The organism is Bradyrhizobium sp. SZCCHNR1098, assembly GCF_032489375.1.
GTDB lineage: Bacteria > Pseudomonadota > Alphaproteobacteria > Rhizobiales > Xanthobacteraceae > Bradyrhizobium.
In genome coordinates this window covers 1-56,323 of the sequence record NZ_JAUEXY010000017.1, presented here as the reverse complement: position 1 = coordinate 56,323, position 56,323 = coordinate 1, and the positions used below count along the sequence as shown (strand labels likewise).

Annotated in this window: 57 protein-coding genes and 1 pseudogene (1 of these 58 cut by a window edge); 36 read left to right on the top strand and 22 right to left on the bottom strand. The window is 65.5% G+C overall.

Translation table 11 applies throughout. The annotated features are described in order from the left end of the window. Both QX135_RS28985 and QX135_RS28980 read left to right on the top strand, forming a co-directional pair. Positions 1-382, top strand: the 3' portion of a protein-coding gene (locus QX135_RS28985) for an Acg family FMN-binding oxidoreductase (protein ID WP_316234415.1). 698 nt of this gene lie to the left of the window's left edge; only the last 382 of its 1,080 coding nucleotides appear in the window; its start codon lies off the left edge, out of view; it ends in the stop codon at positions 380-382. 79 nt (positions 383-461) lie between these two features. Next, positions 462-689, top strand: coding sequence for a hypothetical protein (locus QX135_RS28980; RefSeq protein WP_315739326.1), 228 nt, complete (start codon positions 462-464; stop codon positions 687-689). A gap of 2 nt (positions 690-691) precedes the next feature. Here the strand turns inward: QX135_RS28980 and QX135_RS28975 are convergent, their stop codons facing one another. Continuing rightward, positions 692-1,069, bottom strand: a complete 378-nt coding sequence (locus QX135_RS28975) for a hypothetical protein (protein WP_315813196.1) — start codon at positions 1,067-1,069, stop codon at positions 692-694. Between the two features lie 124 nt (positions 1,070-1,193). Here QX135_RS28975 and QX135_RS28970 point away from each other — a divergent pair, with 124 nt between their 5' ends. Both QX135_RS28970 and QX135_RS28965 read left to right on the top strand, forming a co-directional pair. Then, entirely contained in the window at positions 1,194-1,898 is a 705-nt protein-coding gene (locus QX135_RS28970) for a glutathione S-transferase N-terminal domain-containing protein (protein WP_316234414.1), read from the top strand. Then, entirely contained in the window at positions 1,895-2,875 is a 981-nt protein-coding gene (locus QX135_RS28965) for an oxygenase MpaB family protein (RefSeq protein WP_316234413.1), read from the top strand. Before QX135_RS28970 ends, QX135_RS28965 begins: the two co-directional genes overlap by 4 nt. A gap of 30 nt (positions 2,876-2,905) precedes the next feature. Here the strand turns inward: QX135_RS28965 and QX135_RS28960 are convergent, their stop codons facing one another. Together QX135_RS28960 and QX135_RS28955 are read right to left on the bottom strand one after the other, a co-directional pair. Further along, positions 2,906-3,310: a hypothetical protein gene (locus QX135_RS28960; protein ID WP_316234412.1), complete on the bottom strand. Its 405-nt coding sequence runs from the start codon at positions 3,308-3,310 to the stop codon at positions 2,906-2,908. Beyond that, entirely contained in the window at positions 3,307-3,981 is a 675-nt protein-coding gene (locus QX135_RS28955; protein ID WP_316234411.1) for a hypothetical protein, read from the bottom strand. Before QX135_RS28955 ends, QX135_RS28960 begins: the two co-directional genes overlap by 4 nt. Before the next feature lie 113 nt (positions 3,982-4,094). Between QX135_RS28955 and QX135_RS28950 the strand changes: the two genes are divergently transcribed. Both QX135_RS28950 and QX135_RS28945 read left to right on the top strand, forming a co-directional pair. Further along, positions 4,095-4,685 carry a histidine phosphatase family protein gene (locus tag QX135_RS28950; protein WP_316181921.1) on the top strand — a complete coding sequence of 197 codons (591 nt, stop codon included), beginning with the start codon at positions 4,095-4,097 and terminating at the stop codon, positions 4,683-4,685. 119 nt (positions 4,686-4,804) lie between these two features. Further along, positions 4,805-8,104 (top strand): DEAD/DEAH box helicase, encoded by a 3,300-nt coding sequence (locus tag QX135_RS28945; RefSeq protein ID WP_316159939.1) that lies wholly within the window; start codon positions 4,805-4,807, stop codon positions 8,102-8,104. 48 nt (positions 8,105-8,152) lie between these two features. On the opposite strand, the gene QX135_RS28940 is transcribed toward QX135_RS28945, so the two are convergent. Further along, positions 8,153-8,347 (bottom strand): hypothetical protein, encoded by a 195-nt coding sequence (locus tag QX135_RS28940; RefSeq protein ID WP_315780396.1) that lies wholly within the window; start codon positions 8,345-8,347, stop codon positions 8,153-8,155. 219 nt (positions 8,348-8,566) lie between these two features. Here QX135_RS28940 and QX135_RS28935 point away from each other — a divergent pair, with 219 nt between their 5' ends. The 10 genes from QX135_RS28935 to QX135_RS28890 all read left to right on the top strand — a co-directional run bounded on the left by QX135_RS28935 (position 8,567) and on the right by QX135_RS28890 (position 18,317). Next, positions 8,567-8,923, top strand: coding sequence for an ArsC family reductase (locus QX135_RS28935; protein ID WP_315777446.1), 357 nt, complete (start codon positions 8,567-8,569; stop codon positions 8,921-8,923). 314 nt (positions 8,924-9,237) lie between these two features. Next, entirely contained in the window at positions 9,238-9,993 is a 756-nt protein-coding gene (locus tag QX135_RS28930; RefSeq protein WP_315739336.1) for an ABC transporter ATP-binding protein, read from the top strand. Next, positions 9,986-10,732, top strand: a complete 747-nt coding sequence (locus tag QX135_RS28925; RefSeq protein ID WP_315780398.1) for an ABC transporter ATP-binding protein — start codon at positions 9,986-9,988, stop codon at positions 10,730-10,732. The genes QX135_RS28930 and QX135_RS28925 overlap by 8 nt, the downstream gene beginning before the upstream one ends. A gap of 92 nt (positions 10,733-10,824) precedes the next feature. Continuing rightward, positions 10,825-12,048, top strand: a complete 1,224-nt coding sequence (locus QX135_RS28920) for an ABC transporter substrate-binding protein (RefSeq protein WP_315780400.1) — start codon at positions 10,825-10,827, stop codon at positions 12,046-12,048. Positions 12,049-12,125: 77 nt separating this feature from the next. Beyond that, positions 12,126-12,989: a branched-chain amino acid ABC transporter permease gene (locus tag QX135_RS28915; RefSeq protein ID WP_315739340.1), complete on the top strand. Its 864-nt coding sequence runs from the start codon at positions 12,126-12,128 to the stop codon at positions 12,987-12,989. A 1-nt stretch (position 12,990) separates the two neighbouring features. After that, complete coding sequence (locus QX135_RS28910; RefSeq protein ID WP_315739341.1) at positions 12,991-13,959, top strand: branched-chain amino acid ABC transporter permease; 969 nt, start codon at positions 12,991-12,993, stop codon at positions 13,957-13,959. Positions 13,960-14,102: 143 nt separating this feature from the next. Beyond that, positions 14,103-14,747, top strand: a complete 645-nt coding sequence (locus QX135_RS28905) for a DUF47 domain-containing protein (protein ID WP_315739342.1) — start codon at positions 14,103-14,105, stop codon at positions 14,745-14,747. A gap of 14 nt (positions 14,748-14,761) precedes the next feature. Beyond that, positions 14,762-15,769 carry an anion permease gene (locus QX135_RS28900; protein WP_316181918.1) on the top strand — a complete coding sequence of 336 codons (1,008 nt, stop codon included), beginning with the start codon at positions 14,762-14,764 and terminating at the stop codon, positions 15,767-15,769. A gap of 141 nt (positions 15,770-15,910) precedes the next feature. Further along, complete coding sequence (locus tag QX135_RS28895) at positions 15,911-17,530, top strand: peptide chain release factor 3 (RefSeq protein WP_316181917.1); 1,620 nt, start codon at positions 15,911-15,913, stop codon at positions 17,528-17,530. Between the two features lie 295 nt (positions 17,531-17,825). Then, positions 17,826-18,317 (top strand): GDSL-type esterase/lipase family protein, encoded by a 492-nt coding sequence (locus QX135_RS28890; protein WP_315799118.1) that lies wholly within the window; start codon positions 17,826-17,828, stop codon positions 18,315-18,317. A 42-nt stretch (positions 18,318-18,359) separates the two neighbouring features. On the opposite strand, the gene QX135_RS28885 is transcribed toward QX135_RS28890, so the two are convergent. The 3 genes from QX135_RS28885 to QX135_RS28875 form a co-directional block, all read right to left on the bottom strand. Then, positions 18,360-18,767, bottom strand: coding sequence for a helix-turn-helix transcriptional regulator (locus QX135_RS28885; RefSeq protein WP_315755785.1), 408 nt, complete (start codon positions 18,765-18,767; stop codon positions 18,360-18,362). Beyond that, entirely contained in the window at positions 18,764-19,630 is an 867-nt protein-coding gene (locus QX135_RS28880) for a S1C family serine protease (RefSeq protein ID WP_316181915.1), read from the bottom strand. The genes QX135_RS28885 and QX135_RS28880 overlap by 4 nt, the downstream gene beginning before the upstream one ends. 82 nt (positions 19,631-19,712) lie before the next feature. Next, the gene (locus QX135_RS28875; RefSeq protein ID WP_315712486.1) at positions 19,713-20,444 is read right to left on the bottom strand and encodes an aspartate/glutamate racemase family protein; all 732 of its coding nucleotides are present in this window, start codon (positions 20,442-20,444) and stop codon (positions 19,713-19,715) included. A gap of 161 nt (positions 20,445-20,605) precedes the next feature. On the opposite strand from QX135_RS28875, the gene QX135_RS28870 reads away from it, so the two are divergent. From QX135_RS28870 to QX135_RS28830, 9 genes are all read left to right on the top strand, one after another. Then, a complete protein-coding gene (locus QX135_RS28870) occupies positions 20,606-21,202 on the top strand; it encodes a hypothetical protein (protein WP_316234410.1) in 597 nt (198 codons plus the stop codon). 299 nt (positions 21,203-21,501) lie between these two features. After that, complete coding sequence (locus tag QX135_RS28865) at positions 21,502-22,089, top strand: NnrU family protein (protein ID WP_315755781.1); 588 nt, start codon at positions 21,502-21,504, stop codon at positions 22,087-22,089. A gap of 2 nt (positions 22,090-22,091) precedes the next feature. Then, entirely contained in the window at positions 22,092-22,916 is an 825-nt protein-coding gene (gene panB, locus QX135_RS28860; RefSeq protein ID WP_316234409.1) for a 3-methyl-2-oxobutanoate hydroxymethyltransferase, read from the top strand. Between the two features lie 167 nt (positions 22,917-23,083). Next, complete coding sequence (locus tag QX135_RS28855) at positions 23,084-24,676, top strand: class I adenylate-forming enzyme family protein (protein WP_315755779.1); 1,593 nt, start codon at positions 23,084-23,086, stop codon at positions 24,674-24,676. 177 nt (positions 24,677-24,853) lie between these two features. After that, positions 24,854-25,507 carry a tetratricopeptide repeat protein gene (locus QX135_RS28850; protein ID WP_316234408.1) on the top strand — a complete coding sequence of 218 codons (654 nt, stop codon included), beginning with the start codon at positions 24,854-24,856 and terminating at the stop codon, positions 25,505-25,507. Positions 25,508-25,553: 46 nt separating this feature from the next. Continuing rightward, positions 25,554-26,084: a hypothetical protein gene (locus QX135_RS28845; RefSeq protein ID WP_315755777.1), complete on the top strand. Its 531-nt coding sequence runs from the start codon at positions 25,554-25,556 to the stop codon at positions 26,082-26,084. An 82-nt stretch (positions 26,085-26,166) separates the two neighbouring features. Further along, positions 26,167-27,537 carry a ribosome biogenesis GTPase Der gene (der, locus tag QX135_RS28840; protein WP_315739359.1) on the top strand — a complete coding sequence of 457 codons (1,371 nt, stop codon included), beginning with the start codon at positions 26,167-26,169 and terminating at the stop codon, positions 27,535-27,537. 29 nt (positions 27,538-27,566) lie between these two features. Then, entirely contained in the window at positions 27,567-28,820 is a 1,254-nt protein-coding gene (locus tag QX135_RS28835) for a TCR/Tet family MFS transporter (RefSeq protein ID WP_315755776.1), read from the top strand. Between the two features lie 136 nt (positions 28,821-28,956). Continuing rightward, positions 28,957-30,177, top strand: coding sequence for a PLP-dependent aminotransferase family protein (locus QX135_RS28830; protein ID WP_315755775.1), 1,221 nt, complete (start codon positions 28,957-28,959; stop codon positions 30,175-30,177). A gap of 99 nt (positions 30,178-30,276) precedes the next feature. On the opposite strand, the gene QX135_RS28825 is transcribed toward QX135_RS28830, so the two are convergent. The 3 genes from QX135_RS28825 to QX135_RS28815 all read right to left on the bottom strand — a co-directional run bounded on the left by QX135_RS28825 (position 30,277) and on the right by QX135_RS28815 (position 32,542). Continuing rightward, a complete protein-coding gene (locus QX135_RS28825; protein ID WP_315755774.1) occupies positions 30,277-31,503 on the bottom strand; it encodes an ABC transporter substrate-binding protein in 1,227 nt (408 codons plus the stop codon). Positions 31,504-31,647: 144 nt separating this feature from the next. Beyond that, a complete protein-coding gene (locus tag QX135_RS28820) occupies positions 31,648-31,863 on the bottom strand; it encodes a hypothetical protein (protein ID WP_315755827.1) in 216 nt (71 codons plus the stop codon). Positions 31,864-31,903: 40 nt separating this feature from the next. After that, positions 31,904-32,542 (bottom strand): TetR/AcrR family transcriptional regulator, encoded by a 639-nt coding sequence (locus tag QX135_RS28815; protein WP_316234407.1) that lies wholly within the window; start codon positions 32,540-32,542, stop codon positions 31,904-31,906. Between the two features lie 161 nt (positions 32,543-32,703). Between QX135_RS28815 and QX135_RS28810 the strand changes: the two genes are divergently transcribed. From QX135_RS28810 to QX135_RS28800, 3 genes are read left to right on the top strand one after another with little or no spacing between them, the layout of a single operon-like run. After that, complete coding sequence (locus QX135_RS28810) at positions 32,704-33,621, top strand: DUF3313 family protein (RefSeq protein ID WP_315755772.1); 918 nt, start codon at positions 32,704-32,706, stop codon at positions 33,619-33,621. Then, positions 33,618-34,859 (top strand): patatin-like phospholipase family protein, encoded by a 1,242-nt coding sequence (locus QX135_RS28805; protein WP_315755771.1) that lies wholly within the window; start codon positions 33,618-33,620, stop codon positions 34,857-34,859. The genes QX135_RS28810 and QX135_RS28805 overlap by 4 nt, the downstream gene beginning before the upstream one ends. A 35-nt stretch (positions 34,860-34,894) precedes the next feature. Continuing rightward, entirely contained in the window at positions 34,895-35,212 is a 318-nt protein-coding gene (locus tag QX135_RS28800) for a hypothetical protein (RefSeq protein WP_315739368.1), read from the top strand. Between the two features lie 60 nt (positions 35,213-35,272). Here QX135_RS28800 and QX135_RS28795 read toward each other — a convergent pair whose 3' ends face one another. From QX135_RS28795 to QX135_RS28775, 5 genes are all read right to left on the bottom strand, one after another. Continuing rightward, positions 35,273-36,016, bottom strand: a complete 744-nt coding sequence (locus QX135_RS28795) for an SDR family NAD(P)-dependent oxidoreductase (RefSeq protein ID WP_315755770.1) — start codon at positions 36,014-36,016, stop codon at positions 35,273-35,275. A gap of 283 nt (positions 36,017-36,299) precedes the next feature. Next, positions 36,300-37,796 carry an amidophosphoribosyltransferase gene (gene purF, locus QX135_RS28790; protein ID WP_315739370.1) on the bottom strand — a complete coding sequence of 499 codons (1,497 nt, stop codon included), beginning with the start codon at positions 37,794-37,796 and terminating at the stop codon, positions 36,300-36,302. Between the two features lie 59 nt (positions 37,797-37,855). Continuing rightward, complete coding sequence (locus tag QX135_RS28785; RefSeq protein WP_315739453.1) at positions 37,856-38,482, bottom strand: CvpA family protein; 627 nt, start codon at positions 38,480-38,482, stop codon at positions 37,856-37,858. A 173-nt stretch (positions 38,483-38,655) separates the two neighbouring features. Then, positions 38,656-40,146, bottom strand: a complete 1,491-nt coding sequence (radA, locus tag QX135_RS28780; protein ID WP_316181902.1) for a DNA repair protein RadA — start codon at positions 40,144-40,146, stop codon at positions 38,656-38,658. A gap of 19 nt (positions 40,147-40,165) precedes the next feature. After that, positions 40,166-40,891 (bottom strand): sulfite exporter TauE/SafE family protein, encoded by a 726-nt coding sequence (locus QX135_RS28775; protein ID WP_315799129.1) that lies wholly within the window; start codon positions 40,889-40,891, stop codon positions 40,166-40,168. 252 nt (positions 40,892-41,143) lie between these two features. Here QX135_RS28775 and QX135_RS28770 point away from each other — a divergent pair, with 252 nt between their 5' ends. Next, positions 41,144-41,446 carry a hypothetical protein gene (locus tag QX135_RS28770; RefSeq protein WP_315755766.1) on the top strand — a complete coding sequence of 101 codons (303 nt, stop codon included), beginning with the start codon at positions 41,144-41,146 and terminating at the stop codon, positions 41,444-41,446. A gap of 280 nt (positions 41,447-41,726) precedes the next feature. Continuing rightward, complete coding sequence (locus tag QX135_RS28765) at positions 41,727-42,515, top strand: LssY C-terminal domain-containing protein (protein WP_410052075.1); 789 nt, start codon at positions 41,727-41,729, stop codon at positions 42,513-42,515. Here QX135_RS28765 and QX135_RS28760 read toward each other — a convergent pair. From QX135_RS28760 to QX135_RS28740, 5 genes are all read right to left on the bottom strand, one after another. Beyond that, a complete protein-coding gene (locus QX135_RS28760; RefSeq protein WP_316181897.1) occupies positions 42,512-44,017 on the bottom strand; it encodes an MFS transporter in 1,506 nt (501 codons plus the stop codon). The genes QX135_RS28765 and QX135_RS28760 overlap by 4 nt on opposite strands. A 72-nt stretch (positions 44,018-44,089) precedes the next feature. Continuing rightward, positions 44,090-45,898, bottom strand: coding sequence for an amidohydrolase (locus tag QX135_RS28755; protein ID WP_316181896.1), 1,809 nt, complete (start codon positions 45,896-45,898; stop codon positions 44,090-44,092). A gap of 310 nt (positions 45,899-46,208) precedes the next feature. Beyond that, on the bottom strand, positions 46,209-46,562 hold the full coding sequence (locus QX135_RS28750) for a hypothetical protein (protein ID WP_315739377.1): 354 nt from the start codon (positions 46,560-46,562) through the stop codon (positions 46,209-46,211). A 73-nt stretch (positions 46,563-46,635) separates the two neighbouring features. Then, positions 46,636-48,132 carry an amidase gene (locus QX135_RS28745; RefSeq protein WP_316181894.1) on the bottom strand — a complete coding sequence of 499 codons (1,497 nt, stop codon included), beginning with the start codon at positions 48,130-48,132 and terminating at the stop codon, positions 46,636-46,638. Positions 48,133-48,211: 79 nt separating this feature from the next. Continuing rightward, positions 48,212-49,897: an amidohydrolase gene (locus tag QX135_RS28740; RefSeq protein WP_316181892.1), complete on the bottom strand. Its 1,686-nt coding sequence runs from the start codon at positions 49,895-49,897 to the stop codon at positions 48,212-48,214. Positions 49,898-50,344: 447 nt separating this feature from the next. Here QX135_RS28740 and QX135_RS28735 point away from each other — a divergent pair, with 447 nt between their 5' ends. Further along, the gene (locus QX135_RS28735) at positions 50,345-50,638 is read left to right on the top strand and encodes a GlsB/YeaQ/YmgE family stress response membrane protein (RefSeq protein ID WP_315739380.1); all 294 of its coding nucleotides are present in this window, start codon (positions 50,345-50,347) and stop codon (positions 50,636-50,638) included. 246 nt (positions 50,639-50,884) lie between these two features. Here QX135_RS28735 and xth read toward each other — a convergent pair whose 3' ends face one another. After that, positions 50,885-51,655, bottom strand: coding sequence for an exodeoxyribonuclease III (xth, locus tag QX135_RS28730; protein ID WP_316181890.1), 771 nt, complete (start codon positions 51,653-51,655; stop codon positions 50,885-50,887). Positions 51,656-51,684: 29 nt separating this feature from the next. Between xth and QX135_RS28725 the strand changes: the two are divergent. Further along, a pseudogene (locus tag QX135_RS28725) lies at positions 51,685-51,917 on the top strand (cysteine rich repeat-containing protein). A 79-nt stretch (positions 51,918-51,996) separates the two neighbouring features. On the opposite strand, the gene QX135_RS28720 reads toward QX135_RS28725, so the two are convergent. Beyond that, the gene (locus QX135_RS28720) at positions 51,997-52,824 is read right to left on the bottom strand and encodes a helix-turn-helix transcriptional regulator (RefSeq protein ID WP_315780445.1); all 828 of its coding nucleotides are present in this window, start codon (positions 52,822-52,824) and stop codon (positions 51,997-51,999) included. A gap of 91 nt (positions 52,825-52,915) precedes the next feature. Between QX135_RS28720 and QX135_RS28715 the strand changes: the two genes are divergently transcribed. From QX135_RS28715 to QX135_RS28700, 4 genes are all read left to right on the top strand, one after another. After that, a complete protein-coding gene (locus QX135_RS28715; RefSeq protein WP_316181888.1) occupies positions 52,916-53,806 on the top strand; it encodes an SDR family oxidoreductase in 891 nt (296 codons plus the stop codon). 516 nt (positions 53,807-54,322) lie between these two features. After that, on the top strand, positions 54,323-55,309 hold the full coding sequence (locus tag QX135_RS28710; RefSeq protein ID WP_316181886.1) for a hypothetical protein: 987 nt from the start codon (positions 54,323-54,325) through the stop codon (positions 55,307-55,309). A gap of 16 nt (positions 55,310-55,325) precedes the next feature. Next, entirely contained in the window at positions 55,326-55,670 is a 345-nt protein-coding gene (locus tag QX135_RS28705) for an STAS-like domain-containing protein (RefSeq protein WP_316181884.1), read from the top strand. Positions 55,671-55,682: 12 nt separating this feature from the next. Then, positions 55,683-56,159: a hypothetical protein gene (locus QX135_RS28700; protein WP_316181882.1), complete on the top strand. Its 477-nt coding sequence runs from the start codon at positions 55,683-55,685 to the stop codon at positions 56,157-56,159. Positions 56,160-56,323 lie beyond the last annotated feature (164 nt).

Genomic DNA, 56,323 nt, shown 5'->3' with positions numbered 1-56,323 from the left:
GGCTGCCAGCGGCAACCCGTCATTGCCGACCGCGCTCGGTGGCCTCGCCTTCGATCGGCTCTTCAATGCCGCGTCGGAGAACGACAAATACGCGCGGCAGATTCGCTCATCGGCCGGTGTCGCCCTATTCACCGCCGAGCAGGCCGATGCCTCGCATTGGATCAGGGCCGGGCAGGCGTGCCAGCGCTTCGCGCTCGAAGCGACGCGGCTGGGCCTGAAGCTTGCCTTCATCAACCAGCCGGTCGAAGTGGCCGCGTTGCGGCCAGAGCTGGCGCGCGTGGTCGGAACGACACGGCGGCCGGATCTCGTGCTGCGCTTCGGCTACGGGCCGGCGCTGCCCTTCTCGCCGCGGCGACGCGTTGCCGATGTGCTGAGTTCATGAGTCGTTCCTGTCAATCTTGACGGATTTGCGACTCGGTGCATTGCTTCGCTGCATGTTCGAGAACACCCGATTTGCACGCATGAGCGACGGGCATTATTGCCTGGTGCGCGACCTTGGCCTGGTCAAGGGCGGCAAGGGCATGCGCCATCATGAGGTGGTGGTCGATTTCAGCTATCGCGGCATGAAGGTGTTTGCCAAGCAGGGCGCGTCGTCGCTGATGCGCCGGGTCGCGGCGAAGCTCGCGCAGCATGACGCCACGTCGAAGCTTCCGGCGCTGCTGCGCGTGCGTCTGCGCGAGCCGCAGTAGCGTCAGCGCTTCCGCCGAAGCTTACCGCTCTGCGGCGTTGCGATCGGTCGTTTCGGATCGTAGGGGCTGTTCGGATTGACGTCGAGCTCGACGTCGGCGACGCAGTATTGCGGCTGGCGGTGGCTGCGCCCCGAATGCCAGCGCCCCTGGCGCAGCTCGACCTCGCTGATGTCAGCGACATCGAAGCACTTCCATTGGCCGCCCGGCGGCAGGCCGCTGCTCGCGCCGCCCGCGAACTGGAACGCGAGCACGCGCTCGCGGCCGGCGGTGTGGCCGAGGATGATCGGGCAGATCGCGCGGGCGAAGCCGCCATACATGCACAGCACCTGCTGGCGTGTGATCATCGCCTGCATGATCAACTGGTAGGTCGGGCTCGGCATGCTGGCTTTCTGCACGATGCAGCAACATAAGACCGTCGGCCGCATGCGGTTCCGCATCGAACCTTGCAGCGGCGGCTCACGGGCTTAGATTGAGGCCTCAGCGACAAAGCGAGCAAGAGCCACGATGTCCGATCTATCCAGCTTTCCGATCACCACGCGCTGGCCGGCGCAGCATCCCGACCGCATCCAGCTCTATTCACTGCCGACCCCGAACGGCGTCAAGGTCTCGATCATGCTGGAGGAGACGGGCCTGGCCTACGAGCCGCACACGATCGATTTCGGCAAGGACGACCAGAAGACGGCCGAATTCCTCTCGCTCAATCCGAACGGCAAGATTCCCGCGATCATCGATCCCGACGGTCCCGGCGGCCAGCCGCTCGGCCTGTTCGAATCCGGCGCGATCCTGCAGTACCTTGCCGAGAAGACCGGACAATTCCTGCCGAACGATCCGTCGCGGCGCTGGCAGACGATCCAGTGGGTGCATTTCCAGATGGGCGGCATCGGTCCGATGTTCGGGCAGCTCGGCTTCTTCCACAAATTCGCCGGCCGCGAGTACGAGGACAAGCGGCCGTTGCAGCGCTATGTCGCGGAGAGCAGGCGGCTGCTCGGCGTGCTCGAGGCGCGGCTCGATGGCCGGCAGTGGATCATGGACGCCGACTACACCATCGCCGACATCGCGACGCTCGGCTGGGTGCGCAACCTGATCGGCTTCTACGGCGCGCGCGAGCTCACAGCCTTCGATGAGCTCGCGCATGTTCCGGCCTGGCTCGAGCGCGGGCTGGCGCGGCCGGCGGTACAGCGCGGGCTGGAGATCCCGCAGCGGCCGTGATCGTCAGCGAGGCCGATTTCGAACGTTGCATGGCCGAGCTGCTGTCCGCGCCGGCCACGCCGGGCGATGCCGTGCTGCCGTCCGACAGCGTGATGTGGCGCGTGCATCGCGAGGCCGCGCTGTTTCTCGGCGCAGGCCGCGCGCTGCTGTTGCAGCTCGCCCATCCCTGGGTGGCGGCGGGCGTTGCCGAGCAGTCGAAGGTGTTCGCCGATCCGCTCGGCCGTTTCCACCGCACCTTCGGCATCGTCTACACCATGGTGTTCGGCACGCGCGCGCAGGCGGTTGCCGTGGCGCGGCGGTTGTATCGGCGTCACGCCGCGGTCGACGGCGTCATGCCTGAGACGGTCGGACCCTTCGCCGCCGGCTCGCACTACCGCGCCAACGACGTCGACGCGCTGCGCTGGGTCCATGCCACCCTGGTCGAGACTGCGATGATGTCCTACGGCCTGTTGTGTCCGCCGCTCGGCGATGACGAGCGCGAGCAATATTGGCGTGAGGCGATGCGCTTCGCCGGTCTGTTCGGGATTCCGCATGAGGTGCTGCCGCCGGACTGGGGGGCTTTCAAGGCCTATGCGGCCGACATGATGGAATCGGAGACGCTGACGGTCAGCACGGCCGCGCGCGACATCGCGCAGCGCATCTTCTCGGGCGAGGCGACCCGGATCGCACCGCCGCGCTGGTTCACGGCGCTGACGGCCGAGATGTTGCCGGAGCGGCTGCGGCTCGCCTTCGCGCTGCCTTATGGCGAGCGCGAACGCCGCAGCGCCGCGCGAGCTCGAGTCTGGTTGCCGCGCGCCTATGCGATGCTGCCGGAGAGATTGCGTACCGTCGGGCCCTATCAGGAGGCGATGGCGCGCATCGAGGGGACGACGTGTCCGCCGTTCACGCGGCTGCTCAACCGTGTCTGGATCGGACAGCCCAGCATGGGCAGCCCGTTCGAACAGCGTGCAGAACGTGCGCGGAGCGGGACGGTCTGAGCCCGGCGCGCTTGCGGCGCAGACGACGGATCATGGCCGTGGAGCGAGCTTGAGCGTGATGCCGCGAACCTCCTGCAGCGTCGGCGCGCGGCTGCCGCCGGGTTGGCTGATGCTGAGACGGATCGACAGCCGTCCACTCTTGATCGCCTCCTTCGGCACCGGAAGCGCGTAGGTGCCGGCCTCCGCACCAGTGCGAAGGCCGAATGGCGAGATGGTCCCGAGCGGCATCCCGGACGCCGTCGTCACCGTCACCTCCTGGCCTCGCCCCAGTGCGCCCAGGCTGATCTCGACGACTGGAGCGTCGCTCGCATCCAATGGCCGCGGCAGGACCAGATCGATGGCTCTGAACGGCTCCGCCGCCAAGGACGAGGCCGGCCGCAGCACGGCACATAGCAGCATGGCGCAGGCCCGCAGCGCGGCGCGCCTCCCGTTCATGGGCGCAGCGGTCCGACCGAGAGCGCTTTCAGCGTCGGCGCAGTGCCGACGCCGCCCGAGCGCACGACGCGGATGCTCAGGGGCTGGTTGGGCGCGGCCCGCAGGGCGGAGAAGGCCTCCCGCTTGGTCGGCAGCGGCACCGCGAAGGTCGCATCCACGGTCATGGCCATGCCCGGCATCATCGATCCGAAGAAGGCGATGGTGCCTGCATAATATGGGCTGTCAGCCGTGACCTTGGTGACGTTGGCGGGCGCGTTCACCAGGACGTCGAACTCGCGCACAGTCGAATAGCCGCTCGGGCGGGGCAGCGTGATCTGCGCCATCAGCGGCTGCGGCCGCGCTGCCGCCAGATGCGCGTCGAGCGCATCGCCGGGGATCCTCACCGTGCCCACATTGGCCTTGACCGAGCCCTGCTGCGGCTTGGCCTGCGGCGCCGAGGCGACCGCGGGCGGATTGACGATGTCCTCACCGAAGCCCGGCGCATAGTCGTAGTCGAAGCGATCGGTCGATATGTAGTCGCCCGCTTTGCTCGGTCCGACATAGCCGCCTTTGCCATCGGCGTAGAACAGGAACGGTTCGTCGGAGAACGTCTTCAGGTCGGCGCCCTGCGGCAGGTAGGGAAGCTTGAGCCGCTGCTGCTTGCGCGTCCAGGCATTCCAGAGCCGGTCCAATGCTCATCTGAAATGAATCCTGGTTGGAAAGATCTCATGATGCGGTCCCACGATTGCAATCTCAAGTGGCAATTCCGTTTGGCGGCCGTATGATGCCACCTGAGAGGTTGCCGATGAACGCGCTGACGCTGCTGATCATCCGTCATGCCGAGAAGCCTGACGGCGACGCGACAGGTCCGGGCCTGACCCACGAGGGCAAGCCGGATTCGAAGTCGCTGGTCATCTTCGGCTGGGAGCGGGCAGGGGCCTGGACGGCGCTGTTCGGCAGCCGCTTGGGCGGCGCGTCCTATCCGACGCCGCAGGCGATCTACGCCGCCGATCCCGACAGCAGCAAGGACGGCTCCGACCCGAGCCGCCGGCCCTATGAGACGGTACTCGAATTGGCTGCGCGCGTCGGTCTCGCCAAGCCGGATACGTCGTTCGCGAAGGGAGAGGAGGCTGGGCTGGTCGAAGCCTTGCTGGCGCTGTCCGGCACCGCGCTGGTGGCGTGGGAGCACAAGGCAATCATCTCCGATATCCTGCCGCGTCTGCCGGTGAGCAACGCCGGGCAATTGCCGCCCCATTGGTCGGGCAAGCGGTTCGACGTCGTGCTGCGCTTCGATCGCGCCGCCGGCGAGGCAGATTTCAAGTTCACGGAATTGTACCCCTGCCTGATGCTAGGCGATTCCAACAAGCCGCTGCAGAGCGCCCCGAAGGACGAGTGAGCCACTGAGCGCCTCGCCGGAGATATCCCCAGGCTAGAAGGGGCGGCGCGATGCTGCCGCCCGGATCATGGTACATCGATCCGTGGGACGCGCGATCGCGTGCGTCAGGTCTCCATGCAATGCCGCTTCCTTTCAAAAAGCCCCAGGCCATCCGCTCCTTCTTCAGCCATGCTGCCTTTCAGAAGGCGGAGCACCTGCAGCTTCGCGGAGGCGTTCTCGATCTCGAGATCAGCGAGGACGGCCGGGAGCTGGCGGCCTCGGTGCAGGGATCGCAATCCTGGCCGTACGAGGTCGAGATCGAGCTGGCCCGGGATAAGCACGGTCGTTTGGATGTCTCCGGGAGATGTACCTGCCCGATGCAGCACAACTGCAAGCACGTCGCGGCGGTGCTGCTGGAAGCGATCGAGCCGTCCCTCGAGGACGACGTGGACCTGAGGACACCGGCAAAGACGGCGAGGAAGGCGAGCCCGCTGGTGCTGCCGCCGGAGATCGCCGCCTGGCTGGACAAGATCGGCACGGTCAGCCGTGGCGACACCTATCCTCCCGAGGTGAGGCAGAGGTTGATCTATGGCGTGCAGCCCCATTCCGAGTCCGGAGGCGCTGCCTATCCGGTCGTCCGGCTGTGGTCGGTCCGGCTGCGCAAGGACGACAGCTTCGCCGACGTGTTCTCGAAAGTCGATCAAGTGCGGGGAGGCGCCGGGCGGGCGCCGGCATTCTACCGCGACAGCGATATCGACATCACAGCGCGGCTCGGACATCAAGTCTTTCTCGACGGAGCGTCGGCCTTCCGGATCGGCTCTGCCGCGCTGCTGAAGCGCATCGTCGAGACCGGGCGGGCGTATTGGCGCGATCATGCCGGGCCGCTGCTGCGCTGGGGCGACAAGCGCAATGGCCGCATCGAATGGCAGCCGGTCGGCCTGAAAGGCATCGGCGCAAGGCTCGTGGTCGACGGCGTGCTTGCTCTGCATGCCGAGCCGCCTGTCTATGCCGAGGAGACACGCGGCATCGTCGGGGAGGTCGATCCGGGGATCGAGCCGCGAACGGCGTACCAATTGCTGAGTGCGCCAACGCTGCCGAAGGCGCTGATCGGCGAGGTCTCCCGACATCTCAGCCAGCGGCTGCCCTCGCTGGATAGCGCCCTTCTGCCGTCGCGGCCGACCGAGGTCGTCGAGATCGAGGCCAAGCCGACGCCCATCCTGCATCTGCGCCGCGGACCCTATCCGGGCTATGGCTTTCGCGGCGTCCACACCAGCGGGCTTCCACTCGGCGTGGTCCGCGCGGGCTTCCGTTACGGTCCGATCGAGATCGAGCCCGACAGCGGTGGCAACGAGGTGGAGGCGTTCCAAGACGGCCGGGTGCATCTCGTCACCCGCGCCAAGGCGGACGAACGAAAGTCGTCCAAACGGCTGAGCGAGCTCGGCCTGGTTCCACTCAGAAAGGTCCAGACCTACAGCTTCGGCGGTCACGCGGACGATCTGACCTTCGAGGACGAAGGCCGCTGGCTGCAATTCGTGCATCTCGAGCTCGATGCGTTGCGCGAGCAGGGGTTCGAGATCCGCATCGATGACGACTTTCCGTACCGGCTGGCGGAGTCCTCCGGTCTCGTCGACATGGAGATCGAGGGCTCCGGAATCGACTGGTTCGAGTTTGGCTTCAAGATCGACATCGATGGCCGGCCGCATGACTTGGCCGAGCTGCTGGCGCGGCTGCTCGCGCAGCCCGGCATTCTCGATGCGCTGTCCGAAGCCGATGCCGAAGCCAAGCACATGTATGTGCCGCTGCCCGACGGACGGCACCTGGCGCTGGCGGCCGGCCGCTTCCTGCCGGTTCTGCTGGCGCTGCAGACGATGCGGCTGAGCGGCGGCGGCTTGGATGCGTCGGGCAAGCTCAAGCTGTCTCGTGCGCAGCTCGTGCCGCTGCTGGCGCACGATCCGGGCGCATTCAAGGGCCCCGATGATCTGCGCCGGCTCGCGGATCTGGTGCGGCAGCATCGGCCGGATGAATTGAAGCTGCCGGCCGGCTTCACCGCCACGTTGCGCCCCTATCAGCGGCAGGGCGTCGCCTGGCTCGATCTCCTGCGGCAGGCCAACCTCGGCGGCGTGCTGGCCGATGACATGGGCCTCGGCAAGACCGTCCAGGTGCTGGCCCTGCTCGCGCTCGAGAAGGCGCGCGGCGCGCTGGCGAGGCCCGTGCTCATCGTCGCGCCGACCAGCCTGATGACGAACTGGTTCAACGAGGCAAGCAAGTTCGTTCCTGACCTGAAGGTCCTGGTGTTCCACGGCGCCGCTCGCAAGGAGCTGATCGCGCAGATTTCGGAGCACGACGTCGTGCTCACCACCTATCCGCTGATCGCGCGCGACCATGAGCTCATCCTGGGACGGGACTGGCACATGGCCATTCTCGACGAGGCGCAGACCATCAAGAATCCCAATGCCGCCACGACGCGCTGGCTCAATGCGATCAAGGCCAGCCACCGCTTCTGCCTGACGGGCACTCCGATGGAGAACCATCTCGGCGAGCTCTGGTCGATCATGAGCTTCGTCAACCCCGGCTATCTCGGCGACAAGACCGCGTTCACGCGCAACTGGCGCACGCCCATCGAGAAAGAAGGCAATGCGATGCGGGCGGCGGCGCTGACCCGCCGCGTCAAGCCGTTCCTGCTGCGGCGGACCAAGGAGGAGGTTGCGTCCGAGCTGCCGGCCAAGGTCGACATCGTGGAGACCGTCGCGATCGACGGCAAGCAGCGCGATCTCTATGATTCGATCCGCGCGGCGATGGCGAAGAAGGTGCGCAAAGCCCTTGACGAACGTGGTCTCGCGCGCAGCCACATCGTCGTGCTCGAAGCGCTGCTGCGGCTGCGCCAGGTCTGCTGCGACCCGCGGCTGGTGAAGCTCGACGACAAGGTCGAGCGCCCCTCGGCCAAGTTGGACCGGCTGATTGAGATGGTCGAGGAACTGCTCAGCGAGGGGCGCAAGATCATCATCTTCTCGCAGTTCACCTCGATGCTCTCCCTGATCGAGGAGCGTTTCGAGGCGGCTGACATCGCCTACGAGCTGCTCACGGGCGACACCCGCGATCGCAAGCGGCCGATCGAGGCGTTTCAGAGGGGAGACAGCCCGGTGTTCCTGATCAGCCTGAAGGCCGGCGGAGTCGGCCTCAACCTGACGGCAGCCGATACCGTCATCATCTACGATCCCTGGTGGAATCCTGCCGTCGAGGCGCAGGCGATCGACCGGGCGCATCGCATCGGCCAGGACAAGAAGGTCTTCGTCTATCGCCTGGTGACGGCCGGGACGATCGAGGAGAAGATCGGTGAGCTCAAGCTGCGCAAGCAGGCGCTGGCTGATTCACTGTTCGATCGCGAGGGCAATATCGGCAAGGCGCTGACGGAGGAGGATATCGCTGCTCTGCTGTCTTGATGTCGGGTGGAGATGCGTGGCGGCCAGCATCCGTCAACTTGAGTGCGGTCAAGCCAGCGCGATACGCTCGCGCGACTCCTCGACCCAGGCATGGGCGGCGAACCATTCATGGTAGATGCGGCAGTGCGGGCAGTAGGCACGCGAGAAGAACACGGGCATGCGCTGAAAGCGAGCGGCGTCCATTTCCATCCCTGTCTCGATGCTGCGGCCGGTCTGCGGACAACGTACCATGATCTTGCCCATTCGCGGTCTCCTGTTCGTGGGCCAGATACGCCGGGGATGCGAAGAAAATGTAATGCTCAGCCGACAGTTTCGTGGCAAAGGTCGGAGTGAATTCCGACCGCGGAACGAGTGGCGTCCGCCGCATCAAAAGCGGGTGAATCGCACGGCAAAATGCAGGGCCGATTGTCGCAACGTGGGACATCCGCCGCGGTCGGACACGATTGTTTGAGGACGCGTGGCATGAGCATCACGATCTACGGAATCAAGAACTGCGACACGATGAAGAAGGCGCGCGCCTGGCTCGACGATCACGGCGTCGCTTACCAATTCCACGACTACAAGACCGCCGGAATCGACAAGGCTAAACTCAAGGCATGGAGCGACGAGCTCGGCTGGGAGGTGCTGCTCAATCGCGCCGGCACGACGTTCAAGAAATTGCCCGACGCGGACAAGGACGGACTCACCGAGAGCAAGGCGATCGCGCTCATGCTGGCGCAGCCTTCGATGATCAAACGCCCGGTTCTCGATCTCGGCGGCCGCCGCGTGGTGGGCTTCAAGCCGGATCTCTATGCAAAGGACGTGAAGGCCGCGAAGTAGTTGGAGACGATCATCGCTGCGCCGTCTCGCGGGCCGCGCCCGCCGCCTTTGCAGCGCGCGCGTGCAGGAAAAATGCCGGCGGTATGATTTTCTATGTCAGCGGGAAATCGCAGCTGATTTCAACGCAAGGTGCGTCGGCCGCCTTGCGACGTCGTTGCCCAGCTTTCCGCCTTGCCTAACTCACTCGATTGACGGCATATTCCGGCGCGAAGCGGTCGCGGGTGGCGGCGAGGAATCGTCCAGTCGTCCGGCAGAGCCGCCGTACAGGAAGAAGCGAGGGCCAGGCGCTGAAGGCGCCGGCTTGGGGGGAATCTTTGGCTGACGAGTTCATTCTCGAGACCCACGGATTGACGAAGGAATTCGCGGGATTTTTTGCCGTTCGCGATGTTTCGCTCAAGATCCGCCGGGGCACCATTCATGCGCTGATTGGCCCGAACGGGGCCGGCAAGACGACGTGCTTCAACCTTCTGACCAAGTTCCTGCGGCCGTCGGCCGGCAAGATTCTCTATAAGGGTCAGGATATTACGGCGACGGCGCCGGCCGACGTGGCGCGTCTTGGCCTGGTCCGCTCGTTCCAGATCTCGGCGGTGTTTCCGCATATGACCGCGCTGGAGAACGTCCGCGTCGCCCTGCAGCGCCAGCATGGCTCGTCGTTCGATTTCTGGCGCTCCAAGAGCGTTCTGAACCGCTTCAACAATCGGGCGCTTGAGCTTCTCAACGACGTGGGCTTGAGCGAATTCGCCAACATTCCGGCGGTCGAGATGCCGTATGGGCGCAAGCGTGCGTTGGAGATCGCGACCACGCTGGCGCTCGATCCGGAGATGATGCTGCTGGACGAGCCGATGGCCGGCATGGGCCACGAGGACATCGACAAGATCGCCGCGCTGATCAAGCGCATCTCCGCCAAATACACGATCCTGATGGTCGAGCATAATCTCAGCGTCGTCGCCAACCTCTCCGACACCATCACCGTGCTGACGCGCGGCCAGGTGCTGACGGAAGGGCCGTATTCGGAGCTCGCCAAGGACGAGCGCGTCAAGGAAGCCTATCTGGGGGCCGGACATGCCTGAGGTGATGACGGCCAAGACGCCCACCGCTGACGCTGTGACCAGCACCATTCTCGATGTCAAGAATCTCGAGAGCTGGTACGGCGAATCCCACATTCTCCACGGCATGAACTTCAACGTGAATGCCGGCGAGGTCGTCACCCTGCTCGGGCGCAACGGTGCCGGCAAGACCACGACCCTGAAGTCGATCATGGGAATCATCGGCAAGCGCACCGGCTCGGTCCAGTTCAACGGGCGCGAGCTGATCCGCATGACCTCCGACAAGATCGCGCGGCTCGGCATCGCGCTGTGTCCGGAGGAGCGCGGCATCTTCGCCAGCCTCGACGTGCGCGAGAACCTGCTGCTGCCGCCGGTGGTGCGGCCGGGCGGGCTCACGCTCGACCAGATCTTCGAGCTGTTCCCGAACCTGAGGGAGCGGCTGAAGAGCCAGGGCACCAAGCTGTCGGGCGGCGAGCAGCAGATGCTGGCGATCGCGCGCATTCTGCGCACCGGCGCCAGCTTCCTGATGCTGGACGAGCCGACCGAGGGTCTCGCGCCCGTGATCATCCAGCAGATCGGCCACACCATCGCGCGGCTGAAGAAGGAAGGCTTCACGATCCTTCTCGTTGAGCAGAACTTCCGTTTCGCCTCGACGGTCGCCGACCGCTATTACGTGGTCGAGCACGGCAAAGTCATCGACGGTTTCGCCAATGCCGATCTGTCGGCCAACATGGATAAGCTGCATACTTATCTCGGCGTCTGATCGGCGACGTTGACGTTGACTTGGCAGTTTCCTCCCGCGGTTTTCTCTACGGTTTTCTTGGCAGTCTTCTTGGAAGGTTCTGGAAGTTGGAAATGAAGAGCAAATTCATCGCGTCATTGCTGCTGGGAACGGCGCTCACTCTCGCCGCTGGCAGCGTCGCTTCTGCCGGCGACAAGACCGTCAAGATCGGCGCGCTGTCCGATCAGTCGGGTCTTTATGCCGATCTCGGCGGCCCCGGCTCGACGCTCGCCGCGCAGATGGCGATCGAGGATTCCGGCCTCGCCGCCAAGGGTTGGAAGATCGACGTGATCTCCGGCGATCACCAGAACAAGCCGGATATCGGCACCGCGATCGCGCGGCAGTGGTTCGATGTCGAGAAGGTCGATGTCATCGTCGACGTGCCGAATTCCGGCGTCGCGCTGGCCGTCAACAACGTCGTCAAGGAGAAGAACGGCGTCTACATCAACTCGGGCGCTGCGACCTCGGATCTCACCAATGCGCAGTGCTCGCCGAACACGGTGCACTGGACCTACGACACCTACATGCTGGCGCACACCACCGGCCAGGCGCTGGTCAAGGCGGGCGGCTCGACCTGGTTCTTCCTGACGGCCGACTACGCCTTCGGCGCCGCGCTGGAGCGCGATACCACGGCGGTCGTCACCGCCAATGGCGGCAAGGTGATCGGCGGCGTCAAGCATCCGCTCAACACCTCCGACTTCTCGTCCTTCCTGCTGCAGGCCCAGTCGTCGAACGCCAAGGTCATCGGCCTCGCCAATGCCGGCGGCGATACCACCAATACGATCAAGCAGGCGGCCGAGTTCGGCATCAATAAGGGCGGCCAGAAGCTTGCCGCGCTGTTGCTGTTCCTGACCGACGTCAAGTCGATCGGGCTCGACATCGCGCAGGGCCTCAACTTCACCGAGACTTTCTACTGGGACATGAACGACCAGACCCGCGCCTTCTCCGAGCGGTTCGCCAAGCGGATGAAGAACGGCGCGCCGCCGACCATGGTCCAGGCCGGCGTCTATGCTGGTCTCGCGCATTACTTCAAGGCGCTGGACGCGCTGGGCGAGAACCCGCACGACGGCACCAAGATCGTCGACAAGATGAAGTCGATCCCGACCGAGGATACGCTGTTCGGCAAGGGCGAGATCCAGCCCAACGGCCGCACCATCCACACCGCCTATCTGTTCGAGGTCAAGAAGCCCTCGGAGTCCAAGGGCCCGTGGGATCTCTACAAGCTGGTCGGCTCGGTACCGGGCGACCAGGCCTTCACGCCGCTCGACAAGAGCGCGTGCGCCTTGTTGAAGAAATGAACCGCTGTGGCTCCGGCGGCTGACGTCGCCGGGGCCGCCATCTTCTGGGAAACGCCGAGAGAAAACAGAACAAGACGATGCAGGCCCTCTACGCACAGCTCCTGGTCGGACTGATCAACGGCTCGTTCTACGCGCTGCTCAGTCTCGGGCTTGCCGTCATCTTCGGCATGCTCAACATCATCAATTTCGCCCATGGCGCGCTCTACATGATGGGCGCGTTCTGCGCCTATTTCCTGCTCAACCTCGGCGGCATCAATTACTGGTGGGCGCTGCTGCTGGCGCCGATCATCGTCGGCGTCTTCGGCATGATCCTCGAGCGCACCATGCTGCAATGGATCGCCGGGCTCGACCATCTCTACGGACTGCTTCTGACGTTCGGACTGGCGCTGATCATCCAGGGCGTGTTCCAGAACTTCTTCGGCTCGTCCGGCCTGCCTTATGCGATCCCGGATCAGCTCCGTGGCGGCATGAATCTCGGCTTCATGTATCTGCCGGTCTATCGCGGCTGGGTCGTCATATTCTCCCTGGTCGTCTGTCTGGCGACCTGGTTCCTGATCGAGCGGACCCGGCTCGGCGCCTACCTGCGCGCCGCCACCGAGAATCCGACATTGGTGCGGGCGTTCGGCATCAACGTGCCGCGCATGATCACGCTGACCTACGGCCTCGGCGTCGGGCTCGCGGCCCTCGCCGGCGTGCTGTCGGCGCCGATCAACCAGGTGCGGCCCCTGATGGGCGAGCACATCATCATCGTGGTGTTCGCGGTGGTCGTGATCGGCGGCATGGGCTCGATCATGGGCTCGATCATCACCGGCTTCCTGCTCGGTGTGATCGAGGGACTGACCAAATATTTCTATCCCGAGGCTTCCAACACCGTGGTCTTCGTTCTGATGGTCCTGGTGCTGCTGGTGAAGCCGACGGGTCTGACCGGACGGGCGGCCTGACATGACATCCATCACCGACACGACCCTGCCGATCACCCCGCGCGCGATGCGCGACGAGATGATCGTGTTCGTCATCATGGCGGCGCTGCTGGCGATCGTACCGTGGACCGGGCTGTACCCGTTCTTCGTCATGCAGGCGCTGTGCTTCGCGCTGCTCGCCTGCGCCTTCAACCTCTTGATCGGCTATGGCGGCCTGCTGTCGTTCGGCCACGCGATGTTCCTGGGAACGGCCGGCTACTGCAGCGCCCACGCGCTGAAGGTGTGGGGGCTGCCGCCCGAGCTCGGCATCCTCACAGGCGTCGCCGGATCGTTCGTCCTGTCGGTGATCACCGGCTACATCTCGATCCGCCGCCAGGGCATCTATTTCGCGATGATCACGCTGGCGCTGTCGCAGCTGCTGTATTTCATCTATCTGCAGGCGCCGTTCACCCATGGCGAGGACGGCATCCAGGGCATTCCCCAGGGGCGGATGTTCGGCATCCTCGACCTGTCCAGGCCGACGGTGCTCTATTACGTCGTGCTGGTCGGCTTCCTCGCCGGTTTCCTGCTGATCTTCCGCACCATCAACTCGCCGTTCGGCGAAGTGCTGAAATCGATCCGTGAGAACGAGCAGCGGGCGATCTCGCTGGGTTACAAGACCGACCATTACAAGCTGCTCGCCTTCATTCTGTCCGGGACGCTGGCCGGCTTGGCTGGCGCGTTGAAGGTGTTCGTCGCCCAGAACGCCTCGCTGACCGACGTCGAGGTGGCGATGTCGGGGCAGATCGTGCTCATGACCCTGGTCGGAGGGCTCGGCACCGTGTTCGGCCCCGTCGTCGGCGCGTTCGTGATCGTCGGCATGCAGCAATATCTGTCCGGCTTCGGCCAGTGGGTGACGGTGATCCAGGGCGTGATCTTCGTCGCCTGCGTGCTCACCTTCCGCCGCGGCGTGGTCGGCGAAATCGCCCATCTGTTCAAACGATCCCTTTAAGCCGTTGATCTGAAAAGAGATCGTCGAAAGGGCAGAAAGCGGTGGATGAACCGGCCACCGCTTCTGCTGGTGCGCGATCCGGAGTATGACAGTTCTGTGACGGGCCGGCCCTGGCCCGTTTCGGAATGGATGGATCTCGTCCCATGCTGCACTGGTTTCGCGCCGTCCTCCCGCGGGAGGAGCGGTTTTTCGATTTGTTCGCCCGCCACAACAAGGTGGTGATTCAGGGCGCCCATGCGCTGCAGGACATGCTGCAGGGCGGTGACGACATCCTCGCCCACTGCCAGCGCGTCAGCCAGTTCGAGAACGAGGCCGACAACATCACCCGCGAAGTGCTGACCGCGGTCCGCCGCACCTTCATCACCCCGTTCGACCGCGGCGACATCAAGAACCTGATCACCTCGATGGACGATGCCATCGACCAGATGCAGCAGACCGCCAAGGCCGTGGTGCTGTTCGAGGTCAAAGAGTTCGAGCCGACCATGCGCGAGATGGGCACCTTGCTGGTCGATTGCGCCAATCTGATCGGCCGCGCGCTGCCGTTGCTGCAGGCGATCGGCCAGAACGTGCCGATGATCACCGCGATCACCGAGGAGATGACCAAGCTCGAGGGCCGGGTCGACGACCTCCACGACATCGGGCTGAAGGAGCTGTTCCTCAAGCACCGCAAGGCCAATACCATGGACTTCATCGTCGGCGCCGAGATCTACGACCATCTGGAGAAGGTCGCCGACCGCTTCGACGACGTCGCCAACGAGATCAATTCGATCATGATCGAACAGGTCTAGGGTAGGGCCGCGCCGTGGACGCTCAACTCGGCCTTCCGATCCTGGTCGGCCTCATCGCCGTTGCGCTCGCCTTCGATTTCCTGAACGGCCTGCACGACGCCGCCAACTCGATCGCGACCATCGTTTCGACCCGCGTGCTCCGGCCGCAATATGCGGTGTTCTGGGCCGCATTCTTTAATTTCGTCGCGTTCGCGGTGTTCGGCCTCCACGTCGCGCAGACCATCGGTACAGGGATCATCGATCCCGCCATCGTCGACGCCCAGGTGATCTTCGCGGCCCTGGTCGGCGCCATCGTCTGGAACCTCGTCACCTGGGCGGCCGGCATTCCCTCGTCGAGCTCACACGCGCTGATCGGCGGCCTGGTCGGGGCAGGGGTCGCCAAGGCCGGCATCTCGGCCGCCGTCTGGAGCGGCCTGTCGAAGACCGTGCTCGCGATCGTGCTGTCGCCGCTGGTCGGCCTGATACTGGCGATGGTCCTGGTCGCGATCGTGTCCTGGGCCTCGGTGCGCTCGACGCCGTTCGCGGTCGACCGCGCCTTCCGCATCCTGCAATTCGCCTCGGCCTCGCTGTATTCGCTCGGCCATGGCGGCAACGACGCGCAGAAGACGATGGGCATCATCGCCGTGCTGCTGTATTCGCAGGGCCATCTCGGCAACGAGTTCACGGTGCCGTTCTGGGTCGTGCTGTCGTGCCAGGCGGCGATGGCGCTGGGCACCCTGATGGGCGGCTGGCGCATCGTCCGCACCATGGGCCTGCGCATCACCAAGCTGAACCCGATGCAGGGTTTCTGCGCCGAGACCGGCGGCGCGATCACGCTGTTCCTGGCGACCTTCCTCGGCGTGCCCGTCTCGACCACCCACACCATCACCGGAGCCATCGTCGGCGTCGGCGCCGCCCGCCGCGCCTCCGCGGTGCGCTGGAACGTGGCCGGATCGATCGTCTATGCCTGGGTCTTCACGATTCCGGCCTCGGCGATCGTCGCGGCGCTGACGTTCTGGCTGGTGTCGGTGCTCCGGCACTGATCCGGATCGGCCCGGCCGGGCTCAACTCGCCGGTTGGAGTTGCGGTGCAAAACGCCTATATGGAGGGCGCGCGGCGGCCGAGATCCCGCGCCTTTCCCGTAAATCGCCCGCTCTCTGGCCTGAAACGACGCCTGCCGCCTCATGTCCGATACTGCCGTCACGACCGAACAGCCCGCCCGCACCGCCTTGTCCGACGAGGTGGCGCGCCGGCGCACCTTTGCCATCATCTCGCATCCGGACGCCGGCAAGACGACGCTGACGGAAAAGTTGCTGCTGTTCGGTGGCGCCATCAATCTCGCGGGCCAGGTCAAGGCCAAGGGCGAGCGCCGCAACACCCGCTCGGACTGGATGAAGATCGAGCGCGAGCGCGGCATCTCCGTCGTGACCTCGGTCATGACCTTCGAGTTCGGGGGCCTCGTTTTCAATCTCTTGGACACGCCGGGCCACGAGGACTTCAGCGAGGACACCTATCGCACCCTGACCGCGGTCGACTCGGCGGTGATGGTGATCGACGCCGCCAAGGGCATCGAGGCGCGCACGCGCAAGCTGTTCGAGGTCTGCCGCCTGCGCGACATCCCGATCATCACCTTCATCAACAAGATGGACCGCGAGAGCCGCGACACCTTCGATCTTCTGGACGAGATCGAGAAGACGCTGGCGCTCGACACCACGCCGATGACCTGGCCCGTGGGCCGCGGCCGCGATTTCATCGGCACCTATGACATCCGCGACGGCGGCGTGCGCCTGCTCGAAGGCGGCGGCGCCAAGACCGGCGCGGCGCAGCAGATCGCGATTTCGGAACTCGGCAAGTTCAACGCCAATCTCGACATGAGCCAGATCACCGACGAGCTCGAGCTGGTCAAGGAAGCGTGCAAGCCGTTCGACCTGGAGGCGTTCCGCGAGGGCCACCTGACGCCGGTCTATTTCGGCAGCGCGCTGCGCAATTTCGGCGTCGGCGATCTGCTCGAAGGCCTTGGCCGCTACGCGCCGTCGCCGCGCGCGCAGGAGTCGAACCTGCGCAAGGTCGACGCCGCTGAGCCGCGCATGAGCGCCTTCGTGTTCAAGATCCAGGCGAACATGGACCCCAACCACCGCGACCGCATCGCGTTTGCGCGGCTGTGCTCGGGCAAGCTCAACCGCGGCATGAAGGCGAAGCTGGTGCGCACCGGCAAGACCATGCCGCTGTCGAGCCCGCAATTCTTCTTCGCCCAGGACCGCTCGGTCGCGGACGAGGCCTTTGCGGGCGACGTCGTCGGCATTCCCAACCACGGCTCGCTTCGCATCGGCGACACGCTGACCGAGGGCGAGGACCTCACCTTCGTCGGCGTGCCGAGCTTCGCGCCGGAAATCGTCCGCCGCGTCCGGCTGACGGATGCGATGAAGGCCAAGAAGCTGAAGGAAGCCTTGCAGCAGATGTCGGAGGAGGGCGTCGTGCAGGTGTTCCGGCCGCGCGATGGCGCCCCGGCGCTGGTCGGCGTCGTCGGCCCGCTGCAGCTCGACGTGCTCAAGGCGCGGCTCGATGCCGAATACTCGCTGCCGGTGGAGTTCGAGATCTCCGAGTTCTCGCTGGCACGCTGGATCTCCTGCGACGACAAGAAGAAGCTGGAGGCGTTCATCGCGTCCAACAATTCCGGCGTCGCCGACGACGTCGATGGCGATCCGGTGTTCCTGGCCAAGAACGAGTTCTATCTCGGCTACACCAAGGAGCGCGCCGAAGGCATCGTGTTCTCCAACGTCAAGGACGTGAAGAAGAAGGCGTAGCCGCCCGGCACTCTCTCGTCATTCCGGGCCATCGCGCAGCGATGAGCCCAGAAATCCATTTTCCCTCTCGTTCTAAAGCCCGATGGCTTCCGGGCTTGCCCTGCGGGCGCCCCGGAATGACGAGCGGAAAGACATGCTCTGCCTCATCGTGAGCCTCGCTCCCGCTGTGGGATGATATCCGTGGCGCCGCGTACTTTGCGTCGGGTGATCGGCGCGCTAGTCTTCCTCTCATCAACAGGCGAGGGAGATGGACATGCCGGCGGGATCGATTGGCCGTCTTGTGCGGCGACAGATGATGGCACTGTTGGCTGTGTGTGGACTTACGTTCGCGACGATCGCAACGGCTGACGCGGCCGAGGTCGTCGCGCTCGGCGCCAGCAACACCTACGGCAAGGGCGTCAATCGCGGCGAGGACTTTCCGGCCCAGCTCGAGGCCATGCTCCACGGCAAGGGCGTTCGGGTCAGCGTCGCCAACGCCGGCATCAACGGTGATACGACCGTCGGGATGCTGTCCCGCTTCGACAGCGCGGTCGATGGATCAACCCGCGTGCTGGTGCTGCAGCCCGGCGGCAACGACGCCCGCAAAGGTGCCGGCGACCAGCGCGCCGGCAGCATCAGCGCCATCATGGCCAAGGCCGCGCAGCGCCGCATCAAGGTCGTGATGGTCGAGAACGGCATGTTCCGTGGCCTGCCGCATCAGGTCGACGGTGTGCATCTGACCCCGGAGGGCTATCGCATGCTGGCCGCATCGCTGCTGCCGCGCGTGATGAGCGGCTTGCGGAAGTAGCTCGCCGCGAGATCGTGAAGCGCGCCGCGCCGGCCTGCGGTCTCACAGCTCGATGATCCCCCGCCTTGCCGCATGCGCGACCGCATCGGTGCGGCCGGTGGCGTCGAGCTTGTCGAGCAGCGAGCCGACGTGGAATTTGGCGGTGTGCACGGAGATGCCGAGGCTGCGCGCGATCTCCTTGTTGGAGCAGCCCTCGGCCATCAGCGCCAGCACGTCGCGCTCGCGCGCGGTGAGCTGAAAATCATCGGTCGCGGCGCCGTCGATCCTGTCGTCGCCGCTGCGAGCCTCATCACTGCCATGCAACGGCGCGACGGCGACGTCGGCGCTCTCGCCGGGCGCGACCAGCGTCAGGCCCGTGACATCGCCGAGCAGCGCCGCCAGCCGGTCGGCCAGTTCGGCATCGTCGACCGCGATCGCGATCCTGATCGGCGCGCGCGCCTCCTCGCTCACGCCGGCCTCTCGCCGATGGTCAGGGCGAACTGCACCGGCTCGCCGGCACGCAGCGCTGCGACCTCGACGACGGCGCCGACGCTGTCCGGACCGAGTTCGCGCATCATCGCGCGCATGCCCCTGAACGGCTCCTTGTTGAGCGCGGTGATGACGTCACCCTGGCGCAGGCCGGCGGCCGCGGCCGGGCCGCTCTTGTCGAGGCTCATGATCATCGCACCGAGTCCATCGTCGAGCCGGACCGGCTGCAGGCCGGCGCCGAGATAGCCGCGAGCGATGCGACCATGCGTCTCGAGCTTGCTGGCGACCCGTTCGATCGTGGCCGCGGGAATGACGAGCGTGCGGCGCGGGCCGCGCACCGCCATGCCGATCGCATGACCGTCGGCGTTGAGCACCAGGCCGCCTTCGGCGCTGTGCCGCAGCCTGGTGTCGAGCTCGATGCGCGCATCGATGTCGCCGCCGCGCAGGCTGCGCCAGGGACCGGCGGATTTCGACACCATCGCGAGCGCGGCCGTTGGCGTGCCGTGCTCGGCAGCGGCGATGACCGCGAGCGAGCCGAGCGCGGGCATCTCGCCGGAGAGTTGGGCCGGTCCCGCAGTGCCGCCATCGAAGCGGAGCAGGGCGATGTCGGTGGTGTGGTCGCGGCCCGCCACCGTGGCCGGCCTTTGCGTGCCATCGGCAAAGACGAGCACGATTTCGCCTTCGTCCGCCAGCGCCTCGTCGGCGGTGACGACAAGGCCCGGCTTCCAGACGAAGCCCGTGGCGCGGCTGCGGTGCGAGGAGACGGTGAGGACCACAGGCGCGGCTTGCGCGACGGCGGTCGTCAATGCCGACGATAGCGAGGCGAGGGCGGACGGATCGGACATGGGACGCTCCAGAATGGGTCTGGTCCCAATTTGGCGTCTCCGAAGCGGTTTCGAAACTACCCGATCAGGTAGTCGACCGGCTTCAGAGCGTCGTCCGCGCTTTCGGCAGTGGGAAGGCGAGATCGCCGTGCTTCGACGTCTTCAGCCCCAGTCCGATCAGCGCCTCGGCGAAGCGCACCGCTGCGGCGACGCCGTCGATCACGGGAATTCCGAGCTCGGTGGAGAGGTCGTGCGCGAGATCGGCCATGCCGGCGCAGCCGAGCACGATGGCGCCGATACCGTCCTCGCGCAGCGCCGCCCGGCATTCGCCGAGCAGCGTGCCGCGGACATTGGCCTCGGGCTTGTCGAGGTCGAGCACGGCAACGTCGACGGCGCGCACCCTGCGGCAATGCTGCTCCATGCCGTAATTGCGCACGAGGTGCTCGGCGATCACCTTGGTGCGCGACAGCGTGGTCACGATGCTGAAATGGGTGGCGACGAAGCTCGCCGCATGCATCGCAGCTTCGGCGATGCCGAGCACCGGCACAGCCGACAATTCGCGCGCGGCGAGCAGGCCGGGATCACCGAAGCAGGCGATTACATGGGCGTGGCAACCTTCCGCGTCTCCGGCCTCGACCTCCTTGAGCATGCCGACCGCGGCAATCGCCTCGTCGTAATGGCCCTCGATCGAGGCGGCGCCGAACCGCGCGGTGCGGCCGACGATCCGCGTCGACGGGCTTGCGCTGGCCTGGGCCGCCTTGGCGATCAATTCGGTCATCGTCGCCGTCATGTTCGGGTTGATGACGTTGATCACGGTCTCGCTGTGGCGGCTCATCGTCGCGTCCGTCTGCTGTCGCATCCTGCCGTGTTCTAGCCGAGTTCCGCTGTTACGGTCGAGAGCCGTTCGCGGCGCGGAACGCGCAGACGTGAACGGGATTGAGCTTGCGAATTCTGCGATCGGATCCAGCTTGGAGTCCATCCCAGCCCGAGAGTCCCATGCTCCGTGTCGTCGTGCTCCTCCTGCTGATGGTGGCCGCTCCGGTCGCCGCCGACGCGCGCCGCCAGCAGATCAATCCGGTGCCGTTCGCGCACACGCCGTGCAGCGTGCTCGACGAGCAGCCGTGCACGCCGTCGTTCTGCAGCGTCTTCGGGCCGTGGCCGTGTATTCCCGAGATGAACTATCCCTATGGCCAGAACCTGCAGCTCACGATCGAGAGCCGGCCCGCCAGGGATCAGGAAGCCAAATATCAGAAGCCGGATCACGATCTCGACACGATCGGCGATCTGTTCGCGGCGCTGCGCGCATGCTGGACGCCGCCGCCGGAGGACAGCGCCCGCGCGGGGATGCAGATGACGGTGCGCTTCAGCTTCAAGCGGACCGGCGAGATGATCTCACCGCCGCGCGTGACCTTCGTGACCTCAGGCGCCCCGGCCGACACGCGTGCGACCTATTTGAAGGCCATCAATGCCTCGCTCGACGGCTGCCTGCCGCTGAGGTTCACAAAAGGGCTCGGCGGCGCGCTCGCCGGCCGGCCGATCGCGATCCGCTATGTCGACAACCGGGATTTGAAGAACACGTCGGAGCGGCAATAGCGCCCCGCCGCGCCGTCTCGCACGGCGCGAACCCCACCCACCGATCATTCGGGACGGACGCAACGCGTGCGAACCTCAGCTGGGCGATTGCGCAGCGGGGAATCTCGATATGGTTGCGAAGAACGCAAACCAATCTCGGGATTCCGGGTTCAACGCTGACGCGTCGCCCCGGAATGACGATGTGTGATGGCGAATCGGCAGCGTGCGGCTTGCAGACGGTCTCCGCCACGTTGCGAGGCCGCCGCCGGAAATGATACCGATGCCCACGCACAGGTCGCGTGCAAGCGAAGGGGGACGCCGTGGGACTTCTGGTGATGGTGGTGGGGCTGGTGCTGTTTCTCGGCGCCCATGTGTTCACGACCCGGCGCGGGGCGCGCGCGCAGGTCATCGCGCGGCTGGGCGAGAGCACCTACAAGCTCGTCTACACCGTCGTGGCGCTCGCCGGCCTCGCCCTGATTGTCTGGGGCTTTGCGGAGTACCGCCATGGCGGCGGCTGGATCCAGGTGTGGACGCCGCCGAAGGCGCTCAAGCACATCAACCTGGCCTTGATGCTGCCGGCCGTCATCATGGTGGTTGCCGCCTATATTCGCGGCCGCATCTACACCACTCTCAAACATCCGATGCTGGCCGGCGTGAAGCTGTGGGCGTTCGGCCACCTGCTCAGCAACGGCGATCTCGGCGGCATCATCCTGTTCGGCTCGATCCTGGCATGGGCGGTGTTCGACCGCATCTCGCTGAAGCGCCGCGCCGACGCCGGCGGCCCGCCGATCCCGGTCGGCGGCGTCGGCAACGACGTCATCGCGGTGGTGGTCGGCATCGTCGTCTATGCCGCGCTGGCCTTCGCGTTCCATCCTGTCGTGCTCGGCATTCCTGTCATCGGGGGTTAGCGATGTCGGTGCAGTCGACCGTCCGCCGCAAGACGGCTCCCGAGATCCGCGCCCGCAAGGGCGGCGAGCCGATCGTGATGCTGACGTCCTACCACGCCCATACCGCGGCGCTGGTGGATCGCCATTGCGATGTGATCCTGGTCGGCGATTCCCTCGGGAACGTGATGCACGGCTTCGAGACCACCGTGCCGGTGACGCTGGAAATGATGATTCTGCAGGGCTGCGCCGTGATGCGCGGCTCGCGCCAGGCGCTGGTGGTGGTCGACATGCCGTTCGGCTCCTACGAGGCGTCGAAGGAGCAGGCGTTTCATGCGGCGGTGCGGATCCTGAAGGAGACGCAATGCGGCGCGGTCAAGCTCGAGGGCGGGGCGCGGATGGCCGAGACGGTGGCCTTCCTCAGCGAGCGCGGCATTCCGGTGATGGGCCATGTCGGCCTGACGCCGCAATCGATCAACACGCTCGGCTCGTTCCGGGCGCAGGGCCGCGACGAAGCGGATTGGGCCGCGATCGAGAACGATGCCGCGGCGATCGCACAGGCCGGCGCGTTCTCGGTGGTGATCGAGGCCGTGGCCGAGCCGCTGGCGCGCAAGATCACGCGGCAGATCGCGATCCCCACCATCGGCATCGGCGCCAGCGCCGCCTGCGACGGTCAGGTGCTGGTTTTGGAGGACATGCTCGGCCTGTCGCCGCGGGCGCCGAAATTCGTCCGCCGCTACGGCAATCTCGGTCCGGCGATCGACGAGGCGATCGAACGCTACGCGGCGGACGTGCGTACCCGTGCGTTTCCGGCGGCGGAACATGTCTACGGAATGAAGTCAAAGACCTGACGGGCGCCTCTCGCTTGGTCGTCCCGTTGGCGCCGTGGTGCGCGCGGCGTCACGGGATGAATCTCCGGCGTTGGCGGAGATAGCCAAGCGCGTCGTCCCTTGGTTATGTTTCAGGCTGGTCCGCATCGCGGCGAACAACGACAAGAAGCCAAGCTCGGGGAAACTCCATGGACTGGTCGACCTATGTAACGCCGCCGATGCGGCGCGAAGCCCGTTTCGGCGATCGCGTGGTTCCGTTGTTCACGGAGCGGCCCGCGAACGTCTGGGCCATGGTCGAAGAAGCGGTGGAGCGCAACGGCGACGGCGAGGCGCTGGTCTGCGGCGCTCAGCGGCTGTCATGGCGCGAGGTGATGGCGACTGCCGCGCGGATCGCCGGCGGGCTGCAGGCGAGGGGATTGCAGAAGGGCGACCGGCTCGCGGTGCTGCTCGGCAATCGCATGGAATTCGTGCTCACGCTGTTTGCCGCGGCCAAGCTCGGGCTGATCACGGTGCTGCTGTCGACCCGGCAGCAGACCCCGGAAATCGCCTATGTGCTGAACGATTGCGGCGCCCGGCTGCTGCTGCACGAGGCGGCGTTGGCGGACCGGTTGCCGGCCGCTGCGGAAACGCCGGAGCTGGCGGGGCGCATTGCCGTCGACGATCGTCCGGCGCGGTCGGATTTTGCAGCGCTGGCCGATCATGCCGCGCACGAAAATCACGTCGAGGTGACTGAAGAGGACACTGCGATGATCCTCTACACCTCCGGCACCACTGGCCGGCCGAAAGGCGCGATGCTCGCCCATTGCAACATCGTGCACTCCTCGATGATCTACGAGGCGTGCCTGGGGCTGACGCCCGCCGACCGCTCGATCGCCGCCGTGCCGCTCGGCCATGTCACCGGTGTCGTCGCCAACATCACCAGCATGGCGCGCTGCGCCGGCACCTTGATCATCATGCCGGAGTTCAAGGCCGGCGAATATCTGAAGCTCGCCGCGCGCGAGCGCGTGACCTACACGGTCATGGTCCCCGCGATGTACAATCTCTGCCTGTTGCAGCGCGACTTCGACAGTCATGATCTCTCGTGTTGGCGGATCGGCGGCTTCGGCGGCGCGCCGATGCCGGTCGCCACCATCGAGCGGCTGGCCGCCAAGATCCCCGGTCTGCGGCTGGTCAACGCCTATGGCTCGACCGAGACCACCTCGCCGGCGACGTTGATGCCCTCGGATCTGACCGCGCGCCATATCGACAGCGTCGGGCTGCCGTGTCCGGGCGCCAGCATCCTGGTGATGGACGGGCAGGGGCGGGAGCTGCCGCGCGGTGAGATCGGCGAGATCTGGATCGGCGGCGGCCAGGTCATCAAGGGCTACTGGAACAATCCCAAGGCCACCGGCGAGAGCTTCACCGCCGGCTATTGGCATTCCGGCGACCTCGGCTCCATCGATGCCGACAATTTCGTCCGGGTGTTCGACCGGCAGAAGGACATGATCAACCGCGGCGGGCTGAAGATCTACTCGGCCGAGGTCGAATCGGTGCTGGCGAGCCACCCGGCGGTGGTCGAGAGCGCGATCATCGCCCGGCCGTGTCCGGTGCTCGGCGAGCGGGTGCACGCGGTGGTCGTGACCCGCGAGCCGATGAGCGCCGAAGCCCTGCGCAGCTGGTGCGCCGAGCGGGTCTCGGATTACAAGGTCCCGGAAACCCTGACCGTGACCGCAGACCCTTTGCCGCGCAACGCCAACGGCAAGGTGATGAAACGGCAGTTGCGCGAGGCCTTGACGGCGTGATAGCCGCGTTCGGACCTTGTGGCAGAACCGGGGAGTAACGCCTTGATTCGGCTGGACTCGCCTTGCCACCGCCATGCCGATGCGGTATCGGCGCCGGCGCGCGGGCAACGGACCGCTCGCGCGGCACTTCAAACCCATGCGCGCGCGCTCGCAGCGAACCTGACGGGATGTCCTTAGGTGTCTGAATTCATTGATGAAGTAGACGATGAGGTCCGTCGGGAACAGCTCAAGAAGCTGTGGGACCGCTACTCGATCTTGATCATCGCCATTGCCGTGCTGATCATCGCCGGCGTCGGCGGCTGGCGCGGCTACCAGTATCTCGAGGGCCAGAAGGCGGCCGAAGCAGGCTCGGCCTTCAACAAGGCCCTCGAACTCTCCGAGCAGAACAAGCATGCCGAGGCGGAGAAGGCCTTTGCGGATGTCGCGGCCACGGCCCCATCGGGATACCGCATGCTGGCCCGCTTCCACCAGGCCGCCGAGGCCGCGATGCGCGACAAGGCGGCTGCCGTGAAGCTCTATGACGAACTCGCCGCCGACCGCAGCATCGGGGCCGAGCAGCAGTCGATGGCGCGGCTGCGCGCGGCCGGCCTGCTGGCCGATACGGCGCCTTACGCCGACCTCAAGCAGCGCCTCGAAGGCGAAACTGCGCCCGGCGCGCCGTTCCGCCACGCCGCCCGCGAATTGCTGGCGCTGTCGGCGTGGAGGGCCAATGATGCCGGGGCGGCCCGTCAATGGCTCGACATGATTGCGCTGGATGGTGAGACCCCGCCGGGCCTGCGCTCGCGCGCCGAAGCGCTGCAGGCGCTGTTGCCTGCAGTCGCCAAAAGCTGATCGCGGACCTCGCGACGGCGAAACCGAGTTGATTGGAACGACGATCATGCGCCGCGCCCAACGTGCCATTGCCCTGACGGTCCTCATTGCGCTTTCCGGCGTGCTGGGCGGCTGCGCGAGTGGGGGAAGTTTCGACCCCTCGGACATGCTCGACTTCCTGGACACCAAGAAGAAGCTGCCGGGCGACCGCAAGCCGGTGTTCCCGGAGGGCGTGCCGGGTCTCGAGCAGGGCGTGCCGAAGGAACTCTACAAGGGTGCGCAGCAGCAGCCGATGACCGACCCAGCCGCTCAGGCGGCGACGCCGCCGGCGCCTCCGGTGGAGGAGCCCAAGGGCAGAAAGGGCCGGCGGCAGGCGGCCGTGAACAACCCGACGACGGCCGATCCGCAGGATGGCGAGGCTGCCGCGGTCGAGGAGGGCGCTGCCGCCGTTCCGCCGGCACCGAAGCCCAAGAAGATCGTGCGCCGCCGCACCACGGCACCACCGCCGGATGATGCTGCCCCGGTGCAGCAGCCGGCGGCCCAGCGATCCAGCGGCGGCTTCCCGGCGCCGATGCCGAGCGGCTCCTTCAGCCGTTAATCTCACCTGCGAATCGGCGGATCGCCCGTTCGGTTTTGCGGCCGAATGCGCTAAAGCTGCGCGCTCACGCGCACGGATCATCATGCCCTTCACCATCGCCATCATCGGCCGGCCCAATGTCGGCAAGTCGACCCTGTTCAACCGTCTGGTCGGGCAGAAACTGGCGCTCGTCGACGACATGCCGGGCGTCACGCGCGACCGCCGCGAGGGCGAAGCTAAGCTGTTCGATCTCAACTTCACGATCATCGACACCGCTGGCCTCGACGAGGGGCCGAAGGGCTCGCTGACCGCGCGCATGCAGGAGCAGACGGAGACCGCGATCGCGCTCGCCGACGCGCTGTTCTTCGTGATCGATGCCCGCATCGGCCTGACGCCCGCCGACCGCGCCTTCGCCGATTTCGCCCGCCGCGCCGACAAGCCGGTGCTGTTGCTCGCCAACAAGAGCGAGGGCAAGCATGGCGAGCTCGGCGCCATGGAATCTTACGCGCTCGGCCTCGGTGATCCCATCCAGATCTCGGCCGAGCACGGCGAGGGCATGGGCGAGCTCTATGACGCCGTCAGCAAGCTCGTGCCGCCCACGGACGATGAGGAGGACGAGCACGAGGAGACCGACGAGGAGCGCGCCAACAGGCCGATCCGGGTCGCGATCGTCGGCCGTCCCAACGCCGGCAAGTCGACCCTGATCAACCATCTGCTCGGCGAGGAGCGGCTGCTCACGAGTCCCGAGGCCGGTACGACGCGCGATTCGATCGCGGTCGAAATCGAGTGGAAGGGCCGCGGCTTCCGCATCTTCGACACCGCAGGTCTGCGCCGGCGCTCGCGCATCGAGGAGAAGCTGGAGAAGCTGTCGGTGGCCGATGCGCTGCGCGCGGTGCGCTTCGCCGAGGTGGTCGTGCTGATGATGGATGCGCAGAACCGCTTCGAGGAGCAGGATCTGCGCATCGCCGATCTGATCGAGCGCGAGGGGCGTGCGCTGGTCATCGCCGTCAACAAATGGGACCTGATGGACGGCAACCCCGGCCAGATCTCGATGCTGCGCCGCGATGCCGACCACTGGCTGCCGCAGGTCGCGGGCGCGCCGATCGTGGCGGTGTCGGGCCTGATGGGCGAGGGCATCGACCGGCTGATGCAGGCGATCGTCGAAGCCTACGCGATCTGGAACCGGCGCGTGCCGACCGCGGCGCTGAACCGCTGGTTCGAGCAGGCGATCGCCGACAACCCGCCGCCGGCGGTGTCGGGCCGCCGGCTCAAGCTGAACTACATCACCCAGACCAAGGCGCGGCCGCCGAGTTTCGTGCTGTTCTGCTCGCGGGCCGACGCGATCCCGCAATCGTACCTGCGCTATCTCACCAACTCGATGCGCGAGACCTTCGAGCTGCCGGGCACGCCGGTGCGCATCACCCTGCGCGAGAAGGCCAACCCGTTCGCGCACAAGCGCAAGCGGCCGAACTGATCAGTTGCGTCAGCGGAAGCGGTCCGGCCATGGAAGCAAGCCCGCCGAGCGTCGCGACAGAAGAGGCGACGGCCCCACGCCGCGGCGCCGTCGCCTTCATCTTCGTCACCATCCTGCTCGACATGCTCGCGCTCGGGCTGATCATGCCGATCCTGCCGAAGCTGATCGAGAGCTTCGTGGGCAACGACACTGCGCAGGCGGCCCGCATCTTCGGCCTGTTCGGCACCGCCTGGGCGCTGATGCAGTTCGTGTTCTCGCCGGTGCTCGGCAGCCTGTCCGACCGCTTCGGCCGGCGGCCGGTGATCCTGCTGTCGAACTTCGGCTTGGCCGCGGACTACGTGCTGATGGCGCTGGCGCCGTCGCTCGCGTGGCTGTTCGTGGGGCGCCTGATCTCCGGAGTCACCTCGGCCAGCATCTCGACGGCTTTCGCCTACATCTCCGACCTGACGCCGCCCGACCGGCGTGCGGCGATCTTCGGGCGCATCGGCGCGGCGTTCGGCGCGGGCTTCGTGCTGGGCCCCGCCACCGGCGGCCTGCTCGGCGACATCGACCCGCGGCTGCCGTTCTGGGCTGCAGCCGCGCTCAGCTTCGCCAACGCGCTGTACGGACTGCTGGTGCTGCCGGAATCGCTGCCGTCAAAGCGGCGCAGTCCGTTCCGATGGCGAGCCGCGAGCCCGCTCGGCGCGCTGCAATTGCTGCGCTCGGATCGCATCCTCGGCGGACTGTCGGTCGTCAACTTCATCACCCAGCTCGCTCATGTCGTGCTGCCGTCGACCTTCGTGCTCTACGCGACCTATCGCTATGGCTGGGATACGCGCACGGTCGGGCTGACGCTGGCGATGGTCGGCATCTGCGCCATGGTGGTGCAGGGCGGGGCGGTGGGGCTGATCGTCCGCCTGCTCGGCGAGCGCGGCGCGCTGATGCTCGGCCTGTCCGCGGGGACGGTGGGCTTCCTGATCTTCGGCCTTGCGCCGACCGGGCCGTTGAGCTGGCTCGGCATTCCCGTGATGGCGCTGTGGGGCGTCTCGGGCGCGGCCATCCAGGCTTTGATGACCCGCCTCGTCCCACCGGACAGACAGGGCCAGCTACAGGGCGCGACGTCGAGCGTGCAGAGCGTGGCCCAGCTCGCAGGTCCCTTCCTGTTCACGCTGACCTTTGCCTATTTCATCGGAGCGGCCGCGCCGGCGCATCTACCCGGCGCGCCGTTCCTGCTGGCGTCGGCGTTGCTGATCGTCGCTCTCCTGATTGCGGTGCGGACGCTGTCCTCGGCAAAGAGCAGCTAGAGTAGCGCGCCGGCCTGAAGGTTCTCATCCCCTGACCCCACCGATGCAGCTCTCGCGCTCTCGCGGGACGGGGATTGCACACGCTTCAAAATAGGTCAATAATGCTGACATAAATAGCCGGATCAGGGGAGGAATATTGGTGAGCTGGAAGCCCGTCTACGCGCGCCGCGCGGATCGCATGAAGGCATCGGAGATCCGCGAGCTGCTCAAGGTGCTGGAGCGGCCCGGCATGATTTCGTTCGCCGGCGGCATCCCCGATCCCGCGCTGTTTCCTGTAGCAGCGGCGGCGCAGGTCTATGCCGATGCGCTGGCATCGCCCAACGCGGCTTCCGCTGCTCTGCAATATGCCGTCAGCGAGGGCTACGGTCCGCTTCGCCAGTGGATCGCCGAGTACATGACCGCGCAGGGCATAGCGGCCTCGCCAGACAACATCCTCGTCACCGCGGGATCGCAACAGGCGCTCGATTTTCTCGGCAAGCTGCTGCTCACGCCCGGCGATACGGCGCTCGTCACCGTTCCCACCTATCTTGGCGCGCTGCAGGCCTTTTCGGCCTACGAGCCGCGTTACGATTCGATCGGTCCACGCGCTGCGAACCGCACCCCGGCCTCCTACGCGGACGAAGCCGCGAAAGAAGCTGCGGGGGCGCGCGTGAAGTTCGTCTATGTCGTGCCGGACTTTGCCAATCCGACCGGTGAGACGCTGTCGCGTTCGGCGCGCGCCGATGTCCTGGATCTCGCCGGCGAGCTGGACGTGCCGGTGTTGGAGGACAGCGCCTATTCTGCCTTGCGTTTCGACGGCGACGAGATGCCGTCGCTGCAGTCGTTGGACGTCCGTCGCCGCGGCTCGCTCGATGCTTCCCGCGTCATCCATCTCGGAACGTTCTCGAAGACGGTCGCGCCGGGCCTGCGCATCGGCTGGGTTTGTGCATCGCGCGCCATCATCAGCCGTCTCGTCCTCATCAAGCAGGCGAGCGACCTCAACGTGTCAGCGATCAATCAGATCGTGATGCACAGGCTCGTGAAAGACGGAGGGCATGCCGGGCTGATTGCACGGGCGCGCGCGCATTATCGGCTCAAGCGCGATGCGATGCTGAGGGCACTCGAGGCACAGATGCCGTCAGAAGCGAGGTGGACGCGGCCCGACGGCGGATTCTTCGTCTGGCTCACCTTGCCGGACGGCGTGTCCGGTGCCGCCTTGCTCGACCGGGCCATGAATCAGGCCCAGGTGGCGTTCGTTCCCGGGGCAGCCTTCTTCCACGACGGCAGCGGCACCAACACGATCCGCCTGTCCTATTCGCTGCCCGAGGAGGCCGTGATCGAGGAAGGCATCGGCCGCCTCGCGAGTCTGCTGCGCTGACGATGACGTGATTCTGCGCAGCGAATGTCGTATCGTCTGCGCAGCGGCACTGGCGGGACGCGATGCTAATCCACCGCATCCCGCATCGGAGCTATCGGCTTACTTCTTCACCAGCGGGCACTCGCTGGCCTCGAGCGGCTTGGCGGCATCCTCAGGCGCGATCTTGGCGATCAGCTTGTAGTAGTCCCACGGATATTTGGACTCTTCGGGCTTCTTGACCTCGAACAGATAGGCCGGGATCAGGCGGCGGCCGTCGGCGCGCAGCGGGCCCTTGCCGAACAGCGGATCGTCGGTCGGAATCTCCTTCATCTTGGCCACGACCTTGGCGCCGTCATGCGGATTGCCGCCGAGTGCCTCGAGCGTCTTCAGGTAGTGCAGCGCGCCGGCGTAGACGCCGGCCACCGTCATCGACGGCATCGTGCCCTTCGGTGACAGCTTCTGGAAGCGGTTGGACCAGGCGCGGGTCTGCTCGTTCAGGTCCCAGTAGAACGACTCGGTGAAGGTCAGGCCCTGCGCGACCTTGAGCCCGAGCGCATGCACGTCGTTGACGAACAACAACAGCGCGGCGAGCTTCTGGCCGCCCTGGACGATGCCGAATTCGGAAGCCTGCTTGATCGAGTTGGTGGTGTCGCCGCCGGCGTTGGCAAGGCCGATGACCTTGGCCTTCGACGATTGCGCCTGCAGCAGGAAGGACGAGAAGTCCGCGGTGTTGAGCGGATGCTTGACCGAGCCGAGCACCTTGCCGCCACTGCTGGTCACGACTGCGGAGGTGTCGCGCTCCAGCGCATGGCCGAAGGCGTAGTCCGCGGTGAGGAAGAACCAGGTATCGCCGCCGGCCTTGGTCAGCGCCTTGCCGGTGCCATTGGCGAGCATGTAGGTGTCGTAGGTGAACGAGATCGTGTTGGCGTTGCAGGCCTTGCCGGTGAGGTCGGCAGTGGCCGCGCCGGAGTTCAGGAGGATCGAGTTCTTCTCCTTGACCAGATTGGAGACGGCCAGCGCCACGCCGGAGTTCGGCGTGTCCATGATCACGTCGACCTTCTGGGTGTCGATCCACTGCCGGCCGATGTTGACGCCGACGTCGGGCTTGTTCTGGTGGTCGCCGCTGATGACCTCGATGGTCCAGCCCTTGGCCTTCAGGCCGGAATCCTCGACCGCCATGTTGACGGCTGCGACCGAGTTGGGCCCGCCGATGTCGGCATAGAGGCTGGACATGTCGTTGAGCACGCCGATCTTGACGACCTTGTCGTCGGCGAAGGCGGAGCCGGCAAAGCTGAGCGTGGTGGCAGCAAGCAACGCGGCCATCCGCCACGTATGAGACGTCGTCATCGAAGTCCTCCCTGGTGTCGTGTCACGGCGGGGCTTCTTGGGCGCCCTTTGCCGTCGGTCTCCCTGGATAGCCGGTCTTGTGAGTTGCGGCAATGCGCCAAAAGGCGCGAGACGCGCCCAAGGTTTGTGCGTTTCGCTTGAGCGTTAACGCAGGGCGTCCGAGGTCAGCCGGAATTTCTGGATGCGCTTACCGGCGTCGACCTCGGCGGTATAAGCGTTGCCCTGCCGGTCGACAGCCATCGCGTGCACCCAATGGAATTGGCAGGCCTTGTCGCGCGTCCGCGTCGTGCTCGCGTCATGGCGGTCTTTCCCGATGTGTGCTGCGGTCATCCGCTTATGAGCGCAGTCCATCGCGGGCATGGCGGGGTGTCAATCGTGCGGGGGACGCAGATCGGCAGGCTCAGACGGGCGCCTGCGCCACAGCTTCCTTTTTCGGCGGCGTCCGCAACGTCGGCGGCCGCAGAAAGCGCGTCAGCATGAGCCGCAGATGCTCACTGCTCTGCTTGATATCGACCGCCGGATTGCGGATCGGCAGCGCACGTGCGCCGTCGACGATCACGAACAGGATGTTCGCGGTCGCCTCCGGATCGAGGCCGGGATCGACCTCGCCGCGGCCCTGTGCCTTGGTGAGGAAGTCGACCAGCAGCGCCCGCATCGCGCGCGCATGCGCGTGGACGATGGCGGCAAAGTCGGCATTACGGCAGGCCTCGGCCAAGGCCTCGGCGCTGAGGACCTGGGCCTGTGGCTGGTGAATGCTGGTGCTCTCGAGCTCTTGCACCAGGGCGTCGATCACGTCGGGCGAGGCCAGGATTGCCTGGAGGCGCGATGCAGCGTGGCTCAGATTCTGCTCGACCAGCGCCTGGATCATCGCCTCCTTGCTGGGAAAGTAATGATAGAGGTGGCCCGGGCTGATCTTCGCCGCAGCACAGATGTCGGTGGTGCTGGCGCCGTGGAATCCGTTCCTGACGAAGCACGACAGGGCGGCCTGGAGAATCCCCTGGCGCTTCTGCTCGTGCTTGACCGGATCGACCTTTCTCATCGCGCGTCCCGTCGGGCCAACTCTCGCCACATTCGTCGTTTCCGCCAACTGCTTGTAATATAAAATAATATTTCTCGCCGCTCTAATCTAGAGAATTTGATCTAGTTTAGTTGGACAAGCGCTGCTGCTTGTGAGACTTAATTAGAGTGAGCTATCTATCAATGGGTCTCCCCGCTACGATGCGTCTCGCTCCGCTGAAGTCGACGGCCCTGATTTCCCTGGCGCTGGCAACGGCCGGCTGCGCCACTGCTCCGCTCGAGCGGGCCGGCTCGCTCAAGAATTACGATCGCCTCGTCGATGCCAACGGCTTGGTGACGCGCGCGCAGATCAAGGCCAACAAGAAGGAGCTGCTCGAGGCCAAGACGATCCGGATCGAGCCGACCGCGTTTCCGCCGCGTCCCGACATCGCCCTCGACGAGAACGAGCGCAAGCTGGTGGCCAACGTCATCAGCCGCGAAATGTGCCTGCGTCTCAGCGAGCGATTCCAGATCGTCGGACCCCGCGAGGAGGCGGATCTGACGGTCAAGGCGACCGTCACCCATGCTACGGCGACTAACGCGACCGCATCGGCAGCCTCGCAGGCGGCGTCCATCGCCAAGAGCGTCGCGCTGCCGGGCGTTCCCGTGCCGGTGCCCCGGCTGCCGGTCGGGCTCGGCACGCTGTCCGTCGAGGCCGAGGCGCGCGACTTTGCCGGCTTCCAGAAGGCCGCGATGGTGTGGGCGCGCGGCGCCAACTCGGTCTCCAATGCGCGGATGGCCAATGACGGCGACGCCTACGACCTCGCTTCCGAGTTCGGCGCCGACTTCGCCAAGCTGGTGTCGACCGGCGAGTCGCCGTTCGGAGGAGTCCCGTCGCTGGCCTCGCTGCCTTCGGTGTCGAGTGTGCCGGCCAAGCTGGGTGGCGCTCCCAAATATGCCGCATGTGAGCAGTACGGACGCTTCCCCGGCCTGAAGGGCTTTGTCGGTGCCGGTCTGGGCCTGCCGCCGGGCTGGACTGACAAGGGCGCCGACGAGGCCAGGCCGGACGCGCCACAGCCGTCGCCGGAGATCGCAAGCGTGGAGCAGCAAGCGTCGCGATGAAGTCTGCCGCCTCGTTCCGCGCGCTTGTCCCGCGTATCCTGCTCGCGTTCGCCGCGTCGCTGTTGCTGGCGGCCTGCGCAGCCATCATGCCGCGCAACGCGCTGCCGGAAGCGGCTGCCGTCAGCGCCGACCCGGTCGGCTTCCGCAACGTCCGCTACTGGGGTGATGAGCCGGCGCCGCGCTTTGCCGAGGCCGCGATGTCGCGCGCGTCGGCCGAAATCCCGATCTCGCGTCCGCTGAATTTCCTCGCGATCTCCGGTGGCGCCGAGAACGGTGCGTTCGGCGCCGGGCTTCTGGCCGGCTGGGGCGAGGCCGGGAACCGGCCGTCGTTCGACATGGTGACGGGCGTCAGCTCCGGCGCGCTGATCGCGCCGTTCGTCTTCCTGGGGCGCGAGCACGACGACAAGCTGCGCGAAATCTTCACCGCCTATGAGCGCAAGGACATTTTCACGGTCAACATTCCCGGCCTGCTCCAGGGCTCGGCGCTGGCCGACAACACGCCGCTGTCGCGGCTGATCGAGAAATATGTCGATCGCGAGTTTCTCCGCGACGTCGCGCGCGAGAGCAGCAAGGGCCGGGTGCTGCTGGTCGGCACCACCAATCTCGATGCGCAGCGTCCGGTGCTGTGGGACATGGGCCGCATCGCAGCAGCCGATACGCCAGAGGCGATCGCCCTGTTCCGTCAGGTGCTGCTGGCCTCCGCGACCGTGCCGGGCGCCTTCGCCCCGGTTCGCATCAAGGTGCGGATCGGCGACAAGGACTACGACGAGCTGCATGTCGACGGCGGTGTCACCCGGCAGGTGTTCATCGGACCTTCGGTGCTGCGCCTCGTCTCCGGCCGCGGCCCGCGCAGGAGCGTGAGCGGCGCACATCTCTACGTCATCCGTAACGCCCGCATCGATCCGCAATGGGACAGCGTCGGCGCCGACGTGCTCTCGGTGACGCAGCGCTCGCTGTCGACCCTGATCAAGAACCAGGGCATCGGCGACATCTACCGCATCTACTCGGTGGCGAAGTTCAACGGCATCGACTTCAACCTCGCCAGCGTGCCGGCCGATTTCCAGGTCAAGGCCGACGGCCCGTTCGATCGCACCTACATGACCGCGCTGTTCGATCGCGGCCACGACATGGGCCAGCGCGGCTATCCCTGGGTGAAGAGCCTGCCGGGCCTGCAGTCCAACGAGCATGGCATCACGGCGCAGGGGACCACGCGCACCATGGCCGCGGCCGCGCGATGAACGTCCGTCAGACCTGCTTGCCATTTGCGCGACGCGTGACCTTGCGTTCGGCGCTCGGGAGTGCGGCGCTGTTGACGTCCGTGCTGCTCGGCGGCTGCGCGACCTCGGGCACGACGCCATCGTCCGACACGGCGCAGTACGGCAATACGTACAACTATCTCCCGGTGAACGACGTGCCGCATGACGACCAGCGCCCGGTGCTGACGCCGGAGCAGCAGGAGAAGCTGCGCAAGGAGCTGACGGCAGTGCGCGATCGTCAGGCGCCGGCTGCGGCGAAGGCGTCTGCGGACAAGGCTGCGGCGGCCAAGCCTTCCGCGGCGAACTCTGCTGCCGCCAATCCGACCGCAAGATAACAACGAGATTCCGGATTCAAGGCCTGCGGCCTTGCCCCGGAATGACGGTGGTTGCGCGGGCTACGCCGGCGGCTGGAAGCTCTTCAGGGTGCGCGTCTTGTACTCGTAGAGCTTGCCGGTCTCGGTCCACGACGGCAGGCACATCGGCACGATGAACTCGGCGACCTGCTCCGGCGTTTCGAGCGTCATCGGATCTTCGCCGGGGAACACCGTGGCGCGCATGCGGGTCCGGATCGGGCCCGGGCTGAACAGGTTCACGCGCAGCGGCGTCCGCTCGGTCTCATGCGCCCACACCCGTGCCAGCGTCTCCAGCGCGGCCTTGGTGACGGCGTAGGGGCCGAGATAGGCCTGGGCCTTGTGGGCGGCACCTGACGTGAGAAACACGGCGCGGCCGGCGTCGGAGGCCTTCAGCAGCGGCTCCATGCAGCGGATCAGCTGGAAGTTGGCGGAGAGGTTGACGGCGACGACGTCGTTCCAGGGCTTCAGGTCGATATGGCCGAGCGGTGAGGAGGGGCCGGGCACGGCGGCATTGCCGACGAGAATGTCGAGCTTGCCGTGGCGCTCATGCAGCGCGGCGCCGAGCCGAGCGATGCCGTCGCTGTCGGTCATGCTCAGCGGCACCAAGGTGGCGCCGTTGCCGGTCTCTTTCCGGATCTCGTCGTCGAGCTCCTCCAGCCCGCCCTGGGTGCGGGCGACGGCCACGACATGGGCGCCGGCGCGGGCGAGCGCGCGGGCGGTCGCATGGCCGATGCCGCGCGAGGCGCCGGTGACGAGGGCAATACGGTTGGCGAGGGGAAGGGTCATGGTCGCAAATCTCTGACGTCGTCGTCCCGGCCAAAGCCGGGACCCATACTCCGCGGCGGTTATGAGGGAGTTGGCCGTCTGTGGCTAGTCCTGCCCGCCAAGGACGGCTGGCGATGATGGGTCCCGGTTTTGGCCGGGACGACAGCTCACGACGCATCGTCATTCCGGGGCGAGGCCGCAGGCCTCGAACCCGGAATCTGGAGATGATACGGGGATCAGCAAGCTCGGGATTCCGGGTTCGATGCTGCGCATCGCCCCGGAATGACTGCGTGTGGAAAGAACCTCAGCTCGCCTCGGCCAACAGCGACAGCTGATGCTGGGTCGACTCGACCATCGCCTGGTCCGTGAGGTGGGTGGGATAGCTGCCGGTGAAGCAGTGGTCGGAGTATTTCGGTGCGGCCGGATCACGGGCCGGCTCGCCCATGGCGCGGTACATGCCGTCGATCGACAGGAACGCCAGCGAATCCGCGCCGATCAGCTCGCGCATCTCCTCGAGCGAATGCGTCGCCGCCAAGAGGCCGCCACGGTCCGGCAGGTCGATGCCGTAATAGTCGGGGTAGAGGATCGGCGGCGAGGCGAGGCGGAAATGCACCTCCGTGGCGCCGGCGTCGCGCATCATGCGCACGATCTTGCGCGAAGTGGTGCCGCGCACCAGCGAGTCGTCGATCAGGATGATGCGCTTGCCCTCGATCGCGGCGCGGTTGGCCGAGTGCTTCATGCGCACGCCGGATTCGCGGATCGCCTGGGTCGGCTGGATGAAGGTGCGGCCGACATAGTGATTGCGGATGATGCCGAGCTCGAACGGCACGCCGGAATGCTGGCTGTAGCCGATCGCCGCCGGCACGCCGGAGTCCGGCACCGGCACGACGACGTCGACGTCGGGATGGCTCTCGCGCGCGAGCTGCGCGCCGAACGCCTTGCGTACCTCGTAGACCGAGCGGCCGCCGACCACGGAATCGGGCCGCGCGAAATAGATGTATTCGAACACGCACGGACGCGCCGGCTTCGGCGGGAACGGCTTGTGGCTGTGCGCGCCGGTCTCGTCGAAGATCACGACCTCGCCCGGCTCGATGTCGCGGATGTAGCGCGCGCCGATCATGTCGAGCGCGCAAGTCTCCGACGCCAGGATCGGGCAGCCTTCGAGCTCGCCATAGACCAGCGGCCGGATGCCGAGAGGATCACGGGCGCCGATCAGCTTCTTGTTGGTCATGCAGACCAGCGAGTAGGCGCCTTCGAGCGCGCGCAGCGCCTCGATGAAGCGATCGATGAAATTGGTGCGGCGGGAATGCGCGACCAGATGCAGGATCACCTCGGTGTCGGTGGTCGACTGCATGATGGCGCCGGCGCGCACCAGCTCGCGGCGCAGGGTGAGGCCGTTGGTGAGATTGCCGTTGTGGCCGACCGCGAAGCCGCCGGCATTGAGCTCGGCGAACAGCGGCTGCACGTTGCGCAGGATGGTCGCGCCGGTCGTGGCGTAGCGGACGTGGCCGATCGCGGCATTGCCGGGCAGGCGCTCGATCACCTCGCGGCGGGAGAAGGTGTCGCCGACGAGACCCAGGCGGCGCTCGCTGTGGAAGCGCGCGCCATCGTAGGAGACGATGCCGGCTGCCTCCTGGCCGCGATGCTGGAGCGCATGCAGGCCGAGCGCGGTGATCGCGGCGGCGTCATTGTGCCCATAAATGCCGAACACGCCGCACTCTTCGCGCAGCGTGTCTCCGTCAAGGTCTGGGTCTCTGAGGTAGGCTTGAGGTCCGAAGTCCAGATCCGCGTGGGAGTCCATTTGGGCTTCGCCGGAAGAATCGTGGTGCTGGTCCATCGCGCCTCTCTTCTGGGCTAGGCTCACTTGGCCGCGGGTTTCTCGATCAGCTTCTTCAAGCTGTCGCGGGCAGGCTTGCTGTACCCATCGCCGCCCACTCCGGGCGACTCGGTGTCAGTCTGGTCGTCGTCCGGCTTGTTCTTCTTGAATTTCTTTAAAATGGTGTTCTCGGGATCATCAGGCAAGAGCGACATCAGCCAATCCCCGGTTCCCTGCAGGACCACGCGGGACTTGGCGCCGGTGACCCAGTCCGGACGCTGCTTGTCCGGCACCAGCCAGCTGAAGAACAGGAAGGCGACGACCACGATCAGGAGGCCACGGCCCAGTCCGAACAGGAATCCCAGGGTGCGGTCGAGCGCGCCGATGCGCGAATCGAGGATCATGTCGGAGATCTTGACCGTGATCACCGAGACGATGAGCAGGGTGCCCACGAAAGTACCGGCAACGACCACGACGCTGGCGACGGTATCGTTGTTGAAATAGGTCTTGGCGGTCGGCAGCAGCTTCGAGAATGAATAAAGCGTGACCAGGGCCGCCGCGCCCCACGCGGCGATCGACAGGATCTCGCGCATGAAGCCGCGGACCATCGCGAGCAGCCCCGACACCAGCATCACGCCGAGCAGGATGAGATCGAGGATCGTTATCGGCATCGGCTGCTCAGGTCCGCTTGTCAGGTCCAAGGTTCGCTTCGAATTGACGGAGGACCGCCCCTCCAGGCGGAGGAGAGCAGGGTTCCCCGGCAAGTCCGGACGCTGCACCATCCCGCGTGGGCGCCCGGTTGCGGCGTTGTATAGCGGCGAGTCACGCGAACGTCACGGTCCGGCTAGCCGTCCTGGCGGCGGAATCTCGCTGGTGTGGCATTTTTTTCGGCATGGCTGGGGCCACGGCGGCCCTGCTCACCCTCGTCCCGGCTGCCATCGTGGCGGGCGCGGGGCGTGCCTCGCGCGGCGATGTCGGCGACCAGGCTGGTCAATCCGCCGACGGTATTGAGGCTGAGCCCGGCATCGCCGCCGGCCTCGCCGCGGGCGCGCTCCGGCAGCACGACGCGGCCGAAGCCGAGCTTGGCGGCCTCCTTCAGCCGCGCCGAGGTCTGCGCCACCGGGCGGACCGCGCCCGACAGCGAAATCTCGCCGAAATAGACCGCATCGGGCGGCAGCGGCGCGTTGACCAGCGAGGAGACCAGAGCTGCGGCCGCGGCGAGATCCGCCGCCGGCTCGTTGATGCGCAGGCCGCCGGCGACGTTGAGATAGACGTCGTGGCCCGACAGCTTGACGCCGCAATGCGCCTCCAGCACGGCCAGCACCATTGACAGCCGGCTCGGATCCCAGCCAACGACGGCGCGGCGCGGCGTGCCGAGCGAGGTCGGCGCCACCAGGGCCTGGATTTCGACCAGCACGGGGCGGGTGCCCTCGATCCCGGCAAAGACCGCCGTGCCGGGGCTGCCGAGATCGCGCTCGGACAGAAACAGCTCGGAGGGGTTGGTGACCTCGCGCAGACCCAATCCGGTCATTTCGAACACGCCGATCTCGTCGGTCGGGCCGAACCGGTTCTTGACGGCGCGCAGGATGCGGAACTGCTGCGAGCCCTCGCCCTCGAACGACAGCACCGCGTCCACCATGTGCTCGACGACGCGGGGGCCGGCGATCTGGCCGTCCTTGGTGACGTGGCCGACCAGGATGATGGCGGCGCCGGATTTCTTGGCGAAGCGAATGAGCTTCTGCGCCGAGGCGCGCACCTGGGTAACCGTGCCCGGCGCCGATTCGACGGTGTCGGTCCACATCGTCTGGATCGAATCGATCACGATCAGTCGCGGCACGCCGCCTTCCGACAGGGTCGCGATGATGTCCTCGACCGAGGTCTCAGCCGCCAGTTGTACCGGCGCATCCGCAAGCCCGAGGCGCTCGGCGCGCAGCCGCACCTGGGCGACAGCTTCCTCGCCGGAAATGTAGACCGCGCGATGGCCGGCGCGCGCCAGCATCGAGGTCGCCTGGGTCAGAAGCGTCGATTTGCCGATGCCGGGATCGCCGCCGACCAGCAGCACCGAGCCGCGCACGAAGCCGCCGCCGGTGACGCGGTCGAGCTCGGTCATGCCCGACGACAGCCGCGGCGCGTCGATGGTCTTGCCGGTCAGCGATTCCAGCTGGAACGTGCGGCCCTTGCGCTTGGAGCGCAGCGACACCGGCGCGGAAGTCGCGCCCGTGGTGTCTTCCTCCGCCAGCGTGTTCCACTCGCCGCAGGCCTCGCATTTGCCCTGCCAGCGCGAATAGGCCGCGCCGCAGTTCTGGCAGACGAAGGAGAGCGTGGTCTTGGCCATGGAGGGAGAATCGATGTGCTCAGGAGTGGGTGGCGTTCCATAGCATAGTTAGGCCCGCGGCCAGCATGATGCCATCCATCACCACGCGGAACACATCGGGCTTCATGTGCAGCACGAAGCGTTTGGCGACGAAGGCGCCAGCCATCAGCGAGCCGCCGGCGATCAGGCCCTTGAGCAGAATGTCCGGCGTCAGCGCGCCGAAGCGCTGGAAGGTGATGGATTTCGAGACATAGAGCCCGAGCGAGCTGGCAGCCTCGGTGGCGAGGAAGGCGCCTTTCGACAGGCCATAGAACAGGAACAGCGGCACGCTGAGCGGCCCGGTCGAGACCACGATGCCGGTCAGAAATCCGATCACCGCACCGCCGAGCGCGAGGTGCCAGAGGTTGGCCTTGAGGTCGTGCCGCGTCAGCCAATGCCGTACCGGCACCATCGCCATCAGGAACAGGCCGATCGTGATATCGACCGCCTGCGACGGCAGGATCAGCAAGGTGCGCGCGCCGAGTGCGGCGGCCGGAATGCCGGTGACCGAATAGGCCGCGCAGGCGCGCCAGTCGACCTCGCGCCACCATGCCAGGATGCGCGAGAGGTTGGCCATGACCGCAGCGACCGCCATGATCGGCACGGCCTCCTTCGGGCCGTACTCGTAGGCCAGCACCGGCATCAGCATGATCGACGAGCCGGTGCCGACGATGCCGGACAAGGTGCCGGCAACGAGGCCTATCGCGAGCACGAACAGGAAGCCCAAGATTGTCGCCTCCAGCAGACGAGCTCTATCCCCACGTCATTGCGAGCGGAGCGGCGGAGCGAAGCAATCCCGACTGTCTCCGCGGAGGGATTCTGGATTGTTTCGCTCCGCTCGCAAATGACGGGGACAAGCTGCGCCGTGTGGTTAATCGGCGGTTCGTGCCGACTCGAAATCGTCGATGATTGTGCGTCCGCACTATTAAAAGTTGAAGCGTATTCCTCGCACGTCCGCTCATGTTCTCGGACGATGACGATGAGCAAAACCCCGATGTCCTTGCAGATGCGGCCGTCCCTGACGGCAACCGCCGATGCGGAGTTCCCCTGGTTCACGGCCGCGATGCTGGCCATGGAAGCCGGCGAGGTCATCCGGCTCCGGCTGGAAAAGTTCGCGCGCGGCGAAGCCGATGCGGGCGAGGAGGCGGAGCTGATGGTCAGCGAAAAGATCGCTGCAGCCCTGGAGGCGACGGCGAAGCTGATGGCCGGCGCGAGCCCGGCCGCGGTCGTCGATCTCTATCGGGATTATGTCGCGGCCAACGCCGAGCGGCTGTCGGCGTAAGCACGCGCAGTCCGGCTGTCTTTGGGCTGGCTCGGGGCTGCGTGCCGCCGCAGACGAATGTCGAGCAACCCAGGGCGGACAACCTCGTCATAGCGCCGGCGACCGGGCGGCCTCGTGCCTTCACGTGCGGTGTTGCCAACGAAGAGAAGATCGGACACCCTACCGAAAACGCGATTGCTGATCACCTCGTTTTCACCGGACCGATCCAGTGCGACTGCTCTTACGCCTCATGCAACGCGTGCTGGTCGCCGGGCTCGGGATCTTCACGGTCTGGCTGATCGTGTTCGTGGTGTTCGAGACGGCGGACCGCAGGCTGCCCTGGATTGCCGCCGTCGGCGTCAGCTACGCAATCGCGGCCTATGTCGTTCTGCCACGCGTGATCCGATTGAGTCTCAGGATCCTTCAGAGTCGGAGGGTGCCCAGCTACACGATCACCGGCGATGGATTGCCCGGCGACCCCGTCAATCTCGCCCTGATCGGCACGCTTCGACAGCTCCGCGCGAGCTTTGCTGCGATCGGTTGGTGCGAGGCGGACCGATTGGGGCTGGCAAGCTCGTGGGCCATGGTCCGCGCCTTCGTCCTCGCCAGGCCGTACCCCACTGCTCCTTTCAGCATCCTCTATCTGTTCGGTCGCGGCCAGGATATCGGCTTTCAGAAAGCCATCGGCAATAGTCCGCGAAAGCGTCATCACGTCCGGTTCTGGGCCGTTGACCTCGCCCACGCCGAGAAGAGCTGGAACGCTGGCGATTTCTGGTTAACGACCGACACGCCTGCGGCCGATGAGTCCGTCCTCTGGGTCGGTGCCGGCACGAAGGATACGGGCCTGTCGCTCACCCGACTGACCTTTCAGATCACGCACGCCACCGATCCGGATGCCAATGCGGAGCGGGACTACATCATGGCCGAATTGATCAGAACACGATCGATCGAGACCGTCGAGCTCTATAAGGCCGGCCGGAGTCTGCCCGAGCGGGTCAATCACTACGTATCGGACGGCGACATCGCGTTGGCGAGCGTGGTGATCGCCGCCAACGCCGACGCGCATGAGGGGTCTTCGTCGCCGGCCTAGTGGACTTGCTGACGAGCCGCGTTCGAGGTCGTTCCCTCCGCTCGGGGCCGGACCAGGAAGGCGGTGCCGAGCAGGACGACCATCGCAACGCTGACGACAGTCAGGAACGCCTGATCGAAGGCGCGATGAGCGTGCGAGGTGACGAGGGCAGCGAGCCCGGTCGGCAGCCGCTCGGCGGCGATCAGCGCCTCGTCGATGCTGTCGCGCGCAGCGGCGGGAATGCCGAGGCCGTCGGGCAGAACCATGAACGCCGTATAGACTCCGGACAGAATGCTTCCGAAAATGCTGATGCCGATTGTGCCGCCGAGCTCGAACGACACCTCCTCGATCGACGCGGCCATGCCTTCGCGGCCTTCAGGCGCGTGATTCATCACAGCGTTGGAGGCGGCGGCGATGGATGCTCCCAGCCCTAGACCATTGACCGCGATGCAGATCAGTTGCAGCGCCAGGCTGGCGTTGTAGCAGAGCAGGTAGCCGGCCGCGCCGATGCCTGCGATCAACAGCGCGCCGGACATCGTGGTGGCGGCTCGGACGCGACGGAGCATCAGGCTCGCGAGCGGCCCGCCGATGAAGGCACCGAGCGGGGCCGGAAGGATGTACAATGCCGCCTGCAGCGGCGAATAGCCGAGGACGAGTTGCAGGCGCTGGCTGATCGCGAGCTCCGTCCCCGCAATGGCGAGTGAAGCCACGATCGCGGTGATCACGCTGAGCGTGAACTCGACGTTTCGGAACAGGGTGAAGTCGAGCAAAGGATCCTCGAGACGCAATTGACGGCGTACGAACACCGTCAACATGATGACCGTCGCGACAGCCGTGCCGGCAAGGACGACATAGGAAGACTGGCGACTGCCGAGCTCCTCGACGACGTAGGCGAAGCCGATCAGCCCGGCCATCACCTGCACTGAACCGAGGAGGTCCCAGTCGCGCTCAGCACGATCGGCCGGTGCAGGAATCAGCAGCAGGCCGGCGACCAGCGCCAGCACGACGAGCGGCACGTTGATCAGAAAGACCGAGCCCCACCAGAAATATTCCAGCAGGACACCGCCGACCAAGGGGCCGACGGCCGCCCCGCTGGACGCAACGGCTCCCCAGATCGCGATGGCGAGCGCCCGTTCGTGGTCATCGGAGAAGGTGATGCGAATGATCGACAGCGTCGCCGGCATCATCAGCGCGGCGCCGATTGCGAGCAGGACGCGTCCGCCGATCAGGGCCATGGCGGTCGGCGAATAGGCGGCCACGACCGAGGCCAGTCCGAAGACGATGAGGCCGACAACGAATGTCCTCTTGTGCCCGACGCGATCGCCGAGCGAGCCGAAGCCCGGAAGGAGACCGGCAACGACAAGCCCGTAGGCCATGACGATCCACAATTTCTCCGAGGCGGTTGCTCCGAGCTCGTGGGTCAGGCTGGGCAGCGCCGTATAGAGCACCGTCATGTCGATCACGACGAGCGCCAGCGCGCTGGAGACGGTCAGGAGAACCATCCAGCGATTGCGTTTCGACATTGGCGCGCTCGCTTGCGCAAGCCGTTGTTCATTCGGCGCCTTCGTCGTCTCGAGCACGTTCACCGCTCCCGCTCAGATTCCATGACGATGCGTGATCCGGCCGTTCATCATCGTCAGCTGAATATTGACCTTGCCGATGTCGTGCGGCCCGACATCGAACAGATTGTTCTCGAGCACGATCAGATCGGCCAGCTTGCCGACCTTGATGGAGCCGATCTTGTCCTCCATGCGAAGCTGGTAGGCTCCGTTGATGGTGTAGCCTCGGATGAGGTCCGGCAGGCCCAGGCGTTCGGTCGCGGGTGGATGGACCAGGCCATCGGGCTTGCCCGGCTCCTGACGTGTATGGCCGGCCTGCAACGCCTCGAGCGGCTTGACGACGACCTTCGAGCCGGTCGCCAGCGCATCCATGCCGAACGACACCGTGACGCCTTCGTCGATGAACGTCTTGAAGGTGTACATGCGGTTCCAGCGCTCGTCGCCGTAGATCTCGCGGACGCGACGCTGGCCGACATCCGGCACGCCCCATTGGATCTGCGTATTCGCGATCACGCCGAGCTTTCTGAAGCGCGGAATGTCCGATGGCGCGGTGAGGAATGCGTGGCAGATGGTATGACGGCGGTTGCCGGGGCCGTTCTTGCCAAAGGCGGCTTCGTATCCATCCAGGCTCATACGGACCGCGGCATCGCCGACGGCGTGAAGGTGCGTATCGATTCCCTCGGCATGCGCCCGGCGCAGGATGCGGTTCAATACCGGCGACGGGAACAATGTTTCGCCGCGCCAATCCGGACTTCCGGCATAGGGCTCCAGCAGATAGGCCGTGCGGCTCAACTCGGTGCCATCGACGATGAGCTTCAGCACGTCCGCCTTGACGAGCGGTGTGCGATAACGCTTCCGATACGCGCGAATGATCGGCAGCGGATCCACGCTGGGATCATTGTGATAGAGGCTGCCAATCACGCGCTGCAACAGCTTGCCGCGCTTCTCGAGCTCGACCAGCATGTCGAAACCGTGATGCTGCTCGGTCGGCCAGGCGCTGAAGCCGGCATCGAAGAAGGTGGTGATGCCGGCGGCTGCCAGCCTGGGCTGCCATTCCTCGATCGCGGCGGCGGTCGACTTCAGGCCGAATGGTTCGATGCCGTGCTTTTCCAGCGCCTTGAGCACCGCGAACAGCGCAGGCACTTCTGAAATGAAGCCGGTCGGCAGGCCATTGGGATCCTTTTCGTACCAGGAGGAGCCGGGCACGACGTCGCGCGGGGTATCCTTCGTAATGCCGGCCATCTCCAGCAGCTTGGAATTGACCCAGTAGCCGTGCAGATCGCAACTGACGAGCAGGACCGGCCGATCGGGGAAGATCTCGTCCAGCGGCTCCTTGCGCGGACCCGAGGCGGGAAACGCGCTAGCGATCCAGCCGAAGCCCAGAATGAACTTTTCGTCGGAATGCGTCTTCGCGTAATCGCGCAGGATCGCGTAGATGCGCTCGGGATCTTCCTCGTTGACCCAGGCGCCGCGGGCGAAGGCCAGCGTGCAAAGATGCCAATGCGCCTCGACGAAGCCCGGCATCAGCATGCGCCCCTTGAGGTCGATGACGTCAGCCCCGTGTCCGGCAAACTTCATCGCGCCTGCGTCGTCGCCGACGTAGACGATCGTGTCTCCCTTGACGACGACGGCCTGGGCCCAGGGCAGGGAGTCGTCCACCGTGTAGACGCGCCCGCCGCGAAAGATGGTCGTGCTGCTGGAGGCGGCCCAGGCCGGAGCCGAGGCAGCGACGAATGCTGCGGCCGCAGCCGAGGTCGCGACCATCTGGCGACGGGTCAGTCCGCCGCGCTCCGACTTCGATGCCGCAAACAGCGAACCGATGGCGGAGCCGCATGCAATGCACATTGTCCTGCTCCGAAGTCCTGCTCCGAAAGTTCCGCGCTCCGGGTGAGCTGCACGATTGCCGAGTCAGACGCTGAAACTACTTCACTCAGCACCCGCCAAGATTGACAACGATCAAGTCAATCTCGGCGGCATCGAGCGCCGGCACGCATACTGGTTTCCTGTTGATGGATAAATTTCAAATCGAATGCTTTCAGACGGAGAAAAAGAGGACCGCCGCAACGGCTCATCGTCTATGCGTCGCCCGAGCGCGAGGGTGTCATTCATGCCGATGGAGGTCATCGATCCCACCGATGCCTGGTCCCGAGCACCGTCACTTCGGGAACAGGAAAGCCAGGCTGGCGCGAAACTGCCACCGCGATGCCAGGTCCGGCCTCAGCACATTGTAGTAGACACCGATCTCGGCATTGACCGGCTGCTTGTCGACCATGAAGAGCTTGCCTATTCCCGCGCCGACCGGAACGTCAGCCGTCTGCCGGTACGCACCCGTGTTCGGCATGGCGATATTCTCCAGCCCGACGCTGATCGTATCCGCGATCGGGTTTTGCGCCGCCTTGGCGAGATCTTCGAGCGATGGCGTCCTCTGCTGTGCCGAGGCGCCGGCGCCTGGGTACAGCGCTGAGATCAGGAACAGGAGAACCGCTCGTCGAAAAATTCTCGGAGTCATGGCCGACCTCACTGTCGAAGCGCTGCTCTCGCATCCGTTGTCTCGCATCTGCACCGTTCCGGCCGCTATGGAGTCAGGCGAAGGTCGGAAATTGCCCGCCGGCGAACAGTGACGGCCGCAGGCGAGACCAGTTCGACGCGAACTGGAACGTGTCGAGATCGGTGTAGGTCTGGCCGATCACCTGCATGCCCGAGGGCATGCGGTCCTCGACCACGCCGAGCGGGACATCGACGACCGGATAGCGGTTGAGCAGATTCCAGTGCCACGTCAGCGCCAGGCCCAGACCGGTGCCCACCCACGGGTCGACCTTGTTTTCCTTGCTCTTGAACATGTCGGCCCCGACCAGAGGCGTTGCCATGGTCGGCATGAGCAGGATGCGGTAGCCCTTGCCGAACACGCGCTGCTGCACCTGGCGGTGCAGCCGCTGCAGCAGCTCTTCGGCTTCTTCGGCCTGGCGCGGTCCGACCGCGCCGACCTGGTCGAGCATTTCGGTCATGTAGGGCGAGAGCTGATCGCGATGCGCATTCGAGATCTCGATCGCAGTGCCGATGGACGTCGACATCAGCCCACGGATGAAGACCATCTTGTGGGCCTTCGTGAAGCCGCAGTCGACCTCGTCCACAGTGCACCCCGCGGCGCGCAGCGCCTCGATTCCTCTCAGCATCGCAGCCTTCACGGACGGTATGACGTCCGCAATGCCGGCGCCCCAATCCACGGCGATGCGCCACCCGGAAAGGCGCGGATAACGGGTGGGGTAGTCGAGGCGAGGGCGCATCGCGGCCATCACCCGCTCGGACGGACCGACGATCGCGTTCTGGAGGCGGACGAGGTCGTCGAAGCGCCGCGCCATCGGGCCCGAGGTCGAGAACGGGATTTCCCCACCAGCCACGCGTCCGAACGGCGGCCTGAAGCCATAGAGACCACATTGTGAGGCGGGAATTCGGATCGAGCCGCCCATGTCCGAGCCCATGGCGAGCGTCGTGAAGCCTGCGGCCAGCGCCGCGCCCGATCCCGCCGACGACCCGCCCGGAGAGTATTCGAGATTCCACGGATTGCGTGTCGTGCCCCAGGCGCGGGTGGACGCGCCGAGGAAGAGGTAGAATTCCGGCACGGTCGTCTGGAACGGCATGACTGCGCCGGCGGCCTCGAGCAAGTCGGTGATGGCCGAGTTTTCCGTTGCCGGCGGCGAATCCTTGTAGATGAGCGATCCCTGTGTCGTCCGCCAGCCGGTCCTGGAGAATTCGTCCTTGATGGCCACCGTGATCCCTTCGAGCGGCCGCGGATTGCCGCGCCGATACCGGTCTTCGGACTGCTTGGCCTCCTTCATCGCTTGATCGAAATGCTCGTAGGTGATGCAGTTGACCTTCGTGTTGTAGGCTTCGATCCGCTTGATCTGCGCCTTCAAGAGATCGACCGGCGACGCCTTGCGGGCCCGGAACATGGCGATGAGATCGGCGACCGACGCGTAGCAGAGCGGATCGGCGGACTCGGCGCGCGCGGCCGGCAAATCGAGTCCGGACGCGACCAACGCCGCTCCCGCGCCTTTGATGAGCGTTCTTCTGTCAATCATATTCGCCTCCGTATTTCCGGGAATCGGTCTGAGTTTGTCGATGTGGCCCTGAAGGTGACGGTCCGAGACGTCGCTGGATTCAGCTTCGCTGTTCATGCCTGACCTGACCGTTCATGACGGTCATCAGCACCTTTGTGTTGTGGATGTCGTGCGGGGCGACTTCGAACAGGTTTCTTTCAAGCACGATCAGATCGGCGAGCTTGCCGACCTCGATCGAACCGACCTTCTGGTCGAGCCCGAGCTGATAGGCCGGGCCCATGGTGGCGGCGCGGATCGCCTCTTCGAGGCTGATCCGCTCGTCGAGCGGCACCAAGGCCGGCTGATCCGGCTTGTTCAACTCCCGCCGCGTGGTCGCGATCTCGATCGCATCCAGCGGCTTGTAGGTGCTGTAATAGCCGGCGGCCGGCCAATCGGTGCCGAGCGAGATGTTGGCGCCATGACGCAGGATCGAGCCGGTGCGAAACGCCTGCTCGGCGCGCGCGCCGACGCGCGGCCGCATCACGCCCTGCCAATAGGCATCCGCCACCGACCATTGGGCGGAGAACTGCGCGGTGACGCCGAGCTTGGCGAAGCGCGGCAGATCGTCAGGCGAAACAAATATGAGATGCGCCAGCGTGTGCCGGCGATCGCGCGGCGGATTGACCTTGATCGCGGCTTCGAACGCGTCCAGCGACAGGCGGTTGGCGCGATCACCGTAGGAATGGATGTGAATGTTGAGGCCCGCCCTGTCGGCGCGGCGGATGATGTCCTTGAACTGGTCCGGCGGGACCAGCGTCTCGCCGCTCGTGCTCGGATCGTCGCTATAGGGGGCCAGCAATGCGGCGGTCCGTTGGGCTTCGCCGCCGTCGATGTTGAGCTTGAGAACGGGCGCCTGCACCAGTTCGGAATTGAAGCGTCGACGCAGGGCCTTCGCGATCGGCACGGGGTCGATCGCCGGATTGTTGTGGTAGGTCGATCCGACCACACGGAACGGCAGTTTTCCTTTGCGCTCCAGATCCTGATAGAGTTCGTAGCCTGTCTCCTCGGGCAGAACGAGCAGTCCGGCATCGAACACGCTGGTGATGCCGGCCGCCGACGCCTTCGGCAGCCACTGTGCGAGCGAGTCCGCAATATAGCCGGTCGTGAACGGCGAGACCGCGTTGAGGACCGGAAACATCGCCGGTGGCTCGACCAGATAGCCGGTCGGCTCTTCCGAGGCCGGGTCCCGCTCGAAGTAGCTGTAGCCGGGCAACGGATCCCTGGTCGCCTTGGTCACCTCGGCGATCGCCAGCGTCTTGGAATTGACCCAGGCGGAATGGCCGTCGATCCCGACGAGAAAGACCGGCGTGTCCGGCCAGATCTGATCGAGATCCTCCTTGCGCGGGCCGGTCGGCGGAAAGGCGTTATAGCGCCAGCCGAAGCCGCGGACGATGCCGGGTTGGCCCAGCTTGGCGCGATAGGCCTTCAGGGCGTCGAGCATCTCCTCCCTTGTGTCGTATTGAAGATCGACGCCCTGAGTTGTGACAGCGCCCGCCATCGGATGGATGTGTCCTTCCACGAAACCGGGCAGCAGCATCCTGCCGGCGAGATCGACGACGCGCGTCTTGGGGCCGATGAAGGACCGGACGCCCGCGTCATCGCCGACATAGACGATGTGTTTTTGCTTGACGGCGACCGCGCGGGCCCATTCCCGGCCGCCGTTCACGGTGTAGACCGGGCCGTTGCGAAACACGATGTCGGCCTTGCCGCCGCCGGTTCGCGCCTCGGCGTTCGTCGGAGCGGACACCGAGGCAACGCCGGCTGCGGCGAACGCCGCGCCTGTCTGCAGGAGCCTGCGTCGTGACGGCTCGGCCTCGTTGACGGAGTCAAAATCAAGCTCGAGCAAACCACGGAATCTTGCCCAGTTGCATGCGATGCACATGCATTCACCTTTGCACGCTCTGCGGGAACCGCATTCTTCCCGATTCCGAGGATTGTATGAACTCGGGGGAACTACGTAGCCCTTTGCGTGCGAAGCGTTCGCATGAACTGCGCGTGTTCGAGACGATTAGATTCGAATGACTATCATTTCGGTGGACGCCGGCCTGAGCATCGACCAGTTTGCGATTGGGTCACGAACTCATCCGAGCTGCAGAGTTCAGTTGATGGCAGCGAAATCGATGTAACCTGCAAGTGCACGATTCTGGCCGTAATGCTCCAACCGAGGGGTGACGGCAGACCGACGGAGTGAAGAATGTTCACACTGGTACATGCAGGGACTTGGCTCGTCGTCGGCTTGATTGGCGGCGGCCTTGCCGGAATCCTGGTGAAGCGCCGCCGAGCAGGTTTCGGGCTCCTGACCAACATCGGATTGGGATGCGTCGGCGCCCTCATCGGTGGTGTCCTGTTCAACCTGTTTGGGCTGTTTCCAGGCATGGGCAGCATCGTCATTTCGCTGCGCGATGTCGTCGCGGCGTTCGTCGGCTCGCTTGTCCTGCTGGCGGCAATCTGGTTGTGGGGCGCGGCCCGCGAACGGAGTCCGCGCTGACCGCAGGCGGTCGACAGCCGGAGTGACGCGCGGTCTCCGCCCGCCAGTCGCGCGGGCGGACGCCGAAGCCCATGAGCTGTGCTTCTCCGATCCGGCGCGGCTCGCGCACGCGATCATGGATGCGGGACGGGACTGACGGTGCGCGGCGAAACGCTCCCAGTCGACGTCACATTCACCGGGAGGCGCGATCGGCCAGAGTGATCTCCGATGAACGCAGCTCGCGGGGCATCCTTCTCGACCTTCGGACTATTTCAGCACGATCCAGGCCGGCGCGTGATCGCTGGCGCCGTCCTCGCCGCGGATGGCGCGGTCGACGCCGGCCTTGCTAAGGCGCGGCGCGAGTTGCGGGCTCAGCAGCAGGTGGTCGAGCCGCAGGCCGGCGTCGCGCGGCCAGCGGTTGCGCTTGTAGTCCCAGAAGGTGAACATCGGCGCGTCCGGATGCAGCATGCGGATCGCATCGCACCAGCCTTGATCGACCAGCGCCTTGTAGGCGGCGCGGCTCTTCGGCTGGACCAGCGCGTCCTTGTCCCAGGACTTCGTCGGGTAGATGTCGAGCGTATCAGGTGCGACATTGTAGTCGCCGGCGAGCACGACCGGCAGGTCGTCCTTGATGAAATCAGCCGCGTGCTTGTGCAGCCGCTTGAACCAGGCGAGCTTGTGGTCGAATTTCGGCCCCGGCTGCGGATTGCCGTTCGGCAGATACAGGCAGCCGATGACGATGCCGCGCACCGCGGCCTCGATGTAGCGCGCCTCGCGATCCCTGATATCGCCGGGCAGGGCGGTGCGCGTCAGCACCGGCTCTGCGTTGCGCGCGAGAATCGCGACCCCGTTCCAGGTCTTCTGCCCCTGCCACACCGCGCTGTAGCCGGCCTTGGCGATCTCATCGACGGGGAATTCGGCCTGGGTGCATTTCAGCTCCTGCAGGCAGACGACGTCGGGCCTGGCCGCGCCCAGCCAGCGCAGCAGGTTGGGGAGACGCCGCCGGACATTGTTGATGTTGAAGGTCGCGATCTTCATGATGCCCGTTGCATTGAGGGGAAGGCCTGATGTCCAAGCTCGCAATCGCCATTTTGTTCACGCTGTTGCTGGGCCTTGCGGATGCGGCCCGCGCGCAGCTGTGCCGACCGACGAGCAGCGCGCCGCCTGTCAGGCCGACTACGCAAGGTTCTGCAGCGATGTGCTCCCCGGCGGCGGCCGCATCATCGCCTGCCTGACGCGCAACTATGCCCAGCTCGTCGATGCCTGCAAGAAGGTGCTCGACGCCGCGAAGAAGGACTAGCCGCGGGGACGTCGCGCTTCCGCGCATCCCCCGGCCGACGCTGGCGAGCGAGGCGCGCGAGCCGAGTGCGGTTGTGTGGCTATTTCGGTCGTGACGTCACGAGCGCGCGGATCTTGTCCGCATCCGCCGGCGTCGCGGGATTGTAGATCACCATGGTGAGGTCGGGCCGGCCATCGACGGCGAAGCCCGAAAATTCCAGCGAGAGCGATCCGGCGATGGGATGCTGCAGGACCTTCACGCCATCGCCATGCCGTCCCTGCACGTCGTTGTCGCGCCACATCGCCGCAAATTCCGGGCTCGTCGCGCAGAGCTCATCGACCAGCGACTGGACATTGCGGGCCGCACCGGCGCGCGCCACGTCGGCGCGGAAGGACGCGACCACATAGCGCGCCACGGCCTGCCAGTTGGGCTGTGCTGCGCGGACACGGCTGTCGTGGAACATCATGCGCAGAACATTGCGCTGGTCCTCCGGCAGGGTGCTGTAGTCGGTGAGGACAGCCGCAGCCGCCCTGTTCCAGGCGAGGATGTCCCATGTCGCCGTGCGAACGAAGGCGGGACTGTATTCCAGCGTGTCGAGCACGCGTTGGAGACGGGGTGAGATGCCGTCGATCGCGTGATAGCGGGCTTCGGGTGGCCGGCCGAGACCGAGCAGGAACAGATGCTCGCGCTCGGCGTCGGTCAGCATCATGGCGCGAGCGATGCGGTCAAGCACGTCGGCGGAGGGGGCGCCGCCGCGCCCTTGCTCGAGCCAGGTGTACCAGGTGGCGCTCACATTGGCGCGCTGCGCCACCTCTTCGCGCCGAAGCCCCGGCGTTCGCCGCCGCTGCAGCGGCAGGCCGAATGCGGTCGGATCGAGCTTGGCGCGGCGGTCCCTGAGATAGGTCCCGAGAGGGTTAGCGTCCGTCATCCTGTTAGCGATTATACCCGTATAAAGTCACGACTTTACCCGCATGAGCAGCCTAGCAATATCCCGGCGGTCTGAACAGGGAGTGTGTCTCATGCGCGTATTCGTCACCGGCGCCGCCGGATTCATCGGCTCCGAAACCACCAGGGAGCTGATCGCCGCCGGGCATCAGGTCATCGGCCTCGCGCGCTCCGCCGAGAACGTCCGCACGCTCGAGCAACTGGGCGCGCAGGTTCATCGCGGCTCGCTGCAGGACCTCGACAGCCTGAAGCGCGGCGCGAGGGATGCCGACGGCGTGATCCATCTCGCCTTCATCCACGACTTCGCCAAATTCGCGGAGAACGGCGCCATCGACAAGGCGGCGATCGAAGCCATGGGCGAGGTGCTGGTGGGCACGAACAAGCCGTTCATCGTCACCTCCGGAACGGGGCTCGTTGCGGCCAACGTGGTGGTCACCGAAGACATGCGGCGCGAGTCGTCGGCGCATGCTCCGCGCGTGTCCGAACAGTCCGGTCTGGCCTATGCATCGCGTGGCGTGCGCGCGATGGCGATCCGCCTGCCGCAGGTGCACGGCGCGCCGGGCAAGGCCGGCCTGATCTCCTATCTGGTGGAGCTCGCGCGGCAGAAGGGCCGCGCCGCCTATGTCGGCGAAGGCACCGAGCGCTGGGCCGCTGCGCACCGATCGGATGTCGCCCGCATCTACCGGCTCGCCCTGGAGAAGGGCATTGCAGACGCGATCTACCACGCCGTCGGCGAGGAAGGCGTCCCGATGCGCGAGGTCATCGAGGTGATCGGCCGCGCGCTGAACGTGCCGGTGGTTTCGATAGGTCAGGAGGAGGCGGGCGACTACTATGGACCACTGGCGATGTTCGCGGGCCTGGACATGCCGGCCTCCAGCGCCCTGACACAGCAGCGCCTGGGCTGGAGACCGGACGGGATCGGTTTGATCGCCGACATCGGCCAGCCGGATTACTTCAAGGCATGAGCGTCGGCCGCGACCGCTGGTGCGCGGTCGCGCTCCGCCATGGACGGATTTGGTGCGCGGCGGCCGCTGCTGCGGGGGCGAGACACCGCCGGCCGCCTTCGTCATGGTGCATTGGTCTTGGGGCCGGTCATTCGAACGAAGGGCGGAATTCCGGGCAAGCCCCGAAACCTTCATGGAGGAGCGCCGCTCGAACCTTGAGGCTGAAGTGCACGAGCCAAGCGCAGCTCGCGCGAGTTTTGTGAACTGTCGTCGCAACTCCGGCCTGCACGAGGCGCGCTGTGACGCAATCCACCACTTAAGCCGCTCTGTCCCATCGATGGGCAAATTCTGCACTTGCATTCGCGTAAAGGTTGAGGAAAACGCGAGTGTATGAAGAAACTGACGCTTCGGTATGCAAATTGGTTAAGGCATCGGCAGAGGCGGACAATCCGTCGATGTCAGCGCCGGCCGCGACTCGTGCAGATGGTTACGTCCCATGGACTTTTGCAGGTGAAGGCGACGCCGAGCAGAAGATCGATGCCAAAAGTGCTGTGTTTCGACCAAAACGGACCTGAGACCGTTTCAGTTCTTGCTGATATTCGACGCAGAATGAACACGCCCATCACGGGCGTTGTCTCCACCACCAAAGCGTCAAAGCACCGACGGGCGCGGCAGCGATGGTCCGGTCGTTACCGGAGCTTCGAAGCGCTTGAGGAGGTTTCACCCGCCGCCGCTCTGGTTCTCGCCGCCGAGTACGAGAGGATTTTGAAACTGACCGGCACGCCCGCCAGCGTGATCGATGCAGAGAGGTGGAAACCTGAGGTACTAGATACGTTCTGGGATATCGGATTCTTCGATATCGTCGGGCTGCCTCAAAACCTCGAAAAACCTGACCTTAAAGCCGATTTTGCCGTCCTACCGATGCGAAGCGGCGACACCGCGGACGGTCCCGCAGTGTCGGCTCTCCTGACTGATTTGAAGGCATTGTATCCCGGTGGATCAAGTTCCGCGGAGGAGAAGATGCTGCACCTATATGGGGCCATGGTCGAAGGCATCGTTAATGTCGTCAGGCATGCATATCCAGTAGGGGCAAAGCATCAATTTCGACCCGTCAACCGATGGTGGATGACCGGGGCGGTTGATCGAAAAGATCGATGGACCACGGCAGTAATCTATGATCAGGGGATCACAATCCCGGGAAGCTTGCCAAATTGGCAGCATTATTCCGGGGTAAGGCAGCGGCTGATGGTCGCGTTGGGGCTTGTGCCGCCGCCTGATGATCCGAGATCAGACGGGCAAGCTATTGCGGCCGCCGTCGAAGAATCCGTTTCGTCGACCGGGGACCCGCATCGAGGTCATGGACTTGCGCAGATGCGAGATTTCGTGAATCAATGTACCTACGGGTATCTGCGGATCATGAGCCGCCATGGCGAGGTCGTGTTTCGTCAGAACGGCCAACGTGAAATTAAGACCCATGGCGTTTCAATCGGCGGAACCCTCATCGAGTGGCGAGCGTTGCTCTAGCCGCTGGAGTTTTATCATGGCCTCCCTTCGTATCGCCGATTATGCACCGTCTCCAGGCGGACGATTCATTGTTGATGGAGAATATAGTGGCGAGTGGTTTCGTGATACCGTGCTCGCCCCGGCACTCCAAAGTGCTGTCGAGGCATCGGAAGCGCTCGTCGTGGTGCTAGATGGAACCTCGGGCTATGGCTCCTCATTTCTCGAAGAAGCGTTTGGTGGTCTAATCCGCAGGCGGCTCTTTCCGCCGCGGACCGTGCGAGAGATGCTCAAGATCACGGCTGAGACGTCCCTTTATAAGCCCTATAAGGCGTTGGCTGAAAAGTATATTCAGGCTGCCAAGCCCGATACGGTGGCCGCCTGATCGGAGACCGCAGTGCCAGATTGGGTTGTTCCTGCCGCCGGTCTGTCGGGAGCGTTGCTCGTTGCGATTGCTAACTACCTCGTCCAGCGGTGGCGCTATAGGCTAGATAGGTTGAGCAACTCAGTTGATCACTTCTGCCAGGAGATCAACGACGTCGCAGACTTAAGCTCGATGTATTGGCTGCTGGACCTTTCCAAGCCAAGCGACCACAGCGAGGCTAACGCCCAAACGATCGAGACCCAACTCGTCGGCAGGCAGGTCAGGCTGCAGTCGCTAATATTAGCGATTGCAGCCTTCGATCGTCGCATCATCTTAACACGAACCGAAATACTACTTATCGACTTCTTTGAAGCGATCACGGGCGGCGACTTTAAAGTCTCCAAGCGAGTGGCGTCAGCAGAGCGGGCTCAACAGGCCCAATCGATTGCAGCGCAGATTAACGGTGAACTGAGGCACGCCTTCAGCTTGCGAAGCCGACTGTGGAGATAGATGTAGCCAAAACGGAAGGGGGACCGCCGAATAGCCTCCTGCATAGACCCATTAGAACAGCTCGGACAAGCGGTGAGGCGGCGCACGGTGAGCTGCTGCCGGTTTGATGGACACCGAGATTGGGTGTTTCATGAAGCCGGAGGTGGGCGATGAAGAGACGGAAG

Coding starts and splice junctions, on each gene's coding strand:
- QX135_RS28980 (WP_315739326.1), top strand. CDS start 462: ATGAGCGACGGGCATTATTGCCTGGTGCGCGACCTTGGCCTGGTCAAG.
- QX135_RS28975 (WP_315813196.1), bottom strand. CDS start 1,069: ATGCCGAGCCCGACCTACCAGTTGATCATGCAGGCGATGATCACACGC.
- QX135_RS28970 (WP_316234414.1), top strand. CDS start 1,194: ATGTCCGATCTATCCAGCTTTCCGATCACCACGCGCTGGCCGGCGCAG.
- QX135_RS28960 (WP_316234412.1), bottom strand. CDS start 3,310: ATGAACGGGAGGCGCGCCGCGCTGCGGGCCTGCGCCATGCTGCTATGT.
- QX135_RS28950 (WP_316181921.1), top strand. CDS start 4,095: ATGAACGCGCTGACGCTGCTGATCATCCGTCATGCCGAGAAGCCTGAC.
- QX135_RS28945 (WP_316159939.1), top strand. CDS start 4,805: ATGCCGCTTCCTTTCAAAAAGCCCCAGGCCATCCGCTCCTTCTTCAGC.
- QX135_RS28940 (WP_315780396.1), bottom strand. CDS start 8,347: ATGGGCAAGATCATGGTACGTTGTCCGCAGACCGGCCGCAGCATCGAG.
- QX135_RS28935 (WP_315777446.1), top strand. CDS start 8,567: ATGAGCATCACGATCTACGGAATCAAGAACTGCGACACGATGAAGAAG.
- QX135_RS28925 (WP_315780398.1), top strand. CDS start 9,986: ATGCCTGAGGTGATGACGGCCAAGACGCCCACCGCTGACGCTGTGACC.
- QX135_RS28920 (WP_315780400.1), top strand. CDS start 10,825: ATGAAGAGCAAATTCATCGCGTCATTGCTGCTGGGAACGGCGCTCACT.
- QX135_RS28915 (WP_315739340.1), top strand. CDS start 12,126: ATGCAGGCCCTCTACGCACAGCTCCTGGTCGGACTGATCAACGGCTCG.
- QX135_RS28910 (WP_315739341.1), top strand. CDS start 12,991: ATGACATCCATCACCGACACGACCCTGCCGATCACCCCGCGCGCGATG.
- QX135_RS28905 (WP_315739342.1), top strand. CDS start 14,103: ATGCTGCACTGGTTTCGCGCCGTCCTCCCGCGGGAGGAGCGGTTTTTC.
- QX135_RS28895 (WP_316181917.1), top strand. CDS start 15,911: ATGTCCGATACTGCCGTCACGACCGAACAGCCCGCCCGCACCGCCTTG.
- QX135_RS28890 (WP_315799118.1), top strand. CDS start 17,826: ATGGCACTGTTGGCTGTGTGTGGACTTACGTTCGCGACGATCGCAACG.
- QX135_RS28880 (WP_316181915.1), bottom strand. CDS start 19,630: ATGTCCGATCCGTCCGCCCTCGCCTCGCTATCGTCGGCATTGACGACC.
- QX135_RS28875 (WP_315712486.1), bottom strand. CDS start 20,444: ATGAGCCGCCACAGCGAGACCGTGATCAACGTCATCAACCCGAACATG.
- QX135_RS28870 (WP_316234410.1), top strand. CDS start 20,606: ATGCTCCGTGTCGTCGTGCTCCTCCTGCTGATGGTGGCCGCTCCGGTC.
- panB (WP_316234409.1), top strand. CDS start 22,092: ATGTCGGTGCAGTCGACCGTCCGCCGCAAGACGGCTCCCGAGATCCGC.
- QX135_RS28855 (WP_315755779.1), top strand. CDS start 23,084: ATGGACTGGTCGACCTATGTAACGCCGCCGATGCGGCGCGAAGCCCGT.
- QX135_RS28845 (WP_315755777.1), top strand. CDS start 25,554: ATGCGCCGCGCCCAACGTGCCATTGCCCTGACGGTCCTCATTGCGCTT.
- der (WP_315739359.1), top strand. CDS start 26,167: ATGCCCTTCACCATCGCCATCATCGGCCGGCCCAATGTCGGCAAGTCG.
- QX135_RS28835 (WP_315755776.1), top strand. CDS start 27,567: ATGGAAGCAAGCCCGCCGAGCGTCGCGACAGAAGAGGCGACGGCCCCA.
- QX135_RS28825 (WP_315755774.1), bottom strand. CDS start 31,503: ATGACGACGTCTCATACGTGGCGGATGGCCGCGTTGCTTGCTGCCACC.
- QX135_RS28820 (WP_315755827.1), bottom strand. CDS start 31,863: ATGCCCGCGATGGACTGCGCTCATAAGCGGATGACCGCAGCACACATC.
- QX135_RS28815 (WP_316234407.1), bottom strand. CDS start 32,542: ATGAGAAAGGTCGATCCGGTCAAGCACGAGCAGAAGCGCCAGGGGATT.
- QX135_RS28810 (WP_315755772.1), top strand. CDS start 32,704: ATGGGTCTCCCCGCTACGATGCGTCTCGCTCCGCTGAAGTCGACGGCC.
- QX135_RS28805 (WP_315755771.1), top strand. CDS start 33,618: ATGAAGTCTGCCGCCTCGTTCCGCGCGCTTGTCCCGCGTATCCTGCTC.
- QX135_RS28795 (WP_315755770.1), bottom strand. CDS start 36,016: ATGACCCTTCCCCTCGCCAACCGTATTGCCCTCGTCACCGGCGCCTCG.
- purF (WP_315739370.1), bottom strand. CDS start 37,796: ATGGACTCCCACGCGGATCTGGACTTCGGACCTCAAGCCTACCTCAGA.
- QX135_RS28785 (WP_315739453.1), bottom strand. CDS start 38,482: ATGCCGATAACGATCCTCGATCTCATCCTGCTCGGCGTGATGCTGGTG.
- radA (WP_316181902.1), bottom strand. CDS start 40,146: ATGGCCAAGACCACGCTCTCCTTCGTCTGCCAGAACTGCGGCGCGGCC.
- QX135_RS28770 (WP_315755766.1), top strand. CDS start 41,144: ATGAGCAAAACCCCGATGTCCTTGCAGATGCGGCCGTCCCTGACGGCA.
- QX135_RS28760 (WP_316181897.1), bottom strand. CDS start 44,017: ATGTCGAAACGCAATCGCTGGATGGTTCTCCTGACCGTCTCCAGCGCG.
- QX135_RS28755 (WP_316181896.1), bottom strand. CDS start 45,898: ATGTGCATTGCATGCGGCTCCGCCATCGGTTCGCTGTTTGCGGCATCG.
- QX135_RS28750 (WP_315739377.1), bottom strand. CDS start 46,562: ATGACTCCGAGAATTTTTCGACGAGCGGTTCTCCTGTTCCTGATCTCA.
- QX135_RS28745 (WP_316181894.1), bottom strand. CDS start 48,132: ATGATTGACAGAAGAACGCTCATCAAAGGCGCGGGAGCGGCGTTGGTC.
- QX135_RS28735 (WP_315739380.1), top strand. CDS start 50,345: ATGTTCACACTGGTACATGCAGGGACTTGGCTCGTCGTCGGCTTGATT.
- xth (WP_316181890.1), bottom strand. CDS start 51,655: ATGAAGATCGCGACCTTCAACATCAACAATGTCCGGCGGCGTCTCCCC.
- QX135_RS28720 (WP_315780445.1), bottom strand. CDS start 52,824: ATGACGGACGCTAACCCTCTCGGGACCTATCTCAGGGACCGCCGCGCC.
- QX135_RS28715 (WP_316181888.1), top strand. CDS start 52,916: ATGCGCGTATTCGTCACCGGCGCCGCCGGATTCATCGGCTCCGAAACC.
- QX135_RS28710 (WP_316181886.1), top strand. CDS start 54,323: ATGCCAAAAGTGCTGTGTTTCGACCAAAACGGACCTGAGACCGTTTCA.
- QX135_RS28705 (WP_316181884.1), top strand. CDS start 55,326: ATGGCCTCCCTTCGTATCGCCGATTATGCACCGTCTCCAGGCGGACGA.